Consider the following 57102-nt stretch of genomic DNA (forward strand, 5'->3'; position numbering starts at 1 on the left):
GCAGGGGGGAGAGGGTTTGGCGCGCGCTCAAATGGGAGGCTGCATGGCAAGCCTGACACTCGCACCGGCCGCGAAAACCCACGAGCCGCTCTTCACCGGCAACGACTGGGATTTCGACACCATCCGCCGCATCCACGAGGCCTGTGAGGTCGAGGCGCGGGCGCTGGGGCTGTCCTGGTATCCGAACCAGATCGAGATCATCACCGCCGAGCAGATGCTCGACGCGTATTCCTCGATCGGCATGCCGCTGTTCTACAAGCACTGGTCCTTCGGCAAGCACTTCGCGCAGCAGGAAGCGAGCTACCGGCGTGGGCATATGGGCCTTGCCTACGAGATCGTCATCAACTCCGACCCGTGCATCTCCTACGTGATGGAGGAGAACTCGGCGACGATGCAGACGCTCGTCATCGCGCACGCCGCTTTCGGCCATAACCACTTCTTCAAGAACAACTATCTCTTCCGGCAATGGACGGATGCCGAGGGCATCCTCGACTATCTCGATTTCGCCAAGACCTACATCACCCGGTGCGAGGAGCGTTACGGTCATCAGGCCGTCGAACAGGTGCTGGACGCCGCCCACGCACTGATGAGCCAGGGCGTCCACCGCTATCCCCGCAAGAAGCGGCCCGACCTCGCCTCCGAACAGCGCCGCGAGCGCGAGCGGGTCGAGCACGGCGAGCAGATCTTCAACGACCTCTGGCGGACCCTGCCGGCCAAGGCCGACGCGGCCAAGGGCGACCCGGCCCTCGACCGCCGTCGCGCCCTGCTGGAACTGCCGCAGGAGAACATCCTCTACTTCCTGGAGAAGGTCGCGCCGCGCCTGCGTCCGTGGCAGCGCGAATTGCTGCGCATCGTCCGGCTCGTCGCCCAGTATTTCTATCCCCAGCGCCAGACCAAGGTGATGAACGAGGGGTGCGCCACCTACGTCCACTATCGCATCATGAACGCGCTCTCCGAGAAGGGCCTGATCGACGAGGCGGCCTATCTCGAGTTCCTGACTTCCCACACCAACGTGATCCGTCAGCCGAACTTCGACGACCGTAGCTTCGGCGGCCACAACCCCTACGCCCTCGGCTTCGCGATGATGCAGGACATCGCCCGCATCGTGGAGCACCCGACCGACGAAGATCGCGCGTGGTTCCCACAGATCGCCGGCATCGGCGACCCGATGGCGGTGCTGCGCGATTGCTGGGAGAACTATCGCGACGAGAGTTTCATCGCGCAGTTCCTGAGCCCGAAACTCATGCGCGACATGCGCCTGTTCCACGTGGTGGACGATCCCGAAGAGACGGAACTGCGGGTCGAGGCGATCCACGACGAGCGCGGCTACCGCAAGATGCGCCGCTCCTTCGCCCGCCAGTACGACGTGGCTTGGCTCGACCCGGACATCGAGGTGGTCGACGTCGACCTCGAGGGCGACCGCCGTCTCATCGTCCACCACAAGGCGATCAACCGCATCACGCTGCAGAAGGACGATGCCCGCCGGGTGCTGCAGCACCTCGCCGACCTCTGGGGCTACGACGCGGTGCTGAAGGAGGTCGACCCGGCCACCGGCACGGTGCTCGTGGAGCACAACGCAAGCGCGCGGCCAATTTTCTTCTGAGTTTCACACCATCGCCGGTCGATGGGCTCGCTCGCATTCGGCGTGCTTTTTCGTCGTCGCGAGGCGAAGCCTGTGATCAGGTCGCCCGCGCCGGCGCGAACACGAAGCGCTGGTACACGAGGCCGATCCCGATCAGCACCGCGCCGAGGCCGAGGAACGACAGCGCCCGCAGCGGCCCGTCGAGCCCCGCGAGGTCGACCAGGAAGACCTTGAGCGTCGAGAGTGCGACCAGGGCCGCCGAAGCGAGCCGCGCCGTCAGCGAGTGGCGCAGCAATCCGTAGCCGAGCAGGGCCAAGCCGAAGGCGAGCCAGCCGGCGGAATAGGCGTACCACTCGGGCTGGCTCGTCTCCCGGTCGAGGCCCATCTGTGCGCCCTGGAAGCCGTGGCGGATGGTGAGCGTCAGCGCCAGGAAGCCCAGGATCATCCCGACGCCGCCGGCCGCCAGCACATACCAGCGCGGCCGCGTCGCCTGCGCCGTCCGGGCGAGCGCAAGCGCGACGAGCGCCGGCAGCCCGTAGGCGATTACGATCTCGTTGAAGAGGATGCCACCGCCGACGGCCTCGTCGGTCAGCAGCGGGTTCACCGCGAACACCAGTGCGAGCAGGCTCTGCGCGAAGGCGATCACCCCGAAGGCGAGGCTCGCGATCCGGATCACCGCCGAATGGTGGACGCCGTCCAGCCGCACCAGCACCGCCGCGAAGCCGAGCGCCGACAACGCCATCAGCCCCTGCTCCAGCACACCGCTATCCTCGGCGAAGATGTCGCCACCATGGAGTGCGTGCCGGATCTCGAAGAAGACGAGGAAGGCCGCGAGCAGGAAGCTCAACGCCTCGGCGATCAGGGGAGGGGCGTCGGGCTTCGTGCCGGGCAGGCGGATCAGACGCGACGCCAGGCCGAATGCGAGCGCGGGCACGCCGTAGCCCACGAGCAGCCAGTTCAGGACCGGCATTTGCCCGAGTTCGCCGCCGACCACCATCGGATCCCAGGCGAGCCGGCCCGCCACGACCACGCCCAGCCCGGCGACGCACCAGCGTAGGGCCGGGATGTCGAGCCGGCGGGCGATCGCCCCGGTGCCGAGAGCCGCGAGTGCCATCGCGACGGTGAGCGAGCCGCCCGAGACCGCGAAGACCATGCCGAGCGCGAGGGCAGCCACCGCGGCCGCGGCGAAGACGCCGAAACCGATCGTCAGCGCATCGGCCGGCGTGCGCTCGCGCTGGGCGCGGAATGCCGCTGCGAGCCCCGTCATGCCAAGCGCCAGCACGCCGGCCGCGAGCGCGAAGGATGGGGAGACGGAGGCCTGCGCGAGCCGCAGGTACGCGAATGACAATGCCGCCAAAGGCGCCAAGGCTGCGCCGGCCGCGTAGATCAGCGCCGTGGCAAGCGGCAGGCGGCCGCCGCCGATCAGCCTGAGGCCGCCCATTGCCGCAATGCCGACAGCCGAAAGGCCGGCGAGCGCGAGCAGGACGCCCGGATCGGTCGTATCGAGCCGGATCAGCAGGCTGTCCCAATGCAGACCGGGTTCCGGCGGCCAGAGGATGATCACCGCACTCGACGCCAACCCGGCGACCACCAGCCCAGCCGCCGCGGGCATGACCAGGAACCCGGCCGCAGCCGGGATCACGACCGCCGCGAGCGCGGTAAGAATCCAGACGGCTCCGTAGCCCGTCTGGACGGTCAGCCCGAGCACGGCGAGCATCGTCAGCGCCGCAGCGAACAGGACGGCGGTCGTAGCGCGGTCCGGTCGAGCGTGTTCCGCCGTCGTGGCGTGGTGAGGCAGGGCGAAGGTGAGACCCGCGAGGGCGGCCTGCAGAACGACATGAATGAGCGCTGCCGCTGCGGTCGAGGCATCCCCGGCAGACAGCCCCAGCAGCAGCGACCAAGCCCCTGCGCCGATCCCCCCTGCGACGGCGAGAGCGCGCCAGCCCTTGAACCATGCGAAGCCGTAGGCGCTGGCCGCGACGACCGGCAGGTAGAGGGTCAGCGGCCAAGCGCTGCCGCCGCCCTTGCCGACGAGAAGCGGTGTCGCCAGTGCACCGATGAGGCCGATCCCCGCGAGGGCAGGGCCATGCAGAAGGGCGAGCACCATGGCCGCGAGGCCGGTCGCGCCGAGCGCTACGAAGGCGAGTTCGGGGCCGATGAAGCCGTAGAGCGCGTAGGCCGCGTAGATCGCGCCGAACAGTGCGACGGTCCCGGCGGCGGTCACCATGGCCGGGATGTCGGGCCATGTCGCCGGCACTGGAAGGGTCCCGCGCAAACGACGCCGCAGGGTCTCGCCGACGGCCAGGAATCCGAGAGCCAGGGCGAAGCCGGAGGCCATCCGCAGAGCCGGCCCGAAATAGCCGGCTTCCACCGAGTAACGCACCAGCAGAGCCGCCCCGAACGCTAGGGCGATGCCACCGACCCAGACCGTCCAGCGCGTGCCGAAGCGCTCTTCGAACGAGGGGCGGGGCGGCTTGGCCACCGGGTCGGGCCGGGATTTGGGGATCGGGGGGACGGTCGGCGCAGGGCGAAGATTTTCGCGGGCTGGTTCCGGCTGGCGTCGCGAGGCCGGCGCCTCCAACGTCGGGGCAGCGGCCGGCGGCATCCGCTCGAATGCTGCGAGCCGGGATTCCAGCACAGCAATTCGCCCGCGTTGCGCGATCGTCAGAGCAATGGCGACGGGGCCGGATACGAGTATGGCGAGCGCGGCAATCGCGAGACCCGCGTAGAAGACCAGCTCGTCCATCGTTCCGGTACCCGAATGACCCGTCGCATCGGTGCGCCGGTCAAGCGGAACAATCTGTGCGCCGGGTCACGTCTGCGGGAAAGCCTTCACCGTCGGTCTTGAGGCCGATGACGTCGTCCATTCACGAGATATCTCATGGACCATACGAAAAACCCCGCGAGCCGATGGCTCACGGGGTCGAATCATCATCGAAGCAGATGGGATTACGGGCAGGAGCGCCGCTTGCCGCCTTTGCCGATGTAGGTGCTGCTACGGGGATCGTAGGTCTTGAAGCGCTTGGCACAGTAGGCGGCCTGTTCGTCGCCTGCGGGTGCAACCTCTTCGTCGTCGTATCCGGCGGCCGCATAGCCGTCATTGTAGTAGCCGTAGGGGTAACCGTAACCGTATCCGAAGCCGGTTCCGTACCCGAAGCCGCCGCCATAGCCATAACTGGGATAATAGCGACCACGGCCGCCGTATCCTGGCCAGCCGGGCCGGCCCGGACGATTCCAACCGGGATTGCCGCCGCCATTCGCGATCCCGCCGGGCCGACCGGGATTCAACCCACCGCCGGGATTGCCTGGATTGAGACCCGGCGTGCCGGGGTTCCGCACCACGGCCCCGCCGAGGGCATTACCGCCAAGGCCGCCGCGAGGTCCCGCGGCGAACCCGCCGCCACCGACACCGGCACCGCCGAAACCACCACCACGGCCTCCGCCGCCTCCGATCGAGCCGCCGCCGACGCCACCCCCGACCGAGCCACCGCTGAAGCCGCCTCCGCCGACGCCAACTCCTCCGCCTCCGAAGCCACCACCAAGTCCGGCCCCACCGACGCCGACACCGCCGCCACTCAAGGCGTTCTGGGCTTCGACGGTCGTCGTCGCCATGACGAAGCAGGCGACCATGACGGTCGAAGTCAGAAAAATACGTTTCATGTCCGGATTTCCATCGATCATTCGCGGATCTCTGAAGACATAACGCGCGTGAGCAGGATTCAGTCCCTGGATCTCTCGTTTCGGGAGACTTCTGGTCGCGAAGCGAGACCGCGACAGGGCGAAATCTGAAGAGCCATCGGATCTGCCGCGAAACCTTGGCCGGCGGCAGCGGTTGAAGCTCAACGCCGCTCGGTTCGGTCCGGGCCAGATGGTTCCGGGGGCGGTGCGCCAGCGTAGCAACGGCGGACGGCCTCCCGGAATGCCTCGACCTGCGCCGGCGTCAGGCGCCTCAACCGCGCCTCCAGAAGCGCCCGGCCGCCGGCCGCATCGGGATTCGCTTCAAACTCGGCTTCTGTCGGCACGTGGTTCTCCGAAGGCCGTCCTCCGGGCCGGAGCATGCTCCGCTTCTCGGCATCGGACTCTCGGGTTTCAACCACGTGCCCCGCGTTTCGTTCGGTCGCGATCGCCTGCTGGTACCCAACAATGGCGGTCGCAGGATGCCGATTTTAACGCACCACGTAGACTTGCGTGCCCACCGAGACGCGCTCGAACAGGTCGGCGATGTCCTGGTTGTGCATGCGGATGCAGCCATACGAGGCGAAGTGACCAATGGATTCGGGCCGGTTGGTGCCGTGGATCGCGTATTGGCCGCCGCGCAGGGTCATGGCGGCCACGCCCATCGGGTTGCTCGCCGTCCCGCCTCGGATCAGGTTCGGTAGGCGGGGGTGATCGCGTTTGACCACGGCGGGCGGCGACCAGTCCGGCTGGTAGTACTTGCCGTCGATCATGGTCTGGCCGGCCCATTGCTTGCCCGGCTTGCCGACCGCCACCGGATAGCGGATCGCGGTGCCGTCGCCGTTGACGAGATAGAGCCGGCGCTCCGACGTCCGCACCACCAGCGAGCCGGCCATACCGGCGCCCGTGAACGGCACGACTTCGCGGGCCTGAACGGGAGCAGAGACGAACAATCCCGCCGAAAGCGTGGCCGATACGCCGACGCCCAATACAGATTTCCAGAACATCGATTAGTGCCCTCCGAGCGCGCTTCTACGCTGGAGGATGATGCGGCCCTAAGCTTTCCATTCTCCTTTCAGTGCTCGGCATGTAGATCTAAAGCAGAAAAACTAGAAGCTATGATTAAGGCATACTGATAAAATTCGCTCCGATCAAACAACGTTCGCCGGTTTTGTCTTAGCTTTCTCGAAGGCTGCATCGATACGAGCGCCGGACATGGTTACGCCGTGACCGGGGCTTCGGCCCCGGTCACGGCGTAATTACCGGAAACGGACGACGATCAGCGGGTCACGTAGACCTGCGTGCCGACCGAGACGCGCTGGAAGAGGTCCGAAATGTCCTGGTTGTACATGCGGATGCAGCCGTAGGAGGCGAAGGTGCCGATCGAGCTCGGCTTGTTGGTGCCGTGGATGGCGTATTCGCCACCCCGCAGCGTCATAGCCGCGACGCCCATTGGGTTGCCGCGGGTTCCGCCGCGGATCAGGTTCGGCAGGTGCGGATGGTCGCGCTTCACGTCGGAAGGCGGCGACCAGTCGGGCTGGAAATACTTGCCGTCGATCTCGGTGCGGCCGGCCCATTGCTTGCCCGGCTTGCCGACCGCCACCGGATAGCGGATCGCCGTCCCGTCCCAATTGACGAGGTAGAGCCGGCGCTCGGACGTCCGCACGACGAGCGACCCGGCCAGACCGGGCTCGTTGAACGGAACCACTTCGCGGGCCTGAACGGGCGCTGCCGCAAGCAGACCGACGGTCAACGCGCCGACGACACCTCTGCCAAATCCCCTATTCCCGAACATCGGAATTCGTCCTTCAAGCGTGACCTTACGCAAGAGGACAATTCGCAGCCAAGCTTGGCGTTCCTGTTACCGCACATGGTTTAGCGAAGCCGAATTACGTAATTTGGTCCCGACAGCTAACGGGCTCTTGCAGAGAACAGTCGACTCAACCATCCGGTGAGTCGAAGACCCGTAACATTACCGTTCCGTGAGGGACGCGGAGGCAGGCGACCGCGCTTGCCAGCTATGGCGGACCAGCTCGGGATCGCTGTGCGCTTCCATCGGCTGCCCGACGCAGAGATAGGCGATGAGCCGCCACGCCGCCGGCACGTCGAGGAGCCCAGTCACCACCTCCGGTTCGAGGATCGAGACCCAGCCGACGCCGAGCCCGTGCGCCCGGGCCGCGAGCCAGAACGTGTGAACCGCCGTCACCGCCGAGTATCGCAGCATCTCCGGCATGGTCTCGCGGCCGAGGCCGTAGCCGGTCTCGGTGGCCTCGTCGCAGAACACGGCGAGATGAACTGGGGCCTCGCGGAGCCCTTCGAGCTTCAAGCTCGCATAGAGTTCGCGCCGCTCATCGGCATAGGAGGCGCAGGCGGCAGCATTGCAGCGCGAAAAACTCGCGACCACGGCCGCACGGCGGGAAGGGTCCGCCACCCGCACGAAGCGCCAGGGCTGGCTGTTGCCGACCGACGGCGCCAGGCTCGCCAAGGCAAGGCAGGCCGACAGCACGGTCTCATCGACGGGGTCGTCGCGGAAGCGACGCACGTCACGGCGCCAAGCAAAGAGTTCGGCGAGACGATCGCGGAACGCGGCGTCGAAATCGGGGGGCACGCTCTACGGATCCGAGAGAACAGGGACGAAACTTGCGCCGGGCGGAATTGCCGTGGCAGCTCAGTCTAGCGGATCGGCGGGACGCGTGCCGGACAAAAAAGGGGCGGCGCTCCGAGGAGGCCGCCTGAAGTCCTTGGGTCTCGAAACCTCGGAGTGCCGGGTACGCGCTGGTCCGATGCAGCCACCGCGGGCTGGGGAGCTCGGGTGCGGGGCCGCTTCGGAACCCGTGACCGACGAGGTTTCAGACCGCAGTCAAGCGTTTCACGAAGGCGATGCAAGGGCGAAAACACGGCCAGATCGTGGCGAAGTGTTTCGCCACCTTATCCGCATGCCGGCAACGGATCGGCAGCGGGGACGGCCTTGCGGGCGGAGGAAGCCCGGCCCATCATCGTCGTCCGGCCGCATCGACGGCCTCGCCCGGGAGGGACGATGAGCGAACTGCGCAGCGCCGACGAGCATGCGGACGACCCGAACAGTCGGGTGATCCCGTTTCCTTCCGAAGCCTCCACGCCTCAGATCGCCTTCAACCGCGAGGAGCTGCGCACGATCTTCAATCTCTACGGCCGCCGCGTCTCCGAAGGCGAGTGGCGCGACTACGCCCTCGACTTCCGACGGGACAAGGCCGTGTTCTCGATCTACCGGCGCAGCTCGGAGATGCCGCTCTACCGGATCGAGAAGGATCCGAAACTCGCCCGCCGACAGGGTGCCTATGCCGTGATCGCAGCCGGCGGCCTCGTCATGAAGCGAGGCCACGATCTCGCCCGCGTCATCGCCGTCCTGGAGAGGCCGCTGCGGGCGGTGTGATCGTATCAGGCCGTATCCTCGGCGATCAGCTCCATGTTGATGGCGAACGCGGCCATGGCGCCCTCGGCTGCGGCGACGATCGCGAGTTGCACGCGGCGCGAGGCGTCCCCGGCGACGAAGAGGCCGGGCACGTTGGTCTTCTCGTAGTCGCCCTTGGTCGGCACGACCCCCTTGTCGGTGAGATCGCAGCCAAGTTGCCCGATCAGATGCGACGGCTCGCATTCGACGGGCATGAGGAAGACATCGGAGCAGGGAATCCGCAGGCCGTCGCGAAACAGCAGTGCCTCCGCCTCGCGTCCGTTGCCCTCGAGCCTGCCGATCGGCGTCTCGACGATACGGATGCCGTTGCGGCCGAGCCGATCACGATCCTTATCCGACAGATCGCCGTCGGTGCCGTCGGTGCAGAGGGTGACGTCGCGGCTCCAGCAGCTCAGTTCGAGCGCTACGCTGCAGCCGCCATGGCCGCGCCCGTAGGCGACAAGCGGCCGGTCGCGGGCCTCGTATCCGTCGCAATACGGACAGGAATGGACGCCGGTACCCCAATAGATCTCGAAGCCCTCGATCTTCGGCAGGTCCTGCCGCAATCCGGTCGCGAGGAGTAGCCGGCGTGCACTCACGCGGACACCATCGGCCAACACGAGCTCGAAACGATCCTCGCGTCGGCGAGCCTCGACCACCTCGATCGCGCGGCGTTCGACCGTCTCATAGCGTTCGAGGTCGGCATGGGCCTGCTCGCGCAAGACGAAGGGCGGGGTGCCGTCGCGCGTGAAGACGCCCCAGGTCAGCGGCGTCGCGGCATTGCGCGGCCGGCCGGCATCGCAGAGCAGGACGTCGCGGCGGCAGCGGCCGAGGATGAGCGCAGCGTTCAGCCCGGCCGGGCCGCCGCCCACGATGATCACGTCGCGCATCGTTTCCCGCATCCTCTCGCGTCGGACACAAGAGGGAAGCGGCGAAGCCCCGGGATCGTTTCCCAGCGGAGCCGCCTTCGGCATGAAAAAGGGCGCCGCAGCGCCCTTCTCGTCGCTATTTCCGTGCGGATCAGGCGGCGGCGATGTTCTTCACCGGGACGCCCTTCTCGGACAGGAACGTCTGCAATTCGCCCGACTGGAACATCTCGCGGGTAATGTCGCAGCCGCCGACGAACTCGCCCTTCACGTAGATCTGCGGGATGGTCGGCCAGTTGGAGAAGGCCTTGATGCCGTCGCGGATCGCCATGTCGTCGAGGACGTTCACGCCCTTGAACGGCACCTCGAGGTAGTTGAGGATCTGCACGACCTGACCCGAGAAGCCGCACATCGGGAATTGCGGCGTACCCTTCATGAACACGACCACATCCTGGGACTTGATCTCGTTCTCGATGGTGGTGTTGGCGTCGGTCATCGTGTCGTCCTCGTCTTCGGTTTCGCGTCAAATGTGAATTGAGAGCGATCGGATGGAGTTGGTATGGCGGAGCCAGCTAAGCGCAGTAGGGCATCATCGATATCCAGGATCGACTCGAGCAAAAGCTCCGGCGACAACGGGCAATCGGGCGGAAGGCCCGGTAGCATCGTATCGTCGTACATGCGCAAGCTCTGCTCTGCTCTCTCTTTCGCATCCTGCCAGATCCTGGCCCAATTGAGCCGCTGGCGCATTGCAGGTTCATAGCGAACCCTGGCCGACAGCTGAAAGGTTGCGATCTCGTCCCGCCAATGTCCGCGCGCCGGAGCATCCGGTGCCGACAACCGTTTCAGGAGATGGGCGAGCGTCTGCACCAGCAGACTTTCGACCGTCCGGACCTGAGATCGACCGACGCTTTCGATCTCCTCGGCGACGTTCTCCCAATCGACCGCGTTTGAAAGCTCGGCCCGAGAGCCGAGCGCCCGCAAAGCAGCAGCCTGTTCCTCGGCCCAGGTCACGATGTCGTCGTCGTAGAGGCTCGGCCGATCCATCGGATCCACCCGTTGCTGCGATCACCTAATCCTGGGGTACACCCGTGGTCAGCGCAAGGGCGTGGAGCACGCCGCCCATGCGCCCCTGGAGCGCGCCGTAGACCATCTGATGCTGGGCCACCCGGGTCTTGCCCTTGAAGGCCGAAGACAGGACCGTCGCGGCATAGTGGTCGCCGTCGCCAGCGAGATCCTTGATCTCGATCGTGGCGTCGGGCAGCGCCTCGCGGATCATGGCCTCGATCTCGCGCGCATCCATCGGCATCGTTGTATCTCCAGGGTTGCGGTGAGATCGTCTCAGGCGGCCGGGGCGGCCGGCTGGCTCGCCATGTAGGCCGGGAACCAGCCCTCGTGGGCGGCACGAAGGTCCGCCACCGATATGGTCTCGCCATCCGGCAGGGTCAAACGGTCGCCGCCGGTGGTGCCGATGCGCGTGGCCTCGATGCCCTGAGCCGAGGCGCCGGACAGGATCTCGGCGGCAACCTGGTCGCTCACGGCGAGCAGGTAGCGACCCTGGTCCTCGCCGAACAGCCACGCATGCGCCGCGATGCCCGACGGCACCCGCGGCACGGTGGCCCCGATGCCCGACGCGATGCTCATCTCGGCGAGCGCCACGGCGAGACCGCCATCGGATAGGTCGTGAACCGTGTCGACGGCACGCGAGGTGATCAGGCCGCGCACGAAGTCGCCGGTCGTCCGCTCTTCGGCGAGATCGACGGGCGGCGGCGCGCCTTCCTCACGGCCCGCGATCACCGAGAGATACTGCGACTGGCCGAGCCATCCCACGGTTCGCCCGAGGAGAACGAGGACGTCGCCTTCGCGCTTCAGGCCGATGCTGGCGTGGATCGCGACGTCGTCGAGCACGCCGACGCCGCCGATGGTCGGGGTGGGCAGAATGCCGACGCCGTTGGTCTCGTTGTAGAGGGAGACGTTGCCGGACACGACCGGGAAGTCGAGGGCGAGGCAGGCCTCGCCGATCCCCTTCAGGCAGCCGACGAGCTGGCCCATCACCTCCGGCTTCTCGGGATTGCCGAAGTTGAGGTTGTCGGTGATCGCCAGCGGCCGTGCGCCGACGGCGGTGATGTTGCGCCAGGCCTCGGCCACCGCCTGACGCCCGCCCTGGACCGGATCGGCCTCGCAATAGCGTGGCGTCACATCGGTGGTGATGGCGAGCCCCTTCGGGCCGTTCTCGACGCGCACGATCGCGGCATCGCCGCCGGGCTTCTGGATCGTGTTGCCCAGGATGAAATGGTCGTACTGCTCGTAGACCCAGCGCTTGGAGGCGAGTTCCGGCGATCCGATCAACCGGCGCAGGGCTTCGGCGTTCGAGACGGTCTGCGGCACGTCCTCCGCCTTCACGACAGGCTGGTGCGTGTTGGCGATATGCGGCCGGTCGTAGAGGGGGGCTTCGTCGCCGAGCTCCTTGATCGGCAGGTTGGCCATGGTCTCACCCTGCCACTTGATGACGAAGCGCAGCGTGTCCGTGGTGTGCCCGATCACCGCGAAGTCGAGGCCCCATTTGACGAAGATCGCCTCGGCTTGCGTCTCCATGCCGGGCTTGAGCACCACGAGCATGCGCTCCTGGCTCTCCGACAGCATCATCTCGTAGGGCGTCATGCCCGCCTCGCGCACCGGCACGGAGTCGAGGTTCAGTTCGACGCCGAGGTCGCCCTTGGCGCCCATCTCGACGGCCGAGCAGGTCAGGCCGGCCGCGCCCATGTCCTGGATGGCGATGACGGCGCCGGAGGCCATTAGTTCGAGGCAGGCCTCCAGCAGAAGCTTCTCGGCGAAGGGGTCGCCGACCTGCACGGTCGGGCGCTTGGCCTCGGTCTCCGCGTCGAATTCGGCCGACGCCATGGTGGCGCCGTGTATGCCGTCGCGGCCCGTCTTCGAGCCGAGATAGACGATCGGGTTCCCGACGCCGGTGGCCGCCGCGTAGAAGATGGCATCGGTCTTCGCGAGGCCGACTGCCATGGCGTTGACGAGAATGTTGCCGTCGTAACGCGAATGGAAGCCGACGAGACCGCCCACCGTCGGCACACCGAAGGAATTGCCGTAACCCCCGACGCCCGCGACCACACCGGAGACGAGGTGGCGCGTGCGTGGATGATCCGGCGAGCCGAAGCGCAGCGCGTTCAACGCCGCGATCGGCCGCGCACCCATCGTGAACACATCGCGAAGGATGCCGCCTACGCCGGTGGCCGCGCCCTGGTAGGGCTCGATGAAGCTCGGGTGGTTGTGACTCTCCATCTTGAAGACGCAGGCGAGCCCGTCGCCGATGTCGATGACGCCGGCATTCTCGCCCGGTCCCTGAATCACCCAGGGTGCCGTGGTCGGCAGCCCGCGCAGATGTTTGCGTGAGGATTTGTACGAACAGTGCTCGTTCCACATCGCCGAGACGATGCCGAGTTCGGTAAGCGTCGGATCGCGGCCGATCAGCCCGCGGAAGCGCGCGTACTCGTCGGGCGTGAGCCCGTGCTGACGGACGAGCTCCGGCGTGATCGGGACATCGTTGCGGAACATTCGGTCTCTCGCCTGGGACTGGCGTCGCAGTCTGGTCGCCAGGGGGAGATCCTTGGCCAAGGCCCCCCCGCGTATCGTGCGACGGATTAGATCGGCTGCGCTTCCACTGCAAACCCGTCGACCGGCCTGTCCGACGGGATCTCCGTTCCTGTTGCAGGGCTCAGTCTATTTTGCAGCCATCGGATGCTGAGGATGCGTCGAATCCCGCAGAGCGTGAACCGCGCGATACACCGGCGCAGCACCGGCGATCAGGGCGACATAATCGAAGGCGTACGGGTCCCGGCTCGACATGAGGAGCTGGAAATGCATGCGGAAGAAGTTCCAGCGCCGCATGGCGACGGTTCTCGGATCGATCAAGTCTGCGATGCCGACGCTGCAGGCCGCTGGACGGCCCGGATCGGGAGCATCGAGATTGGAGGCTTCGAGCGGATTGCGCAGGTGGATCGAGAGCCAGTCCCACGGCGCGCGCAGGTCGAGCCAGCCGATCGCGTCCGCTTCCGCGACTCTCGCAAGCGCACCGCGCACCGCCTGCGCCCGTGGATCGAGGGCGATCCAGGGGATAACGCTGCCGAGCGTCACCAGCGTGACCGGCGTTCCGCGCCGGCCGAACAGGGGATCGCGCGCGAGGACGCGGTCGAGCGCTTCGAGGGCGAGAAAGCTCGACGAGGAATGCCCGACCACCACGACCTCCGAAGCCTCGGCCTCCGCGGCCTGGATCCGGAGAGCCCAGGCATCCAGGCGCTCGCGCATATCTGCGTCGCCGCCCGAGGCATGTTCGTGCGTGAAGGCCGCGTCGTCGACGAGATGCGCGATGTAGAACGGTCGGCCCTTCGTGATCCGCGTCAGCAGTCCGAGGTTGCCGTAGGCCGCCAGGGCGATCAGGACGAGATCGAGCAGCATCGGCCCGTCACCGACGAAGGTCGCCGACACGATTGCAGCCGCCAGAGCGAGGCTCGCGCCGACGAGCACTGCATAGAGCAGGTGGACGACTAGAATCACCGTCGAGAATTGCCAGGCCTCACGCCTGAATGCGCGGAGATAGCCGCTCCGCCAGAGCCGCCACCACAGAACCGGCGCTGCGGTCAGCCGGGTGAAGTTCGACCGCGGAAAACGGGAGCGGACGATGTCGTCCCATCGCAGAAGGCCGTAGCGTGTTCGGGTGCAGACGCCACCCTCGACGCCGCCGACCATCCAATCGAGGCTGTGGCCGTCGCTCGAGCGGGCAGGGTCCCCGACCTCGATCGTCATGCCGCGCCGGCTCGCCGTCAGCCGGCTCTCGCGCCGGAGGAGCCCCCAATAGGCTTCAGGCTCGCGCGGATCGAAGCCGGGAAGGTAAAAGACCTGGCGCGGCCTGATCGTGTCGTCGGGGTCGGAAATGGTTCACGCTCATTGCGGGCGACGCCGGACGCAAGCGTTGCCGCCGGAAGGGCCGTCTGCCTAGCATCATCCGACAGGGCGAAGGCGTGCAAAACCGCAGCCTCCGGTTTGCGCCGCCGTCCCCCGGTCGCACATTACAGATTGGGCCGTCGCATCAGTCCGCAGCGACTCGGCCGCGCCGTCCGTCATCGGCGAGATACGCGGCAATGGCTTCGACGAAGCGCTGGCCATAGGCCTCGCGCTTGCGCTCGCCGACGCCGTGGACGCTGCGGAGCGCCCAGAGATCGACCGGTTTCGCTCGGGCCATCTCGAGCAGAGTCTTGTCCGGAAACACGATGAAGGCGGCGACGTTCTCGGCACGGGCGATCGTGGCGCGCAATCCGCGCAGGTGTTGGAACAGCGCCTCGTCGGCCTCGCCGAGCTGCAGCGCATCGTCGTCACGCGCCGCTCCACGCCGGCTCCTCGGTTCGGCCTTCCGCGGTTCGGGATCGGGCCGGACCTGCATGGTCTCGCGGCCGAACAGGATCGCCTCACCCTTCTCGGTCATGGTCAGCCCGCCATAGCCGTCGCCGTTCTCGGCGACCGCGCCGGCGGCGAAGAGCTGGCGCAGGATAGCGCGCCATGCGGCGACGGGCTTGTCGGCACCGACGCCGAAGGTCTTGAGCTGGCCGTGGCCGTTCTTCCGGATCGGCTCGGATTCCTTGCCGTGCACGACGTCGCAGACATAGGCCGCCCCGAAGCGCTGCCCGGTCCGCACGATCGCCGAGAGCAGCTTCTGGGCTTCCACGGTACCGTCGATCAGCGCGACGCCGCCGCGGCAGAGATCGCAGCGACCGCAGGGCTCGCTCGACTCGCCGAAATACGAGAGCAGCGATTGCCGGCGGCAGGCTGCCCCTTCGCAGAGCGAGATCATCGCTTCGAGCTTGCGCCGCTCGACCCGGCGGCGCTCGTCCGGCACTTCTTTCTCATCGATCTGGCGGCGGCGCAGTGACATGTCGTCGAGGCCGTAGAGCGTCAGCGTGTCGGCGGGGAGCCCGTCGCGGCCGGCGCGGCCGATCTCCTGATAGTAGCCCTCGACATTGGTCGGCATGTCGGCGTGGCAGACGAAACGGACGTCGGGCTTGTTGATGCCCATACCGAAGGCCACCGTAGCGGTCATCACGACCCCGTCCTCCTGCAGGAAGGTGTCCTGGTTCCGCATCCGCGTGCCCTGGTCGAGGCCGGCATGGTAGGGCAGTGCGTTGAAGCCGTCGCCCTTGAGGGTCTCGGCGAGCTGTTCCACGCGCTTGCGCGACGAACAGTATATGATGCCGCTCTCCGCCCGGCGATTGCGCAGGAAGCGCTCCAGCTGCCGTGTCGGGTTGTCCTTGGCCGCGAAGGTCAGCCGGATGTTCGGCCGGTCGAAAGAGTGGACGAAGGTCTTTGCCTCACGTCCCGTCGGGAAAAGCCGCTCGGCGATGTCCGTGCGCGTCGCGGCGTCGGCCGTGGCGGTGAGCGCCAGCGTCTGGACGTTGCCGAGGGCTTCGCGGGCGCGGGCGATCTCGCGGTACTCGGGGCGAAAATCGTGGCCCCACTGCGAGACGCAATGGGCTTCGTCCACGGCGAGGCGCTGTACGCCAGCGCTTCGTAGCGCCTCCATGCAGCCGTCCATTAGCAGGCGCTCGGGCGAGACGAAGAGCAGGCGGAGTTCACCCGAACGAATCTTGCGCCACGTCTCGCGCGCGGCCGTCTCGGCAATCGTCGAGTTCAGCGTCGCGGCCTCGACGCCGAAGCCGACCATCTGCTGCACCTGATCGTGCATCAGCGCGATCAGCGGCGAGATCACCACGGTGAGCCCGTCGCCCATCAGCGCCGGTAACTGATAGGTCATCGACTTGCCCGACCCGGTGGGCATCACCGCGAACACGTCCGTGCCGTCGAGCACGGCGCCGATCACCTCCGCCTGCCCAGGCCGGAAATCGTCGTAGCCGAAGGTCTTCTTGAGCGCGGCGCGGGCCTCGTTGAGGCGCTGGATCATGGGTGTCTCGGTCCGGCTCAAAGGCCAATTACTGTTGAAATCGGGATGTGTAGGCAATACGATCGGTCTGTCTACACAGGGAGGGCGATATGCCGCTCAACATCCGCAGCGATGAGGTGAACCGGCTTGCCGACAAGCTGGCCGCGGTCGCGCGTGTCAGCAAGACCGAAGCGGTCCGATTGGCGCTCGTCAACGAGTTGGAGCGTCGTGAGCAGTCGCTCTCCGAATTTCTCGCGCGCATCAAGCCGATCCAGGATCGGATCGCTCGCTATCCCGAGACCGGGCTCAAGACGGACAAGGCGTTCTTCGACAGCCTGTACGACGAGACCTGATGTTCATCGATGCGTCGGCCCTGGTCGCGATCCTGTGCGCCGAGACGGGATATGTGACGCTTGCCGATCACCTTCGTTCATCGGGCAGACCGATCACTTCCGCCTTCGCCATTTTCGAGACCGTCATGGCCTTGAGCCGAAAGAACGGATTGTCCGTCGAAGATGGAGAAACGGAGGTTCGACGCTTTCTGGTGTCTGCTGGCATTGCAATCGTAGCGATCGCGGACGACGAATCGCAGGCTGCACTCGCGGCGCATGCGCGCTTCGGCAAGGGCCGCGGTCATCCGGCCCAGCTCAACATGGGCGACTGCTTCGCCTATGCCTGCGCCCGCACGCACGACGTGCCGCTGCTCTTCGTCGGCGATGATTTTCCGCGGACGGACATCCGCTTGGCAACGGTCTGACCGCGCTCAATCCGATCGCGGCAAGACGATCCGCCCGTCGGCGACCTTCACGATGTCGGCGCGCTCGCCGAGTTCCGCGAACAGCGCCGGATCGGCTCCGGTCATCCAGACCTGACCCGACAGCGCGTCGAGGGCGTCGAACAGGCCGGCGCGGCGCCGCGGGTCGAGATGCGCCGCGACTTCGTCGAGCAGGATCAGCGGGGCCAGACCGCTCATCGCCTGGACGAGGCGCGCATGGGCCAGAACGAGTCCGATCAGCAAGGCCTTCTGCTCGCCGGTCGAGGCGGTCGCGGCGGGTACGTCCTTGGGCCCGTGGCGGACGACGAGGTCGGTGGTCTGCGCGCCGAACAGCGTGCGGCCGGCGGCGCGGTCGCGGTGGCGACCCTGGCGGAGGGCGGAGCGGAAGCGGTCTTCGGCCTCGAGCGCCGGCCAGACCGCGACGAGATCGTCGAGGTCCCCCGCGAGTCGGACGGAGGCCCAGGGAAAGGGCTGCGCGTCGTCACGGGTCTCGCCGATCAGCCGGTCGAGGCGCTCGACGGTCTCGCGCCGGGCGAGCGCGACGGCCACGCCGAGTTCGGCCACCTCGCGCTCGACTGCATCGAGCCAGCGGCCGTCGTCGGGCCGCTCGTCGAGCAGGCGGTTGCGCGAGCGCAGCGCCCGCTCCATGGCGCCGACGCGTCCGCCGTGGGTGGCATCCACCGCCAGCACGAGCCGGTCCAGAAACCGGCGGCGGTCGCCGGCGGCGCCGCGAAACAGGCCGTCGAGATCGGGCGTCAGCCAGACGATGCGCAGGAACTCGGCGAAGGCAACGGGAGAGGCAGCACCCGTGCCGTCGATCCGGCACAGACGCGTCGCGCGACCGTCGAAGCTAGGGGGTTCGTAGCCGGTGCCGAGCCTGTGCCCGTCCTCGCGTCCCCCGAGCGTGATCGACACGGCGAAGCCGCCCGGACCGCCAGCCCGCGCCATCCCCGAAAGGTCGGCACGACGCAATCCCCGGCCCGGCGAGAACAGCGAGATCGCTTCCAGCAGGTTGGTCTTGCCGGCGCCGTTCTCGCCGACGAGCGCGATGAAGCGGCTGCCGATCGGGAGATCGAGTTCGGTATGGTTGCGAAAGTCGCGCGCGATCAAGCGGGTGGGGCGAGCGCCCCCGCCCGAATGCGTATCCATTCCGCGCGATTTAGGACGTTCGGTGTGCGCCGGATAGCCCGTCTCACACCCGCATCGGCATCAACACGTAGAGCGCGGGCGCACCCTCCCGGTCCTGGATCACCGTCGGGGAGCCCGGATCGGCGAGCCGGAACAGGGCCGTATCGCCTTCCAGCTGGCTCGTGATGTCGAGGAGGTAGCGGGCGTTGAAGCCGATATCGAGCCCGGCCGCCTCGTAATCGACGTCGAGCTCCTCGGTGGCCGAGCCGGAATCCGGGTTGTTCACCGACAGCGCGAGGCGCCCGTCGGTCATCGCCAGTTTCACGGCGCGGCCGCGCTCGGACGAGATCGTCGAGACGCGGTCGACGGCGCGGGCGAATTCGTCGCGCTGGACCGTGAGCCGCTTGTCGTTCCCGGTCGGGATCACGCGCTGATAGTCGGGGAAGGTGCCGTCGATCAGCTTCGAGATCAGGGTCACGCCGCTCGCGAACGAGAGCCGGATCTTTGCCGGCGAGATCTCGATGGAGACGCTGTCGCCGCCGTCGTCGACGAGCTTCTGGATCTCGGCGACGGCCTTACGCGGCACGATGATGCCCGGCATGCCGCGGCTGCCCTCGGGCGCATCCATCTCGACGCGGGCGAGGCGGTGCCCGTCGGTGGCGACGGCGCGGAGTTTCAAGGCGCCCTCGACCTCGATCGTGTGCAGGTAGATGCCGTTGAGATAGTAGCGCGTCTCCTCCGTCGAGATCGCGAATTGGGTCTTGTCGATCAGCCGTTTGAGATCGAGCGAGGCGATCGCGAAGGCATGCGGCAACTCGCCCGCAGCGAGATCCGGGAAATCGCCCTCGGGCAGGGCACCGAGCGCGAACCGCGAACGGCCGGAGCGGATCGTCATCTGCCCGGTCTCCTCGCTGGTCTCGAGCGAGACCTGGGAGCCGTCGGGCAGCTTGCGCACGATATCGTAGATCACATGCGCCGGCACCGTGGTCGCGCCGGCGTCAGTGACGTCGGCCGGAACGGTCTCGGTCACCTCGATGTCGAGGTCGGTCGCCTTGAGCTGGAGGCCGTCGGCGGAGCCGCGCAGGAGCACGTTCGAAAGGATCGGGATCGTGTTGCGCCGTTCGACGACGCGATGCACGTGGCCGAGCGACCGTAGGAGGGCCGCGCGCTCGACAGTGACTCTCATCGGGAAAACTCTGAACTTCGGAGAACGCCTGCCGCCGCTGGAGATGCGGGATCGGGGCAAACAGCTTGGCGAAGCCGTACGCCCAAGGCAAGAGAGACGCGACGACCTTCCCGCCCGGATTGGATGCGGCGGACGCCGGGGCGAGTACCGAAACCCTCGCCGGAGCCGACACACGGACCGCGATCCGCGTGTCGGCGACGATACCTTCAGTCCTGCAGCATCCGCTTCAGCAGCTCGACCTCGTCGCCGAGCACCGGATCGTCGCCGATCAGCTTTTCGATCTTTCGAACTGCGTGGAGCACCGTGGTGTGGTCGCGGCCGCCGAAGCGCCGGCCGATCTCGGGGAGCGAGCGCAGGGTCAGCACCTTCGAGAGGTACATCGCGATCTGGCGCGGCTTCACGACGGCCGCGGTCCGGCGCTCCGAGAGGATGTCGGAGCGCGAGACGTTGTAGCGGGAGGCCACCAGCTTCTGGATGTCCTCGATCTTGATCCGCTTCGGCTCGCGGTTCTTCACGAGATCGCGGATCGCGGCCTCGGCCGTCTCCACCGTCACCGGGGCGCCGGTCAGGGTGGCGTGGGCGAGCAGCCGGTTCACGGCGCCTTCGAGATCGCGGCCGTTGGCGGTGATGGCTTTCGCGACGTAGGCGGCGACGGCGGGTGCGACTTCGAAGGTCGGGTGCGTCACGCGCACGGCCGTAAGCCGGGCCTGGAGGATCGAGGCGCGCAGGCCTTCGTCGAGGGTGCCGATCTCGACGACGAGACCGCCGGCGAGGCGCGAGCGCACGCGCTCGTCGAGGGCTTCGAGCTCGGTCGGCGGTCGGTCGGAGGCGACCACCACCTGCTTGCCGGCGTCGATGAGGGCATTGAGCGTGTGGCCGAACTCGGCCTGGATCGACTTGCCCTGGATGAACTGGACGTCGTCGAGGATCAACAGGTCGATGGCGCGCAGGCGCTCTTTGAAGGCGAGGGCGTTCTGGGTCTTCAGGGCGTTGACGAAGCCGTACATGAAGCGGTCGGCGGTGAGATAGATCACCCGGTGGCCTGCGTCGCGCGCGGCGTGGCCGATCCCGTGCAGGAGGTGCGTCTTGCCGAGGCCCACGCCGGCATGAACGTAGAGCGGGTTGTAGAGCGCGCCCTCGCCGTCATGACGGGACACGCGCTCGCCGGCGGCATGGGCGAGGGCGTTCGAGCGGCCGACGACGAAGCTCGCGAAGGTGAGGCGCGCATCGAGCGGCGCGCTGCTCATGTCGCCGGACGAGGCGGAGTCGGAGCGGGCAGCGGCGACGGTCTCGGAGACGGCGTTGGCGACGGCACCTTGCGCCGGAGCCGGAGCACCTGCCGCCTGATAGCGAGCCAGCGGTCCGGCAGGCGCGGCGGTTTTGGCCAGACCGGCCACCGGGCGCGGCGGCGCCGAGGCGCCACGCACGCCGACGTCGAGGCGGACGACGTCTTCGACTTCCGATTTGAAGGTGTTCAGGACCCGATCGACGTAATGCGATTCGATCCAGCTCTTGAGGAAGCGCGTCGGTACCGTCAGCCGGGCGACGCCGTTGACGACGTCCTCCAGTTCGAGCCGGGCGAACCAGCTCGCGAACACGTCCTCGCCGAGCTCGGCCCTCAGCCGGCGCTTCACCCGCGTCCAGGCCGCCTGGACATCGCCGGCGCCGTTGCCGTTCCTGCCGTTGCCGTCGCCGTCCGTCCTGCTGCCGTCGAGCTGCATAACCTGACTCTCCTCGCGTCCGAGGCGGGGGGACCGCCGGGGACGCGTACGCTCACGCTACTTGAAGGAGACCTCTGCGAGTCGCGAGGCCCCGGAACCGTCCTGCCCTGTCAAGTCCTACCTGGGGATCATCGACCGGCAAGATCGGTCTATCAACAATCCTCTATCGTTCTCCTAACACCGGGAAGTCTGGGGATAGCATCTGCGGGACCGAGGGGGCCTTAGCGCGGCCGATCGGAGTCGAGGCGCAGGTGCGGAACTTGGGGACGACTCCAGCGCAAGCCGTTGACACTTCGTAGTTGATCCGCGGTGGCAACGTTTTGTTAAGCTACAGGTCCGCGCGCCGCAGATGCAACTGAAACGATTCAGTTTAGCGTTAACGCGATCTGAACCGTTCGTCGGCTCGGCCATGCAAGAGGGCCGCTGGGACAAGTCCGAAGAAACTGTGAATAACCTGCGCGGGGCAGTGGATAAGCCGGGCGACGGCGCTTGGCAGGCATCTCGGGCGCGGACGCGACGCACGAAAAAGCCCGGCGCGAAGGCCGGGCTCTTTTCGTCGGTGGTGCCGGGGAAGGCGTCTCAGGCGGCGAGAGCCTTCACGCGGGCGGCAAGGCGCGAGACCTTCCGCGACGCGTTGTTCTTGTGAACGATGCCGTTCTGGGCAGCCTTCATGAGCTCCGGCTCGGCGACGCGCAGGGCGTCGGCGGCCACGGCCTGATCGCCGGCAGCGATCGCCTCCTCGACCTTGCGGACGAAGGTGCGCATGCGTGAGCGGCGCGAGCGGTTGATCGCCGTGCGCTTGGCGATCTTGCGGGTCATCTTTTTGGCCGACACGGTGTTGGCCATGGGGCATCCTCGTCTATTTGGGCGCCACCGAAACGTCCTCGCGATGGCGGGCGTTCGATCGACGCATCAGGTTGTGATCAGGCAAAGGCGACGCTGCCGGTCCGCGAAGCGCGTCCGGTAGCAGTGCCGGCTCTATAGACACGGGTTCGGATCGCGTCAACGCAGAGCCGAAAAACCTGCCGTTCCGGCCGTTGCCAAGCCCGACTCGATCCGTTAGAGCCGCCTCCTGCCGGACGGCGCCGCTTTTTCGGCCGCCCCCGCCTGCTGCGGTAGCTCAGTGGTAGAGCACCTCATTGGTAATGAGGAGGTCGTGGGTTCGATCCCCCCTCGCAGCACCATCAATTTTATCGGCTTATGGGCAGATGTGTGAGTGCTCTCAGGTTCAGGTGAACTTGGGAGCTTTCTGCGTTTGTCCGGGTGTATCGCGGACCGGCCGGTAACGGAACGCTGCGCCGTCATTCCGACGAGGGCGAGCGACACGCTTTCGAGCACGTGCGCCATCACCGCCATGATTTGAAGGAGCCGTTCGTGACCCTGGCGGACGCATCTGACGCGAGTACGGCCGTCGACGGACGAGCCGATGTCTTTCAGGTGCGCGTGGCCGAGTCGCCCTCCGCCTTCCAGGACTGGCCTCGCACCGATCGGGCGGCCGCCGCGCGTTGCCACGTCTTCCAATGCGCCGACATCCTCGACGTCTGGCTCGACACCATCGGCGCGGCGCGGCGGATCCGGGCGCTGTTCGTCGGCGTCTTCGATTCCACGGGACGGACCGTGATGCTGCTGCCGCTTGGGATCGAGCGCATCCGGGGCGTCCGGGTGCTCGGCTTCCTCGACGGGACAGTCGTCGACTACAGCCAACCGGTCCTGTTCCCGGCGGCATCGAAGCTCGATGCCGTTGCGATGAAGCGGCTCTGGCCGAAAATCCGGGCGGCTCTGCCCGGCTTCGATGTCGCGATTTTCGACAAGATGCCCACCGAGGTCTGCGGACGGTCCAATCCGCTGATGCATCTCGGCGTCGTCCGGATGCCCGAATCGGGCCATGTCATGAGCCTGCCCGAGAGCCGCGAGGATCTGGAAAAGCGGATCCCGGTCTCGAAGCGCCATGTCCGTTACATGCGGCAGCTCGCCAAGGATCACGCCGTGGGGTTGGAGGTCGCCGCTTCGCCCGAGCAGGCGCGGCAGTTCCTCGATGACATGATCGAGAACAAGACCCGCAAGTTCCACGAGACCCGCGTGCCGGGCTTCGAGATCCCGGGCAAGCGCGCCTTCTACGACGAGGCCACGCGACGGCTGGCAAACTTGGCCCCGATCCACCTGTCGGCGGTGCGGGCCGGCGACACGGTGGTCGCGAGCCACTGGGGCCTCGTCTACGACGACCGCTTCTACTTCCTGATGACCGCCTATGCGGGCGGCGCGTGGCGCAAGTTCTCGCCCGGCCGGATCCTCAACGACGAACTCATCCGCTGGTGCCACGGGCAGGGCTACCGCTGGTTCGATTTCGGCATCGGTGACGAGGCTTACAAGGACGAATATTGCGACTTGGTTATTCCGCTCCACGTCGCAGCGATCCCGGTGACTCTGCGCGGCCGGCTCTATGTCCAAGCCGGCGCGATCCTGAAGTGGCTTCGTGCGTCGCGGCTCTGGCAGAGGCTTCGCCCCTACAAGTGGATCCTGCTGCGTCGTCTGGAGGGCGGCAAATCTACGGGAGCGGGTGGGGAAGCGGCGTGAGCGTGCCGGGGATCATCTCGGAGCTCTGGTCGAGGCTGATCGTCTCGTAGACCGCGCGGACCTCCTCCGCGATCACGTCCCAATCGTAATCGCGGCCGACCAGCGCGCGCGTCGCCTCGCGCTGGGCGTCGGTGCGGAAGCTGGCGCAGGACTGGGCGATCGCCGCCGTCAGCGCTGGGATGTCGCCGACAGGGAAATAGCAGTCGTCCGGCAGCCCGATCTCGCGGTTGGCGGGAATGTCGCTGGCGATCACCGGCAAGCCCTCCGCCAGGGCTTCGAGCAGCGCGATCGGCAAGCCCTCGTGACTCGACGGCAGCACGAACAGGCCCGCATGGGCCATGAGTTCGCGCAGCGCCAGACCGCTCTGAAAACCCGTCGCAATTACACCCGGGGTCGCATCGGCCGCCGCGAGCACCATGCGGGAATAGGTGTCCTCGTGGTCTGCCGCACCGACGATGGCGAGGTGCCAGCCGTCCGGAGCACCGTGGGCGAAGGCCTCGATGAGGTCGAGATGCCGTTTCTCCGGCACGAGGCGGCTGACGGTGATGATGTAGCGCCGCCGCGTCAGCCCGAACTGGCGCAAGGCCGTGACGCTCGAGGGCTGGGGCTGCGGCGTGACGCCGTTCGGCACGGCGGCCACGAGGACGTCGTAGCGCGTGTTCATGGTGCGGGCGATGACACGCGAGACCGCGATGCGCCGGTCGGCGAAGCGCATGCCGACCCATTCGCCGAGCTTCAGCGCGACCCGCGCCAGCCGCCCCCATTTCGCACGTTCGTAGTCGAAGCCGTGATGGGTCACGACGACGCGAAGGCCGAGCGCGCGGGCGAACGGCACGAGAAGCGACGGGCCGACCGCGTGGATGTGGAGGATGTCCGGTCCGCGCCGGGCTGCATGCACGACGCCGACGAAGGTATGGACCACCGCCTCCAGGGAGCGCGTCCGCGGCGAGGGCAGGGGGGTGACGACGAGACCGCGCCAGCGATGCGGCTCCTTTCGCTCGACATACGGGCCGCGCGCCAGAATTTCGACCGAGCAGCCGGACCTGGCGAGCCGCAGGGCAAGCTCCTCGACGTGGCGCTCGACACCGCCCTGAACCCGCGGCAGGCCGCGCAGCCCGAGCATCATGACCTTGAGCGGACGGCCTGCCCCGCGCCGACGGCGCGGCTTGATCGGAGGCTTCATCGACGGCGCTCGCGGAGCGAGGCGTAGAGGTCAAGGAGGCGATCCCGATAGGATTCGCGTGAAAAATCCATTTCGACCCAGCGCCGCCCGGCCCGGCCCATCGCCAACAGCGTCTGCGCCGGCAGCCGCGCGAAGCGGACGAGTTCGGATGCCAGTGCCGTGACGTCGCCGGATGGGACGATGGCGCCGGTCTCGCCGTCGCGGATCATTTCCGGCAATCCGCCGATGCGGGCACCGATCACAGGGCGGCCGAGGGCATAGGCTTCGAGCACGCTGATCGGCGCATTCTCGTACCAGGTCGAGGGCAGTACGACGGCGCGGCAACCCCGGATTGCATTGTGCAGCGCCTCGCCCGTCTGGAACCCGAGGAAACGCAATTCGGCGCCGGTCTCGGCAGCGAGCGCGCGCAGGCCGTCCTCCATCGGCCCGGTGCCGACGAGGATGACCGGCTGCCCCGACAGGGCGCCCGCACGAACCAGCGTATCGAGCCCCTTCTCTGGGCTCAGCCGGCCGACATAGAGGAAGCCCTCGCCGACGGTCGTGCTCGGCCGCAGGGCGGTGGCATCGACGAAGTTCGGCACGTGGACGAAGCGCTCGCGCGGCCAGCCCCATTCCACCAGCTTGTCGATGTAGAACCGGCTCGGCACGGCGAAGGCGTCTACGGTGTCGCGATAGAGACCCAGTGCCCGATGCACGGCCGTCTCCAGCATGACGAGGCCGCTCAGCGGCAGCGATCCCTTGATGCAGCGGTTCACGACGACGTTGTGAATGCGGCCGCCCTTGCAGCGCTCGCAGACGTGGCCGTCGCGCAGCATCGTGTAGGCCGGGCAGGCGAGCTTGAGATCGTGGACCGTCATCACCACCGGAACTCCAGACTGTTTCAGGACCGGCAGGAAGGAGGGCGAGAGGTGATGATAGATGTTGTGGAAGTGGGCTACATCCGGTCGCGCTTCCGACAGGATGTCACGAAGTCGTGCGCGGGCCTCGCGCGAGTAGATGATGCTGGCGGCGTGCTTGATCCGCGTCAGCGGGCCGTAGGCGTGGCCGAACTCGATCTCTTCGACGAAATGGTGCTCGTGCGGGGAGGGGAGATTGCGCGGATGGCGCATGGCGAAGGGCACCACGTCCCAGCCGATCTCCTCGAAGAGGCGATTCTGCTCGATGAACACCACCTCTGCGCCACCGCGACGGTAATGGTAGTTGTTGATCGACAGGAGCCGCCCGGCCGCCGACGCCGTGGGAGCCGCGATCCGTTCCGCGAGAGCCATCACGATGCGAGCGCCCGATCGCCGGCGAACACCTGCCGCAAGGCGTCGCGCATCGTGACGATGGCGGCTCCCTGCCTCCGGGCCTCCGACACGGCGGCCCGGAGCAGGTCCGGATGGCAGCCCCACGGTTCGGGCCGCTCGCTGATGCCGTGACTGAAGAAGACCAGCCAGCCCCGCGCCTCGACGGCGCGAGCGATCCAGGACCGTGCCGTCTCCGCATCGATGCAGGCATCGGCCAGCTCGACGGCGCGCAGGAAGCCGAGATCGATGCGGCCGGCGTTGATCCCGGGGACGCCGCCGCGGCAGCTCGCATAGTGGGCTTCGAGCTGCCGCTTGGCGCGGAGCGAGGTGGTGTTGAAGGGGTAGGCGAAGTTCACGAGCGCGATGCCGGGATCGATCTCGCCGAGGAAGCCGGCGTTCTTCGCAATGTCGTTCGCGAGCGTCGCCCGGCCCAGCTCCGAGACGGCGCGATGCGAGAAGGTGTGGCAACCGATCTCGTGGCCGCGGCGATGCAGGTCGCGGCACTGATCCCGGCTGGCGAGGCGTCTGGTCGGCTCGACGGCGCCGACGAGACTGCCGGCGACGTAGAACGTGCCGCTGCCGCCCGCCTCCTCCAGAATCGCGGCACCGCGCTCGGCAGCCGAGTCCGGGATGTCGTCGAAGGTGAAGGACACCAGCGGCGCGTGAGGCCGGGCCTGCGCCGTCCGCGTGCGGATGGTGCGGGCGGCCAGGCGCGCAAGACGCCGCTGCAGCGGTTCCCGCATCGGGGCCTGGACCGTGCCGGTCATCGTGCAGGCTCGACCGATGACGGGACGATCACGCGGGCGCAGGCCAGGAAACGCAGACCGATGACCGCGAGCAAGAACATGAACCAGCCGGGCGTGTTGTTGAGGAAGATGCTCTCAAGGAAGCTCGTCAGCAGGCAGAAGACCCACAACCGCGTGAAGAAGGCCGTCGTCGCCGGGTCCCTGCCGCTGGCGAGGCTGCGGTTGAGATCCCGAAGCGGCTGAACCACGAAGGCGCCGAGGCTGATGATCAGGCCCGGCAGACCGGTGGTCAGCAGGATGTCGACATAGCCGTCGTGGCCGTTGGCGGCCTGGCTCGCGAAGGTCTCGGAGGCCGAGTAGAACACGGAACCGGAGCGCCAGAACGCCTCGAATCCGTGGCCGATCAGCGGCCTCGCGCTCAATTGCGAGAGGGCGTAGCTCCAGATCTCGGTGCGGTTGGTGAAGGTCGGGTCGGACGAGACCACCTCCAGGATCGCGTGAACCGGGGGCAGGACCACCGAGCCCACCGTGAACAATCCGAACAGCCCCAGCACCGCGGTGACGACCGCGCCGCGAACGAGCGGGCTCGGCACCCGCAGCAGGATCTCCGACAGCAGCAGCGAGACCGGGAGAAGCGCCAGCGCGGTCTTCGACACCGTTGCGATGAGGAAGAACGCGGAGGCGGCCCCGAGGAGCCAGCCGATCGCCGCGTTGAACGTCCGCGCGACGTAGACCGAGACGATCACGGCCAGCGCCATGGCGCCGCCGGCGGCGTTCTTGTGCAGGAACGAGCCGCGCCAATGCCCCGCATGCATCGGCTCGAGGATCTCGTCGGCGGAATGGACGGCGTGGCTCGGCCAGAGCGCGACCCCGCCGTAGCAGATCAGCAGCACGGCGAGCAGCGAGACCGCGAGATAGGCGGAAAACATCCGCCGATCGCCGGCCATCAGCAGCACGTTGACCACCTGAACGAGTATGAGGAGCGTCAGCACGTAGCGGCGCGCCGACAACGACGGCTCCACGGACAGGCCGGCCGCGACGAGGTACCAGGCCAGTGGGGCCAGGAAGAGCGGCACGGCGAGGCTGTGGGCATGGCGCCAATTGCCCAGCGCGAGGCTCGCGGCGGACAACCCGGCGAGGAGGAAGACGGCGGCCTGATTGAGGGCGCCGGCCGACTCGCTCGGCGTCTGGGAGGTCGGATCGGTCAGATCGATGAACGGGTTCACCGAAATCCAGAAGAACAGGAACACCAGCAGAAACAGCAGACCCGAAGCGGCCACGGACAGGGCCGAGCCGAACGGTGCCGGTCTCGCCGCCAACGCCTTCGGCGGCGGTCCGGATTCGGCCGTCTGCTTGGGTCCGCGCTCCAACCGGATCGGCTCGACCTCGGCGTCGGCCCGCGGACCGACCCGGTAGCGATAGTCGAGGGGCGGCGAGGTCTCGGCCGCCATCACGACCGCTCCAGGAGGAAGAAGGTCGTCGGACCGTGGCTGGGTGCGGCGCTGTCGAGGTCGATCACCACGGTGTTCGCCTCGGCACGCATCGTCATCGCATCCCCCGGCGTGCCGTCGAGATGCAGCGCGCGCAGACGCCACTCCCGCCGTGCATCGAGGGCGAGCCGCAGGCGCACCGTCTGCCGTTCGATCAGAATCGGCATTTCGCCGAAGCTCTCGACGGTGTGCGCCTCGCCGTCGCGAAAACGCATGCCGGTGTTCCGCGCGTCTGTGGCGAAGATCAGTAGAACGCGCCGGGAGGCGGTCAGGTCGCGCCCATCGAGCGCACTTGCCGCGAGCAGAGCCGGCCCGCTCGCAGCCTCGATCGTCAAGAAGCCGAGCCGGAGCGGCCCGGTCACCGCGGCATAGCTCGCGGCCACGGTGCGCGGCGTGACGACCTGAACCCGGCGCGCTCGGGCGTCGAGCCGGATCTGCCTGCCGGCGCTTTCGTAGATGCCGAGGGCTTCGTCGGTCGCGTTGTCGGCCGCCACGGCCCCGCGCTCCACAAGCAGGCTCCGATACGCTGCGAAGGAAAGCGCCGTTCCGTGCGACAGGGCCGGCAGCGTGGTGACGCCGGCCGAAACACCATTGCCGGCCCGCGAAACGAGCCCGAAGCGCGTCAGCAGACCGAGCTTCGTCACGGCATCCGGCAAGCCGCCGAGGCCGTCGTCGATGAGGTCGGCCATCGTCCCGAACGGCAGAGCCGCGCCGCCTTGCGCCTCGGCGACGTCGCCGCGCCGGAACAGCAGGGCTGCCAGGGTCTCGCCGGCCCGGCCGACCGGATCGAGGGAAATCCCGTAGGGCAGCAACTTGCTCTTGTGCGGCCAGGGCTGGTCGACGGTCAGGTCGATCGGCCCGGCCGCGTGGCGGCAGATCGCATCCCAGCCCTGGAGCGCGGCATAGGCCGGCACCACGATCCCCGCCTCGTGCCGGAAGCGGTTCCAGAACAGGTGGTCGTACTCGGTGACGAGGAAGGGCCGGCCGAACCGGCGGCGGCCAACCAGCTCGCGCAGGTAGCCGGCCGCATCGTCGAGTGAACTCTTCTGCGAGATCGTCGTGCCGGGATCGAACGAGAGCACTTCGTCGAAATAGGCGTTCATGCCGACGACCGGTAGCGCCGCCCGGCTCAGATCGGTCTGGCTGGACAGGCCGTTGTTGTAGGCGCTGACGAGGCCCGAATAGCCGAGCCTGCCGAGTTCGCCGGTCATCCAGCCGACGGTGTCCGTCTCCAGAGCGATGAAGAACCGCTTGAGATCGCGCATCCGCGGGCCGGCGACGTAGCGATCCGTGGGCAGGCGCACCGTTCCAGCCTCGACGCTCTCGTCGCGGCCGAGATTGCCCCAAGCCGAGCGGAGCCCTGCGGTGGTCCGGTAGGTCGCCCGCAGCCAAGCGTTGAAGGGCGCCTGGAGCGTATCCGGGTAGGCTTTGCCGGAACCCTTCTCGGCGAGGATCGTGTCGAACTCGACGCCATTCTCGTTGGCGAGAACGACCAGCGCCAGCGCCGGATCTTTCAATGGAATCAGACCCGTATAGGGATTTACGCTGCCATAGATCGTTTCGATCAATCGCCGCCAATGGGCGCGCGCGGCCTCGTCGAGATGGACGCCGAGCTTAAGGCCGCCCGCATTGCCCCAGCGATCCGCGACGCCGCCGAGGCCGCCGGACTGCGACGTCAGCCCGTCGATCATCCAGTAGACGCCGTTCCGCTTCAGTGCGGCGAGCAGGTAGCGGAGCCGGTCGAACTGCTCCGGATCGAGATCGAAGTCGCGCCCCCGCCCGCTCATCAGGATGGCGTCCGCGAAATGCAGGCGGGCGATGTTGTAGCCGTGGACGCGAAGCTGCCGCGCGTAGCGGTCCGCGGTCGGCTTGTCGGGATAGCTGCCCGAGGCCGGGCTCCAGGCGAGCGACGCACAGAGGAACGGGACGCGCGTGGCCGGATCGTCCGCCAGCGCCAGGTTGCCGGACGGCCCCGCGATCACGCGGCCGCGGCTTCCTGCCGGAGCGAGCGGCCCGAGGCCGGAGAAGTCGAGGGGGCTGCCCTCGGCAATGGCGAGGTTGCGGTCGCGCAGAGCCACCCACTGTCCCTCGGCCGGCCGGGCATCGGCACGTTCGATCGGCACGGCGGCTGTGATGGCGATGGAAAGCCCCGCCCAGAGGGCCAGCGTCCTGGCCGTCCGGCTCGGCGGCACGTTCGGGGTCGAGGGCGACGGCAAGGGCGAGATGTCGGGCCGAGCCGCCGGCTCCGAGATCGTGCCGTCGATCCGTTCACCCGGCGGAACACGTCCCGCGAGAAAGCCGCGTGCCATGCCGAAGGCGTGCGCGTTCCAGGCGACGAAGGCGTAGAGGCCGAGCGAGAGCGAGCGGTAGCGCAGGCTCAAGGCGGCAACGGGAAGTGCGATCAGACCGGCGAGCGCGGCAAGTTTCACGAGCCCCGGCGCGGCGACGGCGATGGCGGCGGCCAAGAGCCAGGCGAGATAGACCCCGAGCCAGAGCCGGATCTCCGGTAGGTCGCGCAGGGCCATACGGAGATGAGGCCGCCCGATCGCGCCCCGCAGCAGTTCGCCGATGCCATCGAGATAGTGGCTCGCGATCCGCCGGCGCAGCAGAGCGTAGCCGCCGATCACGTGGCCGTAATGGTCCACGAAGGGAACGGCGAGCCGATGCAGCGACCAGCCGGCCGCACGCAGCCGCACGGCGAGGTCGAACTCCTCGTAGCCGTGCAGGTTGCGATCGCTGAAATGACCGACCTGTTCGATGGCCTCCCGCCGGTAGAGGCCGCCGCCGTTGAGCCGGTCGACGGGGCCGGGCTCCAGGTCGGCTGCGCCGCGCAAGGCACGGCGCTTGAATTCGAGGTTCACCACGTTGACGTCGCGCACGCCGCCGCCGACCCCCGCTACCTTCGGGTTTTCGCCGAGGAAACGGAGGGCCGCGAGGAGGAAGCCGGGATCGAGCTCCATGTCCCCGTCGATCAAGCACACGAAACCACCGCGAGCGTACTGGTAGCCGAGCTGCGGCCCGATCCCGCAGCTGCGGCGCACGTCGTCCGCGAGCCGAGCGACACGCGCCCCGGCCGCCGCCGCGATTTCGGCTGTGCGATCGGTCGAGCGGCTGTCGGCGAGGATGACCTCCCCCGTGCCGATTCCCGCCTCACTGAGCGCGGACAGCGCGGCACGAGCGCTCGCGACGGCGCGCCCGATATGGACCTCCTCGTTGAGCGCCTTGATCACCACGGTAACGAGCACCGTCGCCGCCGCTCGGGAAAGCGAGCTTCTGCCGACGTCCTCTCCACCCTGTGTCGGTGTGCTGCTCATTCACGCGTCCTGCCGTTGCAGATGTCTCGGCACACCGCTCCGAGCAGCATTCCGTGCCCGGTCCTCTCCCGATGACGGCCGATCCCATCGGCGGACCCGGCGTCCGAGCGGCTTTTACTTAAGTGGTTTCAGCTAGAATTTCTAAGAAGAACCAGTAGGTGCGATCAGACAGTACTCTCGCCCTACAATATTTCTACGAGATTGCTGTGGACGATGAGATCGGTTCAAGGCTTTTCCGCCAGCACGATGCCCGTCAGCACATTCATGTCCGCGGCATCGTCGCGATAGGGCTCGTACAGGCCAGCCGTGCTCCAGGCCTGATACACGGCATCCGCGACATCTACGGGACGGCACTCCGCGTTCGTCCAGCCATGCCGCTGCAGGGCCTCGAGATAGTCCCTGGGCCGGCGCCGGTTCGGTTGGCCAGGGAATCCGAGGCTCCGGTAGAGGCTGGGCGAGAAACGGTAGATGCTGTTGGGGTCGGTCGCGCGGATGCCGCGCGTATGGGTTTGAAAATCGACGCCGGCAAGAAGAGTCGCTCCCGGACGGGCGACCGCGGCGAGCTGTGCGATCACGTGCTCGATATCCTCGAAATGCTCGAACGCGGCGTTGCTGAGGAGAAGGTCGAAGGTCCGGCCGCCGGCTGCGCACGCAATGTCGAATTCGGGCGTGACCACATAGCCGACCGGATCGGTCCGGCCGCGTTCCAGAGCATCGACGGCCCAGAGGATCCGCGCCCGGTCGAACACGGGCGGCAGTTCGGCCTCGGCGAGCGCGCGGTAGAAGCCGGGGGGCGTGCGGCCCGCGAGATCGAAGGCATCGATCGCATGATAGGAGCGTGCGCCGAGACCGACGAGCAGCACGCCCGTTCCGAGGGTCGCACCCGGACCGAGTTCGAGAATATCGAGACCGGCCAGATTCTTCGCGCCATGGCGCGTATCGAGATGCTTCCGCCAATCCAGAACGATGTCCACCACATGCGCGATGGCGCGCGGCCAATCGTCGGGCGAGAAATCGGTCGGGTTGCGATAGCCTCCGACGCGGTGCCGCAGGCTCGCACCGGCCAAAGCCGCGAGTCCGAGCCCGTAGAAAAGTCGATTCTTGAGCGGTGTCACGAACTGTCCGTGTTCCACGCCCCCCGGTTGTACCCAGCCGCGACAGACATTTTCAATTCGTGAATCCCGGCGTCGATCCACCCAAGCGGCAGTGGATGACGCGCTCCATCGTGCCTGTTAGAGGTCCGGCGCCGAGACCGTCCGATGCAGCGGGCTCGGGCCTTTACCGGCCGCGGGTTCGCGTCCCGCAGGGGTTGCGACGGCCGCGCCGATCGCTCGAAAATCTCGGAGGAGCACCGCCGATGTCGGATCTCAAGACCCTTCGCGACGTCTCCGGGCTGAGCCCGAGCCCGGCGCTCCTGCGGGACTCGGCGCTGTTGATGGTCGACCTGCAGAACACCTATCGCGAAGGGCTGATGAAGCTCGAAGGCGTCGAGCCGGCGATCGTCGAGGCGCAGGCGCTGCTGGAACGGGCCCGCAAGGCCGGCATCCCGATCATCCACGTGCGCCACGATGCCGGAGCGGGCTCGCCCTACGACGTCGCGGCGCGGATCGGCCAGATCAGCGACGAGGTCGCGCCGCAGGGCGACGAGGCGGTGATCACCAAGGCCTATCCGAGCGCCTTCGTCGGGACCGACCTGCAGCAGCTTTTGGAGAAGGCCGGCGTGAAGAACGTCATCGTCGCCGGCTTCATGACCCACATGTGCGTGAACTCGACCGCGCGCAGCGCCTTCAGCCTCGGCTTCAGCCCAACGGTGGTGGCCAGCACCACGGCGACGCGCGACCTGCCGAGCGCGGACGGTTCGATCGTCTCCGCCGCCGCATTGCAGGCCGCAAGCCTCGCCGCCCTCGGCGACCTTTTCGCGGTCGTCGCGCAGAGGCAGACGGACATCCCGGACTGACGCTCACGCGTATCCCGATGCTGCAGCGCGGAACACGGCGCTGCCTCCATCGGTTCGGCTCGTTGAAACAGGAGCCGGATCGATGCCCAACGCCAATGTCGCCGACCTCATCGTCGAAACCCTCGCCCAAGCCGGCGTCGGGCGTGTCTACGGCCTCGTCGGCGACAGCCTGAACGCGATCACGGAGTCGATCAGGACGCGCGACGATATCGACTGGGTCCATGTCCGCCACGAGGAGGTCGCGGCCTTCGCTGCCGGCGCCGAGAGCCAGATCACCGGCCAGCTCGCCGTCTGCGCGGGCAGCTGCGGTCCGGGCAACCTCCACCTCATCAACGGCCTGTTCGACTGCCACCGCACCCGCACGCCGGTGCTCGCCATCGCCGCGCACATCCCCTCGGCCGAGATCGGCTCGGGCTATTTCCAGGAGACGCATCCGGAAAACCTGTTCCGGGAGTGCAGCCACTATTGCGAACTGGTCTCCGACCCGAGCCAGCTGCCGCAGGTCCTGGAAGCTGCCATGCGCGCCGCGATCGGCCAGAGCGGCGTCGCCGTCGTCGTCATCCCCGGCGACGTGGCGCTGAAGGAAGCGCCGACCCGTGGCATCGCGCCGAATGCCGGCCTGTTACCGCGCAGGCCCATCGTCCGACCGGCCGACCCCGATCTCGACGAACTCGCCGAACTGCTCAACGGATCGTCCCGCGTGACGCTCCTTTGCGGCCGCGGCTGCGCCGGGGCCCATGCCGACCTGCTGCGCCTCGCCGAGAACCTGAAGAGTCCGATCGTCCACGCCCTCGGCGGCAAGGAGTTCGTCGAGTACGACAACCCCTACGATGTCGGCATGACCGGCTTGATCGGTTTCTCGTCGGGCTACGCCGCGATGATGAGCTGCGACGTCCTGCTGATGCTCGGCACCGACTTCCCCTACCGCCAGTTCTACCCGACCAAGGCCAAGATCGCGCAGATCGACCTACGGCCGGAAAATCTGGGGCGGCGCTGCCGGCTCGATCTCGGCCTGGTGGGCGATGTCGGCGCAACCATCGACGCGCTGCTGCCGAAGCTGCGCGCCAAGACGGATCGCTCCTTCCTCGACGACAGCCTCAAGCATTACGCCAAGGCCCGCGAGGATCTCGACGAACTCGCGACGCCGAAGCCCGCCCGCGGCTGGTTCGGCCTGAAGCGCGACAAGCCGGTGATCCACCCGCAATACCTCGCCAAGGTGGTGAGCGAGACGGCCGCCGACGACGCGATCTTCACCGCCGACGTCGGCACGCCGACGATCTGGGCCGCGCGCTATCTGAAGATGAACGGCCGGCGCCGTCTGCTCGGCTCCTGGGTGCACGGCTCGATGGCCAATGCCATGGCGCAGGCCATCGGCGCGCAGGCGAGCGACCGGAGGCGCCAGGTGGTCTCGCTCTCCGGCGATGGCGGCTTCGCCATGCTGATGGGCGACCTGCTCACGCTGCGCCAGGAGAAGCTTCCGGCGAAGATCGTCGTGTTCAACAACGGGTCCCTCGGCTTCGTCGAGATGGAGATGAAGGCCGCCGGCTACATCGAGACCGGCGTCGCCCTGGAGAACCCCGACTTCGCCGCCGTCGCCCGTGCCACCGGCATCCATGGTGTCCGTGTCGAGGATCCGGCCGAGCTGGAGAGCGCGGCCCGCGACGTGTTCGCGCATGACGGCCCAGCCCTGCTGGACGTTGTGGTCGCCCGCAACGAACTCTCGATGCCGCCCAAGATCGACGGCCAGCAGGTGAAGGGCTTCAGCCTCTACGTGATGCGGGCGGTGATGAGCGGGCGCGGGGATTCGGTACTCGACCTCGCCAAGACGAACCTGCTCCGGTAGAACGGGCAGGTTACAAAGATTCCAGTCTATCGAATCCGACGCCGACATTCCGGGGCCGCGCAGCGGAACCCGGAACCCACTTGTGATGCGACGCCGGCAGCGGCGTTCCGGTCGATCGTGGGTTCCGGGTTCTCGCCGTTGGCGAGCCCCAGGATGACGGCCATAGCGCTTTAATCGAGTCGAAGAACGCCATGCGCATCGGGCTGTTCGTCCCCTGCTACGTCGATGCCTTCGAGCCCGAGGTCGGGATCGCCACGCTCGAACTGCTGGAGCGCTTCGGGCTCAGGGTCGAATACCCTTACGACCAGACCTGCTGCGGCCAGCCGATGACGAACACCGGCTGCCATGCCGAGGCTGCGGCGACCGAAGCCCTATTCGTGAAGAACTTCTCGGGATTCGACTACGTCGTCGCGCCCTCCGGTTCTTGCGTGCATCAGGTCCGCGAGCACCTCACCGCGATCCCGCAGACGGACGAGGTGAAGGCCGTCCGCGCGAAGACCTTCGAACTCGTCGAGTTCCTGCACGACGTGCTGAAGATCGAGGAGCTGCCCTGGGCCGAGTTTCCGCACAAAGTCGCCTACCACAACAACTGCAACAGCCTGCGGGGCATCCACCACGCCCGGCCGTCCGAGCTGAATGCGCCGTTCTTCTCGAAGCCGCTCGACCTCCTCAAGAAGGTCAAGGGCATCGAGATCGTCGATCTGACGAGGCCCGACGAGTGCTGCGGCTTTGGGGGCACCTTCTCGGTGTTCGAACCTGCCGTCTCGGCCAAGATGGGCTACGACAAGGTCGGCGATCAGGCGCGGGCGGGGGCCGACTACGTCGTCTCGGCCGACTCCTCCTGCCTGATGCACCAGAAGGGCTGCGCCGAACGGCTCGGGCTGCCGCAGAAGTTCATCCACATCGCCCAGGTTCTGAACGGAGCCGCCGCATGACCGATCTCACCCGACATTGCGAGCGCAGCGAAGCAATCCAGGGCCGACTCTCAAACCGTCGAGACTATGGCCCTGGATTGCTTCGCTGCGCTCGCAATGACGGGGTGAACGATGTCTGGGCCGTGGAGCTGTTGCCATGAGCGCCGAAGACCTGCGTCCGCAGGAAGATTCGCTTCATCCGCACGTCCAACCGGCGAGCGACGAAAGCGCCCGTGGCCAGGACGGCCAGCGCCTCCAACATGCCGAAGGCGCCTCGAAACCGGTCCGCGCGCCGGCAACCCGCGAGGCCCAGCCCCGCGGCGCGAAGATCCGCGGCGACAGGCCGATCGATCAGGCCGAGGCGGCCGAGCGCTTCCTGGCCGCGCCGCTGCATCAGGCCGCGCACGACGCCCGCCTGTGGGACGTCCGCAAGAAGCGCGACGTCGCCACCCAGGCGATCCCCGAATGGGAAGAGCTTCGCGAGCTCGCCTCGCAGATCAAGACGCACACGCTCAGCCATCTGGACGAATACCTCGAGCAATTCGAGGCGGCGGCCAAGGCCAATGGCGTTCACGTCCACTGGGCGGCGGACGGCGTCGAACACAACCGCATCGTCCACGGCATCCTCAAGGATCACGGCGCGAAGACGCTGATCAAGTCGAAGTCGATGCTGACCGAGGAATGCGGCTTTCGCCACTACATGGCGGCCAACGGCATCGACATCATCGAGACCGATCTCGGCGAGCGCATCCAGCAGCTCGACGACGAGGAGCCGAGCCACGTCGTGATGCCGGCGGTCCACAAGACCCGCATCGACGTCGCCGAGGTCTTCGCCCGCACGCTGGGTACCGACCCGACCAACGACGACGCGCATTACCTCGCCGAGAGCCAGCGCATGACGACGCGCCCGCTCATCCTGCAGGCGGATGCGGGGATGACGGGTTGCAACTTCGCCATCGCCGAGACCGGCACCGTCGTCACCTGCACCAACGAGGGCAATGCCGACCTCTCCGGCAACGTGCCGAAACTTCAGATCCACTCGATCGGCATCGAGAAGCTGATCCCGCGAATCGAGCATCTCGGCGTGTTCATCCGGGTGCTCGCCCGCTCGGCGCTGGGCTCGACCATCACCCAGTACACCTCGCATTTCCGCAAGCCCCGGGCCGGCTCGGAGATGCACATGGTGCTGGTCGATAACGGCCGTTCGGCCCGGCTCGGGATGGAGGAGTTCTGGACCTCGTTGAAGTGCATCCGCTGCGGCGCCTGCATGAACACCTGCCCGGTCTACCGGCGCTCGGGAGGCCTCTCCTACGGGGCGACCTATTCCGGACCGATCGGGCTGATCATCGACCCGACCTTCAACAAGCGGAAGTATTCGACCCTGCCGTTCTCCTCCACGATGAACGGCTCCTGCACCAACGTCTGCCCAGTGAAGATCAACATCCACGAGCAGATCTTCGCTTGGCGCAAGGTGCTGGCCGAGGAGCACCAGATCCCGCTGCTGAAGCAGGGCATGATGAAGGCGGCCGGCGCCGTGCTCAGCCGCCCGGCCGCCTATCGCGCGGCGATCGGCACCGGCGATTCGGCGCTCCGGGCGCTGCCGCGCTTCGCCGTTTATAATCCGCTCAACACCTGGGGGAAGGGCCGCGAGATGCCGGAGACCCCGAAACAGAGCTTTCACAGCTGGTACAGGCAGAACCGGATGAAGGACGACGCGAAATGACGAGCCGCGCGGCGACGCTCGCCGCCATCCGAACGAACCGGCCGAAAGGCAATTTCCCGCTGCCGGCAATCCCGGCCTTCACACCGCTGGTCACTGCGGATCTCGTCGAGGAGTTCGGCGAACGCTTGAAGCGCATGGGCGGCCGCATCGAACCGGCCGGCGATACGGACCCGCTGGCGGCCGTGCGCGAGCGTCTCGACAGTTCGAAGGTCGTGGCCTCGACCGTGCCCGAGGTAACAGGCAACCGCGATCTCGCGATGGTGGCGAGACCGGCGGATCTCGAGGACGTCGATGTCGCCGTGGTGCGTGCCGCTTTCGGTATCGCCGAGTCCGGCTCGGTCCTGTTCACAGAGCGCGAGCTCGTCGTGAACGCCGTCGCCTATCTCGCGCAGCATCTGATCGTGCTGCTCGATCCGGCCGACATCGTCGACACCGTGCAAGCCGCGTATCGCCGTCCCGAATTCGCGAACTCGGCCTATGCCGTACTGCACACCGGCCCGTCCGCGACGGCCGATATCGAGGGCGTGCTCATCCATGGGGCACAGGGCGTGCGCTCCCTGACCGTCGTCCTGCTGCAGCGCAAAATTGAGGCAGCTCGAGCGGGAGCGGAAAGAGGGTGAAGACGTTGGCGTGCATGGTGATTTCACCATGGCCCCGATACCTCACCAACTTCCGGACATCGACGTGCGCTTCAAACTCGGCTGCAGCCTCGCCTACCAGGTGAAGGCCCCCACCACCTTTATTTTCAACGTCGAGGTCGCGCATCTCAAAAGTCTTTCGATCGCGAGCGAGATCCTGACCTTCGCGCCCGACATCGACCGGCGCGTCTACGTCACGCCGGATATGAAGAACCGTTACATCGGCCTCAACGTCGTCCCCGGACCGCTCTCGCTCGAATACAATGCCGAGGTCGAGTTGACCGTGCATCGTGCCGATCCGGCGACGATCAACGAGACGCCGGTCTCCGAGCTTCCGCTCGACATCCTGCCCTTCCTGCTGCCAAGCCGCTTCGTCTCCTCGGATCGTCTCGCCGCCTTCGCCCAGGCCGAGTTCGGGCATCTGCCCAAGGGCCACCGCCGGGTGAACGACATCTGCACCTGGATCAACGAGCACATCGCCTACCAGCGCGGCGCCAGCGACGGCGAGACCACCGCACACGAGACGCTGTTGAAGCGCGCCGGAGTCTGCCGCGATTTCGCGCATCTCGGCACGGCCTTCTGCCGGGCGCTCGGCATCCCGGCCCGCTTCGTCTCGGCCTATGCGTACGGCCTCGTGCCGGCCGATTTCCACGCGGTGTTCGAGGCCTATCTTGACGGCCGCTGGTGGCTGTTCGACGCGACGCGGCAGGCCCATCTCGACGGTCTCGTGCGCATCGGCGTCGGCCGCGACGCCGCCGAGATCGCTTTCTGCACGCCCTACGGCGAGATGGAGCCGACGGACATGCAGATCCGCATCGAGCGCGCCGACGGCGGCCCCGAGCCGACCGAGCGCACGGTCGACGCGATCTCGACGGAAGAGCCCGCGCCGCATGCCGGCGCGGTGTGAGGCTCGACATGCGACGCGATCCTGGCATCCTGTGATCCGGTGACATCAGGAGACACCGGATGGCCTATCGCCACGTCGTCGGCCCCCGCACTCACGTCTTCGCCGACCTCGCCACGCTGATGGCCAAGGCGACGCCGATCCGCTCCGGAGATCGCCTCGCCGGCATCGCTGCGGAATCGGCGGAGGAGATGATGGCCGCGCGCTGGTGCCTCGCCGATGTGGCACTCTCGGAGATCGTGGCCCGACCGCTGATCCCCTATGAAGACGACGACGTCACCCGCCTGATCCTCGACACCCACGATCAGGCGGCCTTCGCCGAGATCGCCCACCTCACCGTCGGCGATTTCCGCGAGTTCCTGCTCACGGCCTCTTCCGAGACGCTTGCGCGGATCGCACCCGCGGTGACACCCGAGATCGCGGCTGCGGTTTCGAAGATCATGCGCAACCAGGACCTGATCCTCGTGGCCCGCAAATGCCGGGTCGTCACGAAATTCCGCAACACCATCGGGCTGCCCGGAACGCTGGCCGTCCGGCTGCAGCCGAACCATCCGACGGACGAGCCCAAGGGCATCACCGCCTCGATCCTCGATGGCCTGTCCTACGGCTGCGGCGATGCGGTGATCGGCATCAACCCGGCTTCGGATTCGATCCGCACGCTGTCGAGCCTGCTCGGCCTGCTCGACGACGTGATCCAGCGCCTCGCGATCCCGACGCAGTCCTGCGTGCTCACCCACGTCACCACCACCCTCGACGCCATGAACCGCGGCCTGCCGGTGGATCTCGTCTTCCAATCCATCGCCGGCACGCAGCAAGCCAACGCGAGCTTCGGCGTGACCCTGGCGATCCTGAAGGAGGCGCACGAGGCGGCGCTGGCGCTGAAGCGCGGGCCGCTCGGCGACAACGTGATGTATTTCGAGACCGGCCAGGGATCGGCCCTCTCGGCCGACGCGCATCACGGAATCGACCAGCAGACTCTGGAGGCGCGGGCCTATGCCGTGGCGCGGGTCTATCGTCCGCTGCTGGTGAACAGCGTGGTCGGCTTCATCGGCCCCGAGTATCTCTACGACGGCAAGGAGATCATCCGCGCGGGGCTGGAGGACCACTTCTGCGGCAAGCTGATGGGCGTGCCGCTCGGCGTGGACGTCTGCTACACCAATCACGCCGAAGCCGATCAGGACGACATGGACACCCTGCTGACGCTTCTCGGCGCCGCAGGCTGCACCTACGTCATGGGCGTGCCCGGCGCCGACGATGTCATGCTGAACTATCAGTCCACCTCGTTCCACGACGCGCTCTACATCCGTGAGGTGCTGGGGCTGAAGCGCGCCCCGGAATTCGCGGCGTGGCTACACGAGATCGGCCTGGCGGACGGGGAGGGCGCTCTGCTCCCCGGCGGCGCAGGCACGGCCCTGCTCACGGCCGCGCCGGATCTCGCCGCGTGAGCGAGGACGATCTCTGGAAAAGGCTCGCGCGGCTGACACCGGCACGGATCGGGCTCGGCCGTGCCGGGTCCGGCCTGCCGACGCGCGAGGTGCTCGGCTTCGGTCTCGCCCACGCCCGGGCCCGCGACGCCGTGCATACGCCGATGGATGTGGAGGCGATCACCGAGGCCGTCGAAGCGCTCGGCCTATTCGTCACCGCCGTCGCCTCCCGAGCCGAGGACCGCGCGACGTATCTGCGCCGGCCCGATTACGGCCGGCGCCTCGCACCGGCGAGCCGCGACAGCCTCGTCGAGGCTGCCGGAGAGTCCGTCGACCTCGCCCTCGTCGTGGCCGACGGCTTGTCCGCCCGCGCCGTCCACGAGGGCGCCGCGCGGATGCTGGCCGCGTTGCAGCCGCTCGCCGATAAAGCCGGCTGGAGCCTCGGTCCCGTCGTCGTGGCGTCCCAGGCGCGCGTTGCGTTGGGCGATGAGATCGGGATGCTCCTCAAGGCGAAGGCCGTCGCCGTGCTGATCGGCGAGCGCCCAGGGCTCTCGTCGCCCGACAGCCTCGGCCTCTATCTGACGTTCGAGCCGAAACCCGGCCGCTCGGATGCCGAGCGCAACTGCATCTCCAACGTCCGTCCGGCCGGCCTCTCGCATGACCTCGCGGCGTTCAAGCTGCATTGGCTGATCGCTCAAACCTTCTCGCGCGGACTGAGCGGTGTCGCCCTGAAGGACGAGAGCGATGCCGCGCTGGAAGGTCCGGCGGAACGGGATGCGTTGCCGGGCTCGTCCGCCTGACGAGGAGCGGGCCGACATCGTCCCTGTCGCCATCGCCGCACGCGGCTCGAACCCGGAACCTCACCGTCCCCCTCGGGTTGGCCAGCGAATGTCCAGCGGCCATGGCCGCAGGCCCGTCGATCGCTCCCAAGGCGAGCGCGACGGGCGCCAAACACCAAATACGGAGTTTCGAATGGATCTCGGCATCAGCGGCCGCGTCGCCGTCGTTACGGGCGGCGATTCCGGCATGGGCTACGCGACTGCCGAATACCTCCTGCGGGAGGGCGTGAAGATCGTCCTATCCGATATCAAGGACGACGAGGTCAAGGAGGCCGCCGGGCGCCTCTCGGCCCTGGGCGAAGTCCGTGCCTTTGCCGCCGACCTGTCCTCGAACGACGGCGCGCTCGCGTTGCGCGATTTTTCCGACACGGCGTTCGGGCAGAAGCCGACGATCCTGGTGAACTCCGCCGGCGTGACCGGCGCGACCGGTGACTTCCTCGAGATCGACGATGCGGGCTGGTTGGAGACGATCCAGGCCGATCTGATGGGCGCCGTGCGGGTGGCACGGGCCTTCATCCCCGGCATGCGCGAGGCCGGCTGGGGCCGAATCGTGCTGTTCACCTCGGAAGATGCCGTTCAGCCCTATGTCGAGGAGCTTCCCTATTGCGCGGCCAAGGCCGGGTTGATGAATCTCACCAAGGGCTTGTCGAAGGCCTACGGACCCGACGGCGTGCTCGTGAACTCGGTGGCTCCCGCCTACATCGCCACGCCGATGACCGATGCCATGATGGAAAAGCGCGCCAAGGAGATGGGCGTGTCCTTCGACCGGGCGATCGAGACCTTTCTGGACGAGAAGCGCCCCGGTATCGTCGCAAAGCGCCGCGGACGAGTCGAGGAGGTCGCGGCCGCAGTGGCCTTCCTGTGCTCCGAGCAGGCGAGCTTCATCACCGGCGAGAACCTCCGCGTCGACGGCGGCGCCGTCCTGACCATGGCGTCCTGATCTCCATGAGAGAGATCACATGCGACGTCGCCGTGATCGGCGCGGGCACCGCCGGCCTCGCCGCGCACCGGGCGGCACTCGATGCCGGAGTCAATTCGATCCTGATCGAGCAGGGACCGGGCGGCACGACCTGCGCGCGGGTCGGCTGCATGCCCTCGAAGCTGCTGGTTACCGCAGCCGAGGCGGCACACGGGGCTCGCGGAGCCCACCGCTTCGGGATCCATGTCGAGCGCGTGCGGATCGACGGCCCTGCGGTGATGCAGCGGGTGCGCGAGCAGCGCGACTGCTTCGTCGCCAGCGTGTTCGAGGGCTTGGAGAAACTTCCCGAGGAAAGCCGGATCACGGGCCGCGCCGTGTTTGAGGACGCCACGACGCTCGTCATCGACGATCGCATTCGGCTGCGCTTCCAGGCAGCGGTGATCGCGACGGGATCGAGCCCGAGCATACCCGAGCCGCTGAAAGGCCTGGGCGAGCGCCTGCTCACCACCGACACGCTCTTCGAACTCGAAGACCTGCCCGACTCGATCGCTGTACTCGGCGGTGGTCCTGTCGGTCTCGAACTGGCTCAGGCATTGGCGCGGCTCGGCGTCGGGACCGCCTTGTTCGATCCGGCCGGGGCTCTCGGCGGCATCACCGATACCGATCTCGCCGGTGCCGCACGCGAGATCTTCGGCAAGGACATCGCCCTGCATCTCGGTGCCGAGGTCGAGCAGGCGGAGGTGAACGGCCGCGGGGTTTCACTGCGTTGGTCGGGTGAGGACGGCGACAGCGGGTCAGCGTCCTTCGCCAAAGTCCTCGTCGCGGCCGGCCGGCCACCGAACCTGTCGGGACTTGGCCTCGACCGCACCGGCTTGGCCCTCGACGACAGAGGCGTCCCGACCTTCGATCCGCGCTCCCTGGTCTGCGAGGGCGCGCCGATCGTCATCGCCGGAGATGCCAACGCAGCCCGGCCCGTCCTGCACGAGGCGAGCCGCCAAGGCCGTATCGCCGGCCGCAACGCCGCGGCGCTCGCACGATCGGACCGGGGATCGATCGAAAATCCGCGGCCTTGGGTCAAGCTCGCCATGGTCTTCACCGAGCCGCAGATCGCGGCCATCGGAGAGATCGGCGGCGATGATGGCATCGTCGGCCGGGTCGATCTCTGCGATCAGGGCCGCGCCCAGGTCATGGGCCGCAACCAGGGCGGGATGCGGATCCATGCCGACCGCGGCGGCAGACTTCTCGGCGGGGAGATGATCGGTCCCGAGGTCGAGCACCTCGCGCATATCCTCGCTTTCGCGATCCAGGATGGCCATACCGCGCGGGATCTGCTGGATCGACCGTTCTACCACCCGACTCTCGAGGAAGGTCTCCAGACCGCTTTGTCTGATATCGCACAAAAAACTGCAGGCTGAGGACGAAGTTGTGCGAAATCATCTCGATCGTATCCCTTCGGCTTTGATCGGCTGAGCATTGCGCGCGAGGACGGCCCCGGTCATACCGGGGCCGGAATGATCGACCCATCGAACACCACGATCCACGACGTCCGCGGAGATCCCGTCGACCTCGACGCCTTGTCGGCAGAGGACATCGACCGCCTCGACCAGGGCGTGATCGCGTTGGATGCAGGCGGCAGGATTCTCTCCTTCAGCGAAGGCGCCGCGAGCCTGTCGGGCTTCAGTGCCGGCGCAGTCGTCGGTCGCCACTACTTCCGCGACGTCGTACGCAGCACGAACGTGCCGGGCTTTCACGGACGCTTCATGAGCGGCGTCCGCCGCGGTCGGCTCGATGAGACCTTCGAGTTCGTGTTCGGCCGCGTGCCGCAGCCCCTGCGGGCCAGGATCCATCTCCGGTCGTCGTCGACGCCGGGCCGATACTGGATGGTGATCGCAGCCCTCGAAAACGTCGGCGCCGGCCGCTCGCGCGAAGCGGTGATGGCGGCGGTCGGCCGGCGTGCGCGGGCCGAGCCGGTCGATCCGAGCCTCTGCGAACGCGAACCGATCCATATCCCCGGCTCGATCCAGCCCAACGCCGTCATGCTCGCGGCCGATGCCGGAACGCTCGCGATTCTCGCCCACAGCGCCAATATCGGCGACATCCTCGACGAGGACGACAATCCGCTCGAGGGACGCCACCTGAGCGAGATCCTGCCCGCTGCCTTCGTGGCGCTCGTCGAATTGGGTGTCGCGGCCGGCAGCATCGAAGACGGCCGCCTTCTCCGGCAGGCCGTGACCCTCGCCGGCCGGCCGGAGGACCGCTTCTTCGCCGTCGCCCATGTCCGTGCGGGCCGGGTCATCGTCGAATTGGAACGCGCGCCCGACCGTCCGGACGATTTCGGCTCGGCCACCCCGCTCGAGACCGAACTCGCCGTCGTCCGCTTGCGGGCGGCCGGCAGTCTCGACGAGGCGGCGCGGATCGTGGCGAGCGAGATCCGCATCCTCACCGGCTTCGAATCCGTGCTGGTCTACCGCTTCGATGCGGAATGGAACGGCGAGGCCATCGCCGAGGATATGACACCGGATTGGCAGCGCCCGCTCATCGGCCTGCGCTTCCCGTCTTCCGACATTCCGGCCCAGGCGCGCGCGCTCTACCACAAGGCCAAAAGCCGCTTCGTGATCGACCGCGATTGCGTGCCGGTGCCGCTGGTGGTGGGCAAGGAGGCCGGCAACGGCCCGATCGACCTCACCTTCGCCCAGAACCGCACGCTCTCGCCGATCCATCTCGAGTATCAGCGCAATCTCGGCGTGAACGGCTCGATGTCGATCTCGATCATGGTCGAGGGCGGCCTCTGGGGCCTGATGATCGGCCATCACCGCCAGCCGCATTACGTCGCGCCCGAGACGCGGGCCGCCTCGACGGTGCTCACCGACGCCTTCGCCATGCGCGTTCAGGAGATCGAGGCGCACCGCCGCTGGGCCGAGCAGCAGACCCATCTAGATATCCAAGGGCGGCTTGTACGTGGCCTCGCGCAGTCCGACGATTTCGTCCAGGCGCTCACCGTCGGATCGAGCACGCTCCTCGACCAGTTCGACGTCGGGGGTGCCGGCATCGTCTCCGAGGGCCATATCAGTCTGATTGGCGCCTGCCCGACCGAGAAGGAGGTGCAGGCGCTCGCCGACTGGCTGCGGGACGCGCTCCCTCCGGGCCAGCCGAGCTACACCACCGACGCCTTGAGCAGCGCCCATGCTCGTGCCGGCGCCTATTCCGAAACCGCCAGTGGCCTGCTCGCCGCCTTCGTCGATGCCGAGCGCCTTCACCTGCTGCTCTGGTTCCGTCCGGAAGTGCCGAGCACGGTCACTTGGGGCGGCGATCCCCGCAAGCCCGTCATCGCCGGGTCGGGTTCGGTCGCCGTGCTGCCGCGCCGCTCGTTCGAGCGCTGGGTCGAGGAGCGCCGTGGCGTCGCGACGCCGTTCGCGGACTGGCAGGTCTCGCTGGCCGAACAGCTCGCCCAGGCCGTCGAAGGCGTGGTGCTGCGCCAGCGCCGCAAAATCGAGGAACTGACCGAGCTGCTCGTCGAGAAGGAGCGCCTCCTGGCGCAAAAGGATCTGCTGACCCGGGAGATCGACCATCGGGTCAAGAACTCGCTGCAGATCGTATCCGCCTTCCTGCACATGCAGCGCCGCCAGATCACCGACCCGGCCGCGCGTCAGGCCTTCTCCGAGACCTCCGGCCGCGTGATGAGCGTCGCGCGGGTGCATGACAGCCTCTATCAGGCCGGCAGCGTCGAGGAGGTCGATCTCGGCCAGACCATCGAGAACCTGTGCAAGGACCTCGCGGGACTCGCCGGCAACCAGCATCATGTCGAGCTGACCGCCGATCCCGGCCTGATGGTGCCCTATCAGAAGGCGGTCTCGCTTTCGCTGATCGCCACCGAACTCGTCACCAACGCCTTCAAGTATGCGGGCGGACCGGAGCAGGGCGCCCGGGTCAACGTGAGCGTCTCGGGCGTCGCGAACGGCGTGACGCTCAGGGTCTGCGACGACGGAGAGGGGCTTCCCCCCGACTGGGACACCGGCAAGGCCAAGGGCACCGGGCTCGGCATGAAGCTGGTGCGGGCGATGCTCGAGCAGATCGACGCGCGGATCGAGGTCGAGAACGTGCCCGGCGCGTGCTTCACCGTGCACGCGTGAGCGAGGGGCTGCATGCGCGGCTGCGGGCGGCAACGGCGCAGGCGCATCAAGCCCTCGAACGCGATCTCGACTGGGAGGCGCGCACCGCGACGCTTCCGGGGTACCGCGACCTTCTTGCGCTGATGCGCGGCTTCCACGCCGGCTTCGAGCCGGCCATCGGCCTGGCCCTCGGCGACGAAGATTTTTTCGGGCCACGCAGACGGCTTGGAGCGCTCGATGCGGATCTCGCTCGGCTCGGGCTCGATGCGACGTCCATCGCGGCGTTGCCGGCTATCCTGCCCAACGCCTTGACGAGCCGGGCCTCGGGCTACGGTGCGCTTTACGTGCTCGAAGGCTCGACGCTGGGCGGGCAAGTGATCGGCCGCTCGATCGCCGAGCGCCATGGTCCCAACGCCGAGGCCGCCTGCAGCTACTATCGCGGTCACGGCCGCGCCACCGGGCGGATGTGGAACGCCTTCCGCGCCCGCCTCGACGGGCTCGACGGCGACGACGCGCTGGAGGCCGGCATCGCGACCTTCGATGCGCTCAGGGTGTGGGTGTCCGGCAAGGCCTCAGCACGATAGGGGCGCGTCACCGCCATCAGGAATTCTCCGCCTGTGAGGGCGGCAGGATCGTCGCCCGGCGGGCCTCCAGCATCTGCCAGGCGATGAGCGACGGCAGGCCGAGCACCACGTCGGGAACGCGCTTGGCCAGGGACAGGGCGATGGCCGTACCGGCATCGATGCCGAACAGGGCGCCGACCACGACGAAGCCGCCCTCCTGCACGCCGAGGCCGCTCGGCACCGGAAAGGCTGCCGACTTGATCGCCTGCGACAGCGATTCCAGCACGATCACCTCGGTGACGGTGACCGCGACGCCGATGCAGGTCAACGCGATCCAGATCTCGGCCGCGCCGAGCCCCCACGCGGCGAGGTGGAGCAGGAAGCCCTGCGCGAGCCGGCCGCGTCGGCCGCGATCCCAGACCGCATCGAGGGCCGGCTGGACCCCGAGCCCGGACCCGCCGGCGGCCCGATCGGGTGTCGTCGTGCCGGCGACCTGCCGCCCGAGGGCGGCGAAACCGCGTTCCACCAGCTTGGCCGCGCCGAGGCGCTGGAACGCGAAGAAGGCGGCGAGGAGGACGACCGCGACGCCGAGCGCCTGCAGCGCAAAGCGCGCGAGGGAGGCCGCCGCCTCACCTTCGACCTGCAGCAGCAGCAGCACGCCGAAGAGCGTGAAGGCGATCTCGGTGGCGACTTGGATCAGCATGTCGGCGAGGATGGAGGCGGCGGCGAGCGCGCCGCCGACACCCCAGAAGGTCAGCAGACGCCCGCCGACGACTTCGCCGCCGACCGAGGCCACCGGCAGCAGCACGTTGATGCCCTCACGCACGAAGCGAAGGATCAGGAAGGCCGCCGTTTCGATCGCCGAAAGCCCGTCGAGGATGCGCGCCCAGGCCAATCCGCACAGCAGAATCACGCCGAAGCGCACCAGCACCACCCCGGCGAGACCGAGCAAGCCGATCCGGCCGAACGCCGATCCGATCGCAGCGACGTCGTTCGTGACGATCAGCCACACGCCGAGCGCGAGGCCGAGGACCGTGCCGACGAGGGGCATCCGGCGCAGCAGCGCCCGGCCGAACCGGGCCATCGGACCCGTCCTCACGACGGGATCGCTCCCGGCTCCAGCGCGAGACGATCGCCGTCCGGAAACAGGCCGCGGACGGTCGCCGGGGGCAGAGCCGGATCGAGCAGAAGGACGCGGCTCCGGCTGATCGAATCCGATGTCGCGACGGCGACCAGCCGTTTCGGGCACGGGCCGAGGCAACCTGTCTCGACGACCCGCATCCGGCGTCCTCCCGTCTCGCGCTTGAAGGCGCGCTTGAGCGAACGGCCGAAGGCGCGTTTGCCAAGTCCCTGGCGCTTGGCGCATTTCGCGCACACCACGATCAGGTCGTCGAAATCGCCTTTCGCCGCCCGCGGCCTTGCACCGGCCGCGGTGGTACCATCGTGCTGCTGGTCCTTGCCCAAACCCTGATCCCTCGGAGGCGTCCGCTCCCGGTGACGGGCCTCCGCTCGCCCTATCGCGAAACCACGGAGCATGTGCAATCGCGCCGCGAGCGGCGCAGCGGCGCGTGCGCCACAAAAAGGGCCGAAAAAGACGAGATCTGAGAATGATGTGGCCACGGCTTCCCGACGGGGCACGCCGCGATGCGACGCGGTCTGCGACGGGTCGCCGCCCGTCCTACCCGCCGGTGGATCCGCAGGGACCCAATTCGATGAACCCCGACGAGGTCAAAGAGCGCGAGGTCAAGGTCAGGCCGAGCGAAGGTCTGCAGGGCCTGATGGACCTGGCGCGCCGCTCCGTGCCCGAGCTGCGCCGCAACATCGAAACCCTCGAACCGCTGAAGGACGGCGGCACCGTTGCGCTGCTGCGCCGCGCCCGCGAGCGGCTCGATTGGCGGCAGCTGCCGGGCCTGCGCACCCGCGCGCCGAAGCCGGCCGAGCGACTGCAGGTCGTGCTGGCGAAGCGGTTCGGCTATTTCGTGGTGCTGCCGACTGCGATCATGGCCCTCTACCTGTTCGTCTTCGCCTCGGACCAGTACGTCGCCCAGGCGAAGTTCGCCGTGCGCGGCGACGTCGAGCCGATGGGCGAGACCTCCGGCGGCGGCGAGTTCGCCAGCCTGATCCAGAAGCACAACAGTCAGGACAGCTTCATCGTCCGCGATTTCGTCCACAGCCGCACCATGGCGGAGGCCGCGCAATCGGCGCTCCAGGTCTCGAAGATGTTCTCGGGATCGGACGCGGATTTCTGGGCACGTTACCGCGACGGGCAGCCGATCGAGGAATTCGCCAAGTACTGGCTGAAGCACGTCAACGCCCATATCGAGGCGGTCTCGGGCGTGATCACCCTCAGCGTGCGAACCTTCAAACCCGAGAATTCCGTCGCGATCGCCGAGCTGGTGATCGAGCGCTCGGAGCGCCTCGTCAACGAGATCTCACGGCGGGCGCGAGCCGACCTCATCGCCCATGCTGAAACGGATGCACAGGCGGCCGAGGAGCGTCTCAAGAAATCGCGGCTCGCCCTCCAGAATTTCCGCAACACCTGGGGCATCATCGATCCGCTCAAGACGGCGGAATCGACGTTGCAGACGATCGCCCTGCTGAACAAGGACAAGCTCAAGGCCGAGAACGACCTGCAGGTGTTGCGCGACTCGCGTCTCGACGAGAAATCCCGCGGCATCCAGACCTTGGCGGCGACGGTCGCGGCGATCGACGGCCAGATGAAGCGGTTGAAGGACCAGCTCACCACCGAAGGGCTGGCCGCCGGCACGCCCAACAACATCACGCAGGCGCTCCTCGAATTCGAGGGTCTGAAGATCGAGCAGCTGATCTCCGAGAAGCTCAACGAATCGCTGCACCTGATGCTCGACAAGGCCCGCATCTCCGCGAGCAAGCAGCAGGTCTATCTCGCGGTGTTCGTGCCGCCCTCGCTGCCGGCCTCTTCGATCTATCCGGAACGGGGCTACACGCTGCTGGTGACGTTCTTCTGCTGCTTTGCCCTCTGCAGCGCCGGATCGCTCCTGCTCAGCGGCGTCAGGGACCAGCGCATCTGAGCGGCCGACGGCCGAGACCGCGCATCCTGCAACTTCCGGCATGCCTCAGGCGGCCTTCCGGAGAGACCGGCTCGTGCACTAGAAGCGGATTAAGGTCCCGAACCGTTCGCCCTGCGTCGTTGCCGTAAAACCCATGTCGGATTTCACAGACCTCGTCGCGCGCGCCGTCAGCCCTTCGATGAGCCGCCAGGAGCGCGAGGCGGTCTACGGTGTCGTGCGCCAAGCCGTCCTGCGGCTGCAGGAGCGCGAAAACCTGGATCCCGGGCACATTCAGGCCAGCCTGCAGGTGCATCTCGTCGAGGAGACGATCCGCGACGTCGAGTCCGACATCGTCCGCTTCCTCACCATGAAGAAGATGCAGGAAACCGCTGCCCGGCAGGACGCGGAAGCCGAGGCCCGCGCCGGAAAGCGCCGCTGAGCGGGTTGTCTTATCCGTAGGCCGCCACCGCCCGCACGCTGCCCGGCTCGGCCACGCCGATCCCGGACTGCACGTACTCGTTGAGTTTGTTGCGCAGGGTGCGGATCGAGATGCCGAGGATGCGCGCCGCGTGCGTGCGGTTGCCGAAGCAGTGGTCCAGGGTGTCGAGGATCAGGTCGCGTTCGACATCGGCGACGGTCCGACCGACGAGGCCGCGGGTCGCCGCCTCCGCCACCTGCGCGGCGCGCTCGGCCGGCCCGGCCGCGCCGCCGATGGCGTCGCCCTCCGGCGTCAGGACCGCGTCGTGGCCGATCTCGGCGCCGGAGGCGAGCAGCACGGCGCGGTGAAGGGTGTTTTCCAGTTCGCGCACGTTGCCGCGCCAGGGGCTCTTGGTGATCAGCGCAAGCGCTTCGCGGGACAGCGGGCGCACGGGCATGCCGTTGGCCTCGGCGTATTTCTTGGCGAAGAAGCCGGCGAGTTCGAGGATGTCGGCCGGACGTTCGCGGAGCGCAGGAATGCGCAGATGAACGACGTTCAGGCGGTAATACAGATCCTCGCGGAACGTCCCCTTGGCGACCTCCTCGGAGAGCTTGCGGTTCGAGGTGGCGAGCACGCGGATATCGACCTTCACCGGGGCGGAGCCGCCGACTCGGTCGATGACCCGCTCCTGCAGCGCGCGCAGGAGCTTGGACTGCAGGCGCACGTCCATCTCCGAGATCTCGTCGAGCAGCAGGGTGCCGCCATTGGCTTCCTCGAAGCGGCCGATGCGCCGGGCCACCGCGCCGGTGAAGGCGCCCTTCTCGTGGCCGAAGAGCTCGGATTCGAGAAGCGCCTCGGGGATCGCGGCGCAATTGACCGAGATGAAGGGCTTGTTCGCGCGGTTCGAGCGGGCGTGGACGTGGCGGGCCAAAACCTCCTTGCCGGTGCCGCTCTCGCCGGTGATCAGCACCGAGGCGTCCGAGCGGGCGACCTGCTCCGCGAGCTTGACCACGCGCTCCATGGCCGGATCGCGCCAGACGAAGCTGCGACCGTCGGCGGCGACCGCCTCCAGCACCGCCGCGATCATCTCGGGATCGGGCGGCAGCGGGATGTATTCCTTGGCACCCGCCTGGATCGCGGCCACCGCCGCCTTGGCATCCGAGGCGATGCCGCACGCCACCACCGGCGTGCGGATGCGCTCGTCGGCCAGCGCGGTCACGAACCGGCGGATGTCGAGGCTGACCTCGACCATCACCAGGTCGGCCCCCCGGGCGCGCAGCGTCGCGAGACCCTGCTCGATGCCGTCGGCATGGGTGACCGCGGCACCGCGGTTCATCGCGATCTTCGAGGCGGTGACGAGCTCGCCCGTGAGCCGTCCGACGATGAGGAGCCGCATGGCTCAATCTCCCAGTACGAGGGCCCTGCGACGCGGGCGCCGTTTCAGTGATCGTTCTTGATGATCTCGGTCATGGTGACGCCGAGGCGGTCCTCGACGAGCACGACCTCGCCGCGGGCGACGAGGCGGTTGTTCACGAAGATGTCGATGGCCTCGCCGACCTTGCGGTCCAGCTCCAGCACCGCGCCGGCTTCAAGGCGCAGCAGGTCGCCGATCGGCATCCGCGAGGAGCCGAGCACGGCGGAGACCACAACCGGCACGTCGAAGACCTGTTCGAGGTCGGAGGCGGTCTTCGGCGTCGTCGGCGCGTCGAGGACAGATTCCGGTCCGCTGCCGTCGAAGGAGGGGTCCAGGTCGCCGAGCTGCGGCAGGTGGAAATCGTCGCTTGCCATGATCGCGCTGCCTCAGCCGTGCCGTGATGAGAGAATGCCGGCGGCGTCGAGCGCCGCCGCTTCGACCCGTGCGCGCTCGCGAACGATGCCGCCGTCGGCCCATTCGATGCGGGCGTCGCCCTCGGGCATATCCGGTTCGCCGAGCACGACGAGGCGGCCCTCGAAGCCGCGCTCGCGCGCCAGCCGCTTCACGAGCGTTTCGGCGTCGTCGACGATCGCTTCGTTCACGCGCACGACGAGATGCGGCAGGCCGCGCACGTGCTGCAGCGCGGCCCGGGCCGCTTCCTCGACCGCCGCGAGCGGGCTCGCGGCGAGGGCGTCGCCCGCGAGCTTGCGCGCGAGCGCAGTGGCGAAGGTCAGGGCCTGGTCCTCGCGCTCGGCGTCGCGGGCGTCGGACTGGTTGAGCAATCCCGCCGCCGCCAGCCCGAGACGGGTCAGCGCATCCGAGAGGCGGGCCTGCGCCTGCGCTTCGGCCCGGAGGCGCCCCTCCTCCAGACCGCGGGCATAGGCGCGCGCCTCCGCATCGGCGACGGCGGCAGCCTCCTTGGCCGCGCCCTGCGCGTTGGGGCGGCGGAAGTCGGTGTCGAACAGGAACGGTCGGGCGTTCAATAAACCAGTTCCTCTTCGCCGCCGTTCTTGGCGATCATGATCTCACCCTTCTCGGCGAGGTCCTTGGCGAGCTCGGTCATCTTGGCCTGCGCCTCGTCGACCTCCTTGAGACGGATCGGGCCCATGGAGCTCATCTCGTCGTTGAGGTTCTTGGCGGCGCGGGTCGACATCTGTGCGAGGAAGAAGCCGCGCACGCGCTCCTCGGCGCCCTTGAGGGCGCGGCAGAGGGTGTCGTTTTCGACTTTGCGCATCAGCGTCTGCACCGAGCCGGCGTCGAGCTTCAGCAGGTCCTCGAACGTGAACATCAGCTCGCGGATCCGCTTGGCCGAGCCGCGGTTGCCCTGGTCGAGCGCGGCGAGGAAGCGCGTCTCGGTCTGCCGGTCGAAGGCGTTGAAGACGTCGGCCATCAATTCGTGCGCGTCGCGGCGGGTGCTCTGGGCGATGGTCGAGACGAACTCGACGCGCAGCGTCTCCTCGATGTGGCGCAGCGCCTCCTTCTGGACCGTCTCCATGCGCAGCATCCGGTTGAGCACGTCGATGGCGAATTCTTCCGGCAGGATCGTCAGGACGCGCGCAGCGTAGTCCGGGCGCACCTTGGAGAGGACCACCGCGACGGTCTGCGGGTACTCGTTGCGCAGGAAGGCGGCGAGGATGTCGGGGTCGATCTGGGTCAGGCTGCCCCAGACGCGCTTGGCCGAAGCGCCCTTGATCTCCGCCATGATCGAGGAGACCTGCTCGGGCGGAAAGATCTTGAGCAGAAGCGACTCGGTGCGCTCGTAGTTCGATGTGATGCCGCCGCCCGACGGCAGGCGCGAAACGAAGTCGACGATCAGCCGCTCGATGGTCTCGGCCTCGAGCGAGCCGAGCTGCACCATGGCGTGCGAGACCTTCTTGACCTCCTCCTCGTCGAGCAGGCGCCAGATCGCGGCGCCCTCGGCCTCACCGAGCAACAGAAGCAGCGTGGCGGCGCGTTGCGCGCCGCTGAGTTGATCGAAGCCGCCGCCGGACCCGGTATTGGCCAGGGGGCCGAAGTTTACGCCGGCAGCCATCGCCGGTCCCTTTCAAAGCTGGACGGAGGGGCGCTCATGTCAGTTGTCGTGGATCCAGTTGCGCAGGACCTCGGCGGTCTCGCTGGGGTTGGCGCGAACCATGTCGACCACGCGCTCCACGGTCTCGGCCTGGATCTTGCCGTTCAGCTTGGCGTGTTCGAGAAACTTGGCGGCATGCCCCTGCTCGGCGATCGCCGCGACGGCGACCTCGCCACCCGCCAGCGCCATTCCGGCCGGACCGGCCAGCATGACGGTCGGGGTCTCCGATTCGAGGACGCGCTTCAGCAGCGGACGCACCACGGCCATCAGCACCAGCAAGGTCAGCGCCGAAAGCACCGCGAGCTCGACCCAGCGCATGACGTCCTCCTTGGACGGGCTGAGGAGCGACTGCACGAGGCTCGGCTCGACGAAGTCGGGCGCGGCCGGTGCCTCCGCGAAGCGCAGGTTCACCACCTCGACCTGATCGCCACGGGTCTTGTCGAAGCCGATCGCGGTGCGCACCAGGGCCGAGATCCGCTCGATCTCGGCGGCCGGACGCGGCTGGTAGGCCGCCTTGCCGTCGGCACCCGGCACGTAAACCCCGTCCACGAGGACCGCGACCGAGAGCCGCTTGACGCGGCCGCCTTCGATGACCTCGGTCTTGGTGACGCGGGAGATCTCGTAATTCGTGGTCTCCTCGTTCTTCTGCGCCGTGTCCTTCTGGCTCGGCTGGGCCGCCGGCTGGCCGGCACCCGGCAGCTCGTTGCCGACGCTGACCTGCCCCTCGGCGCCGCCGGTCAGCGAGTTCTCGCTGCGGGTCTGGCTCGAGCGCACGACGCGGCTCTCGGGGTCGAAGGTCTCGGAGCGGCTCTCGATGCGGTTGACGTCGAGATCGGCCGAGACCTGCACGCGGGCGCGGCCCTGGCCGACGATGCCGGCGACGATTTCCTCGATCTGCGAGCGCAGGCGGCGCTCGATACCAGTCTGTTTCTCCTCGTAGCCGATGACGCCTTCCGCTTCGGCGCCGCGAGCGCCGTCGGCGAGCAGCCGGCCGCGTTCGTCGACGATGGAGACGCGCTCGGGCTTCAGGCCCTCCACGGCCGATGCCGCGAGATGGCGGATGGCGCGGACCTGCGAGGTGTCGAGATCGCCGACCAGCTTCAGCACGATCGCAGCGCTCGGCGCGTCGCGGTCGCGCTCGAACAGGCGGCGCTCGGGCAGCACCAGGTGAACGCGGGCGGCCTGGACCCGGCCGATGGCCCGGATCGAGCGGGCGAGCTCGCCTTCGAGCGCCCGCAGGTGATTCACGTTCTGGACGAAGCTGGTGGACGAGAAGGCGTCGCCCTTGTCGAAGATCTCGTAGCCGACGCCGCCCTGGACCGGCAGGCCCTTGCCGGCGAGGTCCATGCGCAGCCGGGCGAGGTCGGCGCGCGGCGCCATGATGGTCTGGCCCGCATCGCCCTTGGTCTCGTAGGTGATGCCGCGGGCGTCGAGATCGCGGATCACGGCGGCCGAATCCTGCATCGACAGGTCGGCGAAGAGCACGCCCATGTCGGGACGCGACATCCGCAGGATCACGAAGGCGAAGAAGCCGACGAGGGTGAGCGTCACCGCGGCCATGGCGGCGAGCCGCGCCGGCCCGAGCTTCGTCACCAGTTCGAGGACCGACTTCACGCGCTGGACGCCTGCGAGACAGATCGCGGCGCCGAACGCCCCGCCCGGCAAGATTTGCCGGGTGCGTGGTTAGCGGCCGGTTAAGAAAGCGTCATTCACCCCCTGAAACGAAAAAACCGCGCCCGCTGGTGCGGACACGGCTCGATCGTTCATCGACGGCGCCGCAAGAGCGCCGCCGGTCAGAATCTTAATGGCGATAATGCTGGATGCGCGTGGTGCGCAGGCCGGCAAGGCCGTGCTGATCGATGGAGAACTGCCAGCTCAGGAATTCTTCGGTGGTCAGCGTGTAACGCTGGCAGGCCTCTTCGAGGCTCAACAGCCCGCCGCGAACGGCAGCCACAACCTCCGCCTTGCGGCGGATGACCCATCGGCGGGTCGATACCGGAGGCAGGTCCGCGATGGTCAGCGGAGAGCCGTCGGGCCCGATGACGTACTTTACTCTCGGGCGGGGTGTCTCGGTCATGTTACGCTCTACACTCGACTGACCTGTCGAGATCGAACCTACTTGCGTCCGCTTAAAATATGTTGAAGCAGACCGTTCGGAGTTGATTCGTTTTTGCGCGAACCATGTGGACAACATGCTAAGTGCTCGCCGCAGCAAGATTTTTCACGGTCGACAGCAATAGCTTGGACGATCCGACGGACAGCACCGGTTCGCTTCCGCTGAGATCGACGCTCTGCACCGTACCGGTCACGGAGGTGTCGACGGCAACCGTGGAGCCTGTCGCGTCGAGCGCATCCACCTTGATGGAATAAGTGCCCGCGGCCTGGGTCATCCCCGACGAGCCCTTGCCGTCCCAGGTGAACGCGTTGGCGCCGGCGGTGAG

General features: G+C 67.7%; 50 protein-coding genes and 1 tRNA gene (1 of these 51 only partly in view). 20 read left to right on the top strand and 31 right to left on the bottom strand.

From position 1 onward, the window contains the following. Positions 1-43 precede the first annotated feature (43 nt). A complete protein-coding gene (locus MHA02_RS05515) occupies positions 44-1603 on the top strand; it encodes a SpoVR family protein (RefSeq protein WP_147077391.1) in 1560 nt (519 codons plus the stop codon). 76 nt (positions 1604-1679) lie between these two features. Here MHA02_RS05515 and MHA02_RS05520 read toward each other — a convergent pair whose 3' ends face one another. The 5 genes from MHA02_RS05520 to bluB form a co-directional block, all read right to left on the bottom strand. Then, positions 1680-4328, bottom strand: coding sequence for a DUF2339 domain-containing protein (locus MHA02_RS05520; RefSeq protein WP_147077393.1), 2649 nt, complete (start codon positions 4326-4328; stop codon positions 1680-1682). A 203-nt stretch (positions 4329-4531) separates the two neighbouring features. Beyond that, complete coding sequence (locus MHA02_RS05525) at positions 4532-5242, bottom strand: BA14K family protein (RefSeq protein WP_147077395.1); 711 nt, start codon at positions 5240-5242, stop codon at positions 4532-4534. A 506-nt stretch (positions 5243-5748) separates the two neighbouring features. Further along, positions 5749-6153: a L,D-transpeptidase gene (locus tag MHA02_RS05535; RefSeq protein ID WP_238180478.1), complete on the bottom strand. Its 405-nt coding sequence runs from the start codon at positions 6151-6153 to the stop codon at positions 5749-5751. 383 nt (positions 6154-6536) lie between these two features. Continuing rightward, positions 6537-7052 carry a L,D-transpeptidase gene (locus tag MHA02_RS05540; protein ID WP_147077401.1) on the bottom strand — a complete coding sequence of 172 codons (516 nt, stop codon included), beginning with the start codon at positions 7050-7052 and terminating at the stop codon, positions 6537-6539. Between the two features lie 177 nt (positions 7053-7229). After that, positions 7230-7865, bottom strand: coding sequence for a 5,6-dimethylbenzimidazole synthase (gene bluB / locus MHA02_RS05545; RefSeq protein ID WP_147077403.1), 636 nt, complete (start codon positions 7863-7865; stop codon positions 7230-7232). A gap of 429 nt (positions 7866-8294) precedes the next feature. Between bluB and MHA02_RS05550 the strand changes: the two genes are divergently transcribed. Further along, positions 8295-8669 carry a DUF2794 domain-containing protein gene (locus tag MHA02_RS05550; protein WP_147077405.1) on the top strand — a complete coding sequence of 125 codons (375 nt, stop codon included), beginning with the start codon at positions 8295-8297 and terminating at the stop codon, positions 8667-8669. Positions 8670-8674: 5 nt separating this feature from the next. On the opposite strand, the gene MHA02_RS05555 is transcribed toward MHA02_RS05550, so the two are convergent. The 7 genes from MHA02_RS05555 to recQ form a co-directional block, all read right to left on the bottom strand. Next, entirely contained in the window at positions 8675-9577 is a 903-nt protein-coding gene (locus MHA02_RS05555; protein WP_147077407.1) for an NAD(P)/FAD-dependent oxidoreductase, read from the bottom strand. 130 nt (positions 9578-9707) lie between these two features. Next, positions 9708-10049, bottom strand: a complete 342-nt coding sequence (gene grxD / locus MHA02_RS05560; RefSeq protein ID WP_147077409.1) for a Grx4 family monothiol glutaredoxin — start codon at positions 10047-10049, stop codon at positions 9708-9710. Then, positions 10046-10597, bottom strand: a complete 552-nt coding sequence (locus tag MHA02_RS05565; RefSeq protein WP_147077411.1) for a DUF29 domain-containing protein — start codon at positions 10595-10597, stop codon at positions 10046-10048. The genes grxD and MHA02_RS05565 overlap by 4 nt, the downstream gene beginning before the upstream one ends. Positions 10598-10622: 25 nt before the next feature. Further along, positions 10623-10859: a BolA family protein gene (locus MHA02_RS05570; protein ID WP_147077413.1), complete on the bottom strand. Its 237-nt coding sequence runs from the start codon at positions 10857-10859 to the stop codon at positions 10623-10625. A 32-nt stretch (positions 10860-10891) separates the two neighbouring features. Next, positions 10892-13117, bottom strand: a complete 2226-nt coding sequence (gene purL, locus MHA02_RS05575) for a phosphoribosylformylglycinamidine synthase subunit PurL (RefSeq protein WP_147077415.1) — start codon at positions 13115-13117, stop codon at positions 10892-10894. A 165-nt stretch (positions 13118-13282) separates the two neighbouring features. Next, positions 13283-14365 carry a hydrolase gene (locus tag MHA02_RS05580; RefSeq protein ID WP_238180476.1) on the bottom strand — a complete coding sequence of 361 codons (1083 nt, stop codon included), beginning with the start codon at positions 14363-14365 and terminating at the stop codon, positions 13283-13285. 283 nt (positions 14366-14648) lie between these two features. After that, a complete protein-coding gene (recQ, locus tag MHA02_RS05585; RefSeq protein WP_147077418.1) occupies positions 14649-16511 on the bottom strand; it encodes a DNA helicase RecQ in 1863 nt (620 codons plus the stop codon). A gap of 89 nt (positions 16512-16600) precedes the next feature. On the opposite strand from recQ, the gene MHA02_RS05590 reads away from it, so the two are divergent. Both MHA02_RS05590 and MHA02_RS05595 read left to right on the top strand, forming a co-directional pair. Continuing rightward, positions 16601-16843 carry a type II toxin-antitoxin system VapB family antitoxin gene (locus MHA02_RS05590; protein WP_147077420.1) on the top strand — a complete coding sequence of 81 codons (243 nt, stop codon included), beginning with the start codon at positions 16601-16603 and terminating at the stop codon, positions 16841-16843. Further along, positions 16843-17247 (top strand): type II toxin-antitoxin system VapC family toxin, encoded by a 405-nt coding sequence (locus MHA02_RS05595; protein WP_147077423.1) that lies wholly within the window; start codon positions 16843-16845, stop codon positions 17245-17247. Before MHA02_RS05590 ends, MHA02_RS05595 begins: the two co-directional genes overlap by 1 nt. Before the next feature lie 6 nt (positions 17248-17253). On the opposite strand, the gene recF is transcribed toward MHA02_RS05595, so the two are convergent. From recF to rpsT, 4 genes are all read right to left on the bottom strand, one after another. Beyond that, a complete protein-coding gene (gene recF / locus MHA02_RS05600; protein ID WP_147077424.1) occupies positions 17254-18414 on the bottom strand; it encodes a DNA replication/repair protein RecF in 1161 nt (386 codons plus the stop codon). A gap of 43 nt (positions 18415-18457) precedes the next feature. Then, on the bottom strand, positions 18458-19579 hold the full coding sequence (gene dnaN / locus MHA02_RS05605) for a DNA polymerase III subunit beta (protein ID WP_147077426.1): 1122 nt from the start codon (positions 19577-19579) through the stop codon (positions 18458-18460). Between the two features lie 206 nt (positions 19580-19785). After that, positions 19786-21300 (bottom strand): chromosomal replication initiator protein DnaA, encoded by a 1515-nt coding sequence (dnaA, locus tag MHA02_RS05610; protein ID WP_147077428.1) that lies wholly within the window; start codon positions 21298-21300, stop codon positions 19786-19788. A 579-nt stretch (positions 21301-21879) separates the two neighbouring features. Then, positions 21880-22146: a 30S ribosomal protein S20 gene (gene rpsT, locus MHA02_RS05615; protein ID WP_147077430.1), complete on the bottom strand. Its 267-nt coding sequence runs from the start codon at positions 22144-22146 to the stop codon at positions 21880-21882. A gap of 263 nt (positions 22147-22409) precedes the next feature. On the opposite strand from rpsT, the gene MHA02_RS05620 reads away from it, so the two are divergent. Both MHA02_RS05620 and MHA02_RS05625 read left to right on the top strand, forming a co-directional pair. Further along, positions 22410-22484, top strand: a tRNA-Thr gene (locus tag MHA02_RS05620). A 190-nt stretch (positions 22485-22674) separates the two neighbouring features. Beyond that, positions 22675-23874: a GNAT family N-acetyltransferase gene (locus MHA02_RS05625; protein ID WP_147077432.1), complete on the top strand. Its 1200-nt coding sequence runs from the start codon at positions 22675-22677 to the stop codon at positions 23872-23874. Here the strand turns inward: MHA02_RS05625 and MHA02_RS05630 are convergent. The 6 genes from MHA02_RS05630 to MHA02_RS05660 form a co-directional block, all read right to left on the bottom strand. Then, entirely contained in the window at positions 23846-25057 is a 1212-nt protein-coding gene (locus MHA02_RS05630) for a glycosyltransferase family 4 protein (protein WP_147077434.1), read from the bottom strand. The two genes, MHA02_RS05625 and MHA02_RS05630, sit on opposite strands and share 29 nt — an antisense overlap. Continuing rightward, positions 25054-26325, bottom strand: a complete 1272-nt coding sequence (locus MHA02_RS05635) for a glycosyltransferase family 4 protein (protein WP_147077436.1) — start codon at positions 26323-26325, stop codon at positions 25054-25056. The genes MHA02_RS05630 and MHA02_RS05635 overlap by 4 nt, the downstream gene beginning before the upstream one ends. Beyond that, the gene (locus MHA02_RS05640) at positions 26325-27113 is read right to left on the bottom strand and encodes a polysaccharide deacetylase family protein (protein WP_147077438.1); all 789 of its coding nucleotides are present in this window, start codon (positions 27111-27113) and stop codon (positions 26325-26327) included. The genes MHA02_RS05635 and MHA02_RS05640 overlap by 1 nt, the downstream gene beginning before the upstream one ends. After that, positions 27110-28543 (bottom strand): O-antigen ligase family protein, encoded by a 1434-nt coding sequence (locus MHA02_RS05645; protein ID WP_147077440.1) that lies wholly within the window; start codon positions 28541-28543, stop codon positions 27110-27112. The genes MHA02_RS05640 and MHA02_RS05645 overlap by 4 nt, the downstream gene beginning before the upstream one ends. Further along, entirely contained in the window at positions 28543-31896 is a 3354-nt protein-coding gene (locus MHA02_RS05650; RefSeq protein ID WP_238180477.1) for a glycosyltransferase, read from the bottom strand. Before MHA02_RS05650 ends, MHA02_RS05645 begins: the two co-directional genes overlap by 1 nt. A gap of 224 nt (positions 31897-32120) precedes the next feature. Beyond that, on the bottom strand, positions 32121-32963 hold the full coding sequence (locus MHA02_RS05660; protein ID WP_147077442.1) for a class I SAM-dependent methyltransferase: 843 nt from the start codon (positions 32961-32963) through the stop codon (positions 32121-32123). 290 nt (positions 32964-33253) lie between these two features. On the opposite strand from MHA02_RS05660, the gene MHA02_RS05665 reads away from it, so the two are divergent. The 12 genes from MHA02_RS05665 to MHA02_RS05720 all read left to right on the top strand — a co-directional run bounded on the left by MHA02_RS05665 (position 33254) and on the right by MHA02_RS05720 (position 47750). Continuing rightward, entirely contained in the window at positions 33254-33853 is a 600-nt protein-coding gene (locus MHA02_RS05665; protein ID WP_147077444.1) for a cysteine hydrolase family protein, read from the top strand. 82 nt (positions 33854-33935) lie between these two features. After that, entirely contained in the window at positions 33936-35696 is a 1761-nt protein-coding gene (gene poxB / locus MHA02_RS05670; protein ID WP_147077446.1) for a ubiquinone-dependent pyruvate dehydrogenase, read from the top strand. Positions 35697-35887: 191 nt separating this feature from the next. Further along, complete coding sequence (locus MHA02_RS05675; RefSeq protein ID WP_147077447.1) at positions 35888-36631, top strand: (Fe-S)-binding protein; 744 nt, start codon at positions 35888-35890, stop codon at positions 36629-36631. A 136-nt stretch (positions 36632-36767) separates the two neighbouring features. Further along, a complete protein-coding gene (locus tag MHA02_RS05680) occupies positions 36768-38333 on the top strand; it encodes a lactate utilization protein B (protein WP_147077449.1) in 1566 nt (521 codons plus the stop codon). Next, positions 38330-38953, top strand: coding sequence for a LutC/YkgG family protein (locus MHA02_RS05685; protein WP_147077451.1), 624 nt, complete (start codon positions 38330-38332; stop codon positions 38951-38953). The genes MHA02_RS05680 and MHA02_RS05685 overlap by 4 nt, the downstream gene beginning before the upstream one ends. A gap of 64 nt (positions 38954-39017) precedes the next feature. Next, the gene (locus MHA02_RS05690) at positions 39018-39878 is read left to right on the top strand and encodes a transglutaminase-like domain-containing protein (protein ID WP_147077513.1); all 861 of its coding nucleotides are present in this window, start codon (positions 39018-39020) and stop codon (positions 39876-39878) included. A gap of 59 nt (positions 39879-39937) precedes the next feature. After that, on the top strand, positions 39938-41320 hold the full coding sequence (locus MHA02_RS05695) for an ethanolamine ammonia-lyase subunit EutB (RefSeq protein WP_147077453.1): 1383 nt from the start codon (positions 39938-39940) through the stop codon (positions 41318-41320). Continuing rightward, positions 41317-42099 carry an ethanolamine ammonia-lyase subunit EutC gene (gene eutC, locus MHA02_RS05700; RefSeq protein ID WP_147077455.1) on the top strand — a complete coding sequence of 261 codons (783 nt, stop codon included), beginning with the start codon at positions 41317-41319 and terminating at the stop codon, positions 42097-42099. The genes MHA02_RS05695 and eutC overlap by 4 nt, the downstream gene beginning before the upstream one ends. 172 nt (positions 42100-42271) lie before the next feature. After that, the gene (locus MHA02_RS05705; protein WP_147077457.1) at positions 42272-43078 is read left to right on the top strand and encodes an SDR family NAD(P)-dependent oxidoreductase; all 807 of its coding nucleotides are present in this window, start codon (positions 42272-42274) and stop codon (positions 43076-43078) included. A gap of 5 nt (positions 43079-43083) precedes the next feature. Next, on the top strand, positions 43084-44472 hold the full coding sequence (locus tag MHA02_RS05710) for a dihydrolipoyl dehydrogenase (protein WP_147077459.1): 1389 nt from the start codon (positions 43084-43086) through the stop codon (positions 44470-44472). A 96-nt stretch (positions 44473-44568) separates the two neighbouring features. Next, complete coding sequence (locus MHA02_RS05715) at positions 44569-47187, top strand: histidine kinase dimerization/phosphoacceptor domain -containing protein (RefSeq protein WP_147077461.1); 2619 nt, start codon at positions 44569-44571, stop codon at positions 47185-47187. Further along, positions 47184-47750 (top strand): biliverdin-producing heme oxygenase, encoded by a 567-nt coding sequence (locus tag MHA02_RS05720; protein WP_147077515.1) that lies wholly within the window; start codon positions 47184-47186, stop codon positions 47748-47750. The genes MHA02_RS05715 and MHA02_RS05720 overlap by 4 nt, the downstream gene beginning before the upstream one ends. 16 nt (positions 47751-47766) lie before the next feature. On the opposite strand, the gene MHA02_RS05725 is transcribed toward MHA02_RS05720, so the two are convergent. Continuing rightward, positions 47767-48813 (bottom strand): lysylphosphatidylglycerol synthase domain-containing protein, encoded by a 1047-nt coding sequence (locus tag MHA02_RS05725; protein ID WP_147077463.1) that lies wholly within the window; start codon positions 48811-48813, stop codon positions 47767-47769. Positions 48814-48824: 11 nt separating this feature from the next. Continuing rightward, complete coding sequence (locus MHA02_RS05730) at positions 48825-49193, bottom strand: (2Fe-2S) ferredoxin domain-containing protein (protein ID WP_174804650.1); 369 nt, start codon at positions 49191-49193, stop codon at positions 48825-48827. A gap of 248 nt (positions 49194-49441) precedes the next feature. On the opposite strand from MHA02_RS05730, the gene MHA02_RS05735 reads away from it, so the two are divergent. After that, positions 49442-50779, top strand: coding sequence for a KpsE/RkpR family capsule polysaccharide export protein (locus MHA02_RS05735; protein ID WP_147077465.1), 1338 nt, complete (start codon positions 49442-49444; stop codon positions 50777-50779). A gap of 133 nt (positions 50780-50912) precedes the next feature. After that, positions 50913-51197 carry a hypothetical protein gene (locus tag MHA02_RS05740; protein ID WP_147077467.1) on the top strand — a complete coding sequence of 95 codons (285 nt, stop codon included), beginning with the start codon at positions 50913-50915 and terminating at the stop codon, positions 51195-51197. 10 nt (positions 51198-51207) lie between these two features. On the opposite strand, the gene flbD is transcribed toward MHA02_RS05740, so the two are convergent. The 7 genes from flbD to MHA02_RS05775 all read right to left on the bottom strand — a co-directional run. Then, the gene (gene flbD, locus MHA02_RS05745; protein WP_147077469.1) at positions 51208-52572 is read right to left on the bottom strand and encodes a sigma-54-dependent transcriptional regulator FlbD; all 1365 of its coding nucleotides are present in this window, start codon (positions 52570-52572) and stop codon (positions 51208-51210) included. Positions 52573-52616: 44 nt separating this feature from the next. After that, positions 52617-52964, bottom strand: coding sequence for a flagellar motor switch protein FliN (gene fliN, locus MHA02_RS05750; protein WP_147077471.1), 348 nt, complete (start codon positions 52962-52964; stop codon positions 52617-52619). 12 nt (positions 52965-52976) lie between these two features. Continuing rightward, complete coding sequence (locus tag MHA02_RS05755; protein WP_147077473.1) at positions 52977-53573, bottom strand: FliH/SctL family protein; 597 nt, start codon at positions 53571-53573, stop codon at positions 52977-52979. Next, positions 53570-54622 carry a flagellar motor switch protein FliG gene (fliG, locus tag MHA02_RS05760; protein WP_147077475.1) on the bottom strand — a complete coding sequence of 351 codons (1053 nt, stop codon included), beginning with the start codon at positions 54620-54622 and terminating at the stop codon, positions 53570-53572. Before fliG ends, MHA02_RS05755 begins: the two co-directional genes overlap by 4 nt. 39 nt (positions 54623-54661) lie before the next feature. Beyond that, positions 54662-56275: a flagellar basal-body MS-ring/collar protein FliF gene (gene fliF / locus MHA02_RS05765; RefSeq protein WP_147077477.1), complete on the bottom strand. Its 1614-nt coding sequence runs from the start codon at positions 56273-56275 to the stop codon at positions 54662-54664. A 187-nt stretch (positions 56276-56462) separates the two neighbouring features. Next, on the bottom strand, positions 56463-56738 hold the full coding sequence (gene sciP, locus MHA02_RS05770; protein ID WP_147045024.1) for a CtrA inhibitor SciP: 276 nt from the start codon (positions 56736-56738) through the stop codon (positions 56463-56465). Positions 56739-56856: 118 nt separating this feature from the next. Beyond that, positions 56857-57102, bottom strand: the 3' end of a protein-coding gene (locus MHA02_RS05775) for a flagellar hook assembly protein FlgD (protein WP_147077479.1). It continues 426 nt past the right edge of the window; the window shows 246 of its 672 coding nt (coding positions 427-672); its start codon lies off the right edge, out of view; its stop codon occupies positions 56857-56859.

The organism is Methylobacterium haplocladii, from assembly GCF_007992175.1.
In the GTDB taxonomy this organism is placed as follows: Bacteria; Pseudomonadota; Alphaproteobacteria; order Rhizobiales; family Beijerinckiaceae; genus Methylobacterium; species Methylobacterium haplocladii.

Bases quoted from the DNA above. Each gene is read 5' to 3' on its own strand.
- MHA02_RS05710 (WP_147077459.1), top strand. From the start codon at position 43,084: ATGAGAGAGATCACATGCGACGTCGCCGTGATCGGCGCGGGCACCGCC.
- MHA02_RS05640 (WP_147077438.1), bottom strand. From the start codon at position 27,113: ATGACCGGCACGGTCCAGGCCCCGATGCGGGAACCGCTGCAGCGGCGT.
- MHA02_RS05695 (WP_147077453.1), top strand. From the start codon at position 39,938: ATGGCCTATCGCCACGTCGTCGGCCCCCGCACTCACGTCTTCGCCGAC.
- MHA02_RS05535 (WP_238180478.1), bottom strand. From the start codon at position 6,153: ATGGCCGGCTCGCTGGTGGTGCGGACGTCGGAGCGCCGGCTCTATCTC.
- recQ (WP_147077418.1), bottom strand. From the start codon at position 16,511: ATGATCCAGCGCCTCAACGAGGCCCGCGCCGCGCTCAAGAAGACCTTC.
- recF (WP_147077424.1), bottom strand. From the start codon at position 18,414: ATGGATACGCATTCGGGCGGGGGCGCTCGCCCCACCCGCTTGATCGCG.
- flbD (WP_147077469.1), bottom strand. From the start codon at position 52,572: ATGCGGCTCCTCATCGTCGGACGGCTCACGGGCGAGCTCGTCACCGCC.
- purL (WP_147077415.1), bottom strand. From the start codon at position 13,117: ATGTTCCGCAACGATGTCCCGATCACGCCGGAGCTCGTCCGTCAGCAC.
- sciP (WP_147045024.1), bottom strand. From the start codon at position 56,738: ATGACCGAGACACCCCGCCCGAGAGTAAAGTACGTCATCGGGCCCGAC.
- dnaN (WP_147077426.1), bottom strand. From the start codon at position 19,579: ATGAGAGTCACTGTCGAGCGCGCGGCCCTCCTACGGTCGCTCGGCCAC.
- MHA02_RS05630 (WP_147077434.1), bottom strand. From the start codon at position 25,057: ATGAAGCCTCCGATCAAGCCGCGCCGTCGGCGCGGGGCAGGCCGTCCG.
- MHA02_RS05685 (WP_147077451.1), top strand. From the start codon at position 38,330: ATGACGAGCCGCGCGGCGACGCTCGCCGCCATCCGAACGAACCGGCCG.
- MHA02_RS05565 (WP_147077411.1), bottom strand. From the start codon at position 10,597: ATGGATCGGCCGAGCCTCTACGACGACGACATCGTGACCTGGGCCGAG.
- MHA02_RS05520 (WP_147077393.1), bottom strand. From the start codon at position 4,328: ATGGACGAGCTGGTCTTCTACGCGGGTCTCGCGATTGCCGCGCTCGCC.
- MHA02_RS05675 (WP_147077447.1), top strand. From the start codon at position 35,888: ATGCGCATCGGGCTGTTCGTCCCCTGCTACGTCGATGCCTTCGAGCCC.
- MHA02_RS05540 (WP_147077401.1), bottom strand. From the start codon at position 7,052: ATGTTCGGGAATAGGGGATTTGGCAGAGGTGTCGTCGGCGCGTTGACC.
- MHA02_RS05650 (WP_238180477.1), bottom strand. From the start codon at position 31,896: ATGAGCAGCACACCGACACAGGGTGGAGAGGACGTCGGCAGAAGCTCG.
- MHA02_RS05725 (WP_147077463.1), bottom strand. From the start codon at position 48,813: ATGGCCCGGTTCGGCCGGGCGCTGCTGCGCCGGATGCCCCTCGTCGGC.
- fliN (WP_147077471.1), bottom strand. From the start codon at position 52,964: ATGGCAAGCGACGATTTCCACCTGCCGCAGCTCGGCGACCTGGACCCC.
- poxB (WP_147077446.1), top strand. From the start codon at position 33,936: ATGCCCAACGCCAATGTCGCCGACCTCATCGTCGAAACCCTCGCCCAA.
- MHA02_RS05550 (WP_147077405.1), top strand. From the start codon at position 8,295: ATGAGCGAACTGCGCAGCGCCGACGAGCATGCGGACGACCCGAACAGT.
- MHA02_RS05705 (WP_147077457.1), top strand. From the start codon at position 42,272: ATGGATCTCGGCATCAGCGGCCGCGTCGCCGTCGTTACGGGCGGCGAT.
- MHA02_RS05580 (WP_238180476.1), bottom strand. From the start codon at position 14,365: ATGACGATCGAGGTCGGGGACCCTGCCCGCTCGAGCGACGGCCACAGC.
- MHA02_RS05555 (WP_147077407.1), bottom strand. From the start codon at position 9,577: ATGCGCGACGTGATCATCGTGGGCGGCGGCCCGGCCGGGCTGAACGCT.
- MHA02_RS05645 (WP_147077440.1), bottom strand. From the start codon at position 28,543: ATGGCGGCCGAGACCTCGCCGCCCCTCGACTATCGCTACCGGGTCGGT.
- MHA02_RS05590 (WP_147077420.1), top strand. From the start codon at position 16,601: ATGCCGCTCAACATCCGCAGCGATGAGGTGAACCGGCTTGCCGACAAG.
- MHA02_RS05570 (WP_147077413.1), bottom strand. From the start codon at position 10,859: ATGCCGATGGATGCGCGCGAGATCGAGGCCATGATCCGCGAGGCGCTG.
- MHA02_RS05740 (WP_147077467.1), top strand. From the start codon at position 50,913: ATGTCGGATTTCACAGACCTCGTCGCGCGCGCCGTCAGCCCTTCGATG.
- MHA02_RS05515 (WP_147077391.1), top strand. From the start codon at position 44: ATGGCAAGCCTGACACTCGCACCGGCCGCGAAAACCCACGAGCCGCTC.
- MHA02_RS05525 (WP_147077395.1), bottom strand. From the start codon at position 5,242: ATGAAACGTATTTTTCTGACTTCGACCGTCATGGTCGCCTGCTTCGTC.
- rpsT (WP_147077430.1), bottom strand. From the start codon at position 22,146: ATGGCCAACACCGTGTCGGCCAAAAAGATGACCCGCAAGATCGCCAAG.
- dnaA (WP_147077428.1), bottom strand. From the start codon at position 21,300: ATGCAGCTCGACGGCAGCAGGACGGACGGCGACGGCAACGGCAGGAAC.
- fliG (WP_147077475.1), bottom strand. From the start codon at position 54,622: ATGGCTGCCGGCGTAAACTTCGGCCCCCTGGCCAATACCGGGTCCGGC.
- MHA02_RS05680 (WP_147077449.1), top strand. From the start codon at position 36,768: ATGAGCGCCGAAGACCTGCGTCCGCAGGAAGATTCGCTTCATCCGCAC.
- MHA02_RS05635 (WP_147077436.1), bottom strand. From the start codon at position 26,325: ATGGCTCTCGCGGAACGGATCGCGGCTCCCACGGCGTCGGCGGCCGGG.
- MHA02_RS05735 (WP_147077465.1), top strand. From the start codon at position 49,442: ATGAACCCCGACGAGGTCAAAGAGCGCGAGGTCAAGGTCAGGCCGAGC.
- MHA02_RS05665 (WP_147077444.1), top strand. From the start codon at position 33,254: ATGTCGGATCTCAAGACCCTTCGCGACGTCTCCGGGCTGAGCCCGAGC.
- MHA02_RS05715 (WP_147077461.1), top strand. From the start codon at position 44,569: ATGATCGACCCATCGAACACCACGATCCACGACGTCCGCGGAGATCCC.
- grxD (WP_147077409.1), bottom strand. From the start codon at position 10,049: ATGACCGACGCCAACACCACCATCGAGAACGAGATCAAGTCCCAGGAT.
- MHA02_RS05595 (WP_147077423.1), top strand. From the start codon at position 16,843: ATGTTCATCGATGCGTCGGCCCTGGTCGCGATCCTGTGCGCCGAGACG.